The 57,671-nt window shown below is 45.8% G+C and carries 46 protein-coding genes and 1 tRNA gene; 25 read left to right on the top strand and 22 right to left on the bottom strand.

Features of this window, described 5'->3' with window-relative positions; genetic code table 11:
- Nucleotides 1-29 precede the first annotated feature (29 nt).
- A complete protein-coding gene (locus tag QUA02_RS17710; protein ID WP_333029506.1) occupies nt 30-899 on the bottom strand; it encodes a calcium-binding protein in 870 nt (289 codons plus the stop codon).
- A 76-nt stretch (nt 900-975) separates the two neighbouring features.
- Entirely contained in the window at nt 976-2,649 is a 1,674-nt protein-coding gene (locus QUA02_RS17705) for a methyltransferase domain-containing protein (protein ID WP_333029505.1), read from the bottom strand.
- Between the two features lie 50 nt (nt 2,650-2,699).
- Between QUA02_RS17705 and QUA02_RS17700 the strand changes: the two genes are divergently transcribed.
- The 8 genes from QUA02_RS17700 (at nt 2,700) to QUA02_RS17665 (ending at nt 16,903) form a co-directional block, all read left to right on the top strand.
- Nucleotides 2,700-2,852, top strand: a complete 153-nt coding sequence (locus QUA02_RS17700; RefSeq protein WP_333029504.1) for a hypothetical protein — start codon at nt 2,700-2,702, stop codon at nt 2,850-2,852.
- A gap of 165 nt (nt 2,853-3,017) precedes the next feature.
- Complete coding sequence (locus QUA02_RS17695) at nt 3,018-6,815, top strand: glycosyltransferase (protein ID WP_333029503.1); 3,798 nt, start codon at nt 3,018-3,020, stop codon at nt 6,813-6,815.
- A 149-nt stretch (nt 6,816-6,964) separates the two neighbouring features.
- Entirely contained in the window at nt 6,965-7,714 is a 750-nt protein-coding gene (locus QUA02_RS17690) for a peptidylprolyl isomerase (RefSeq protein ID WP_333029502.1), read from the top strand.
- A 140-nt stretch (nt 7,715-7,854) separates the two neighbouring features.
- Nucleotides 7,855-10,860 (top strand): peptidase domain-containing ABC transporter, encoded by a 3,006-nt coding sequence (locus tag QUA02_RS17685; RefSeq protein ID WP_333029501.1) that lies wholly within the window; start codon nt 7,855-7,857, stop codon nt 10,858-10,860.
- A 109-nt stretch (nt 10,861-10,969) separates the two neighbouring features.
- Nucleotides 10,970-12,976, top strand: coding sequence for an HlyD family secretion protein (locus QUA02_RS17680; protein WP_333029500.1), 2,007 nt, complete (start codon nt 10,970-10,972; stop codon nt 12,974-12,976).
- A gap of 210 nt (nt 12,977-13,186) precedes the next feature.
- Nucleotides 13,187-15,088 (top strand): hypothetical protein, encoded by a 1,902-nt coding sequence (locus tag QUA02_RS17675; protein WP_333029499.1) that lies wholly within the window; start codon nt 13,187-13,189, stop codon nt 15,086-15,088.
- A complete protein-coding gene (locus QUA02_RS17670; RefSeq protein WP_333029498.1) occupies nt 15,085-15,846 on the top strand; it encodes a glycosyltransferase family 2 protein in 762 nt (253 codons plus the stop codon). The genes QUA02_RS17675 and QUA02_RS17670 overlap by 4 nt, the downstream gene beginning before the upstream one ends.
- Nucleotides 15,839-16,903, top strand: a complete 1,065-nt coding sequence (locus QUA02_RS17665) for an NAD-dependent epimerase/dehydratase family protein (protein ID WP_333029497.1) — start codon at nt 15,839-15,841, stop codon at nt 16,901-16,903. Before QUA02_RS17670 ends, QUA02_RS17665 begins: the two co-directional genes overlap by 8 nt.
- Nucleotides 16,904-16,990: 87 nt before the next feature.
- Here the strand turns inward: QUA02_RS17665 and QUA02_RS17660 are convergent, their stop codons facing one another.
- From QUA02_RS17660 to QUA02_RS17650, 3 genes are all read right to left on the bottom strand, one after another.
- Nucleotides 16,991-17,614, bottom strand: a complete 624-nt coding sequence (locus QUA02_RS17660) for a hypothetical protein (RefSeq protein WP_333029496.1) — start codon at nt 17,612-17,614, stop codon at nt 16,991-16,993.
- Between the two features lie 102 nt (nt 17,615-17,716).
- Nucleotides 17,717-18,316 (bottom strand): Uma2 family endonuclease, encoded by a 600-nt coding sequence (locus QUA02_RS17655; protein WP_333029495.1) that lies wholly within the window; start codon nt 18,314-18,316, stop codon nt 17,717-17,719.
- 121 nt (nt 18,317-18,437) lie between these two features.
- Nucleotides 18,438-19,112, bottom strand: coding sequence for a class I SAM-dependent methyltransferase (locus QUA02_RS17650; protein WP_333029492.1), 675 nt, complete (start codon nt 19,110-19,112; stop codon nt 18,438-18,440).
- Between the two features lie 49 nt (nt 19,113-19,161).
- Between QUA02_RS17650 and rfbC the strand changes: the two genes are divergently transcribed.
- The 4 genes from rfbC (at nt 19,162) to QUA02_RS17630 (ending at nt 23,542) form a co-directional block, all read left to right on the top strand.
- Nucleotides 19,162-19,707, top strand: coding sequence for a dTDP-4-dehydrorhamnose 3,5-epimerase (gene rfbC / locus QUA02_RS17645; protein WP_333029491.1), 546 nt, complete (start codon nt 19,162-19,164; stop codon nt 19,705-19,707).
- 2 nt (nt 19,708-19,709) lie between these two features.
- Nucleotides 19,710-20,582 carry a dTDP-4-dehydrorhamnose reductase gene (gene rfbD / locus QUA02_RS17640; protein WP_333029490.1) on the top strand — a complete coding sequence of 291 codons (873 nt, stop codon included), beginning with the start codon at nt 19,710-19,712 and terminating at the stop codon, nt 20,580-20,582.
- A 106-nt stretch (nt 20,583-20,688) separates the two neighbouring features.
- A complete protein-coding gene (locus QUA02_RS17635) occupies nt 20,689-22,479 on the top strand; it encodes a hypothetical protein (RefSeq protein WP_333029489.1) in 1,791 nt (596 codons plus the stop codon).
- 88 nt (nt 22,480-22,567) lie between these two features.
- Entirely contained in the window at nt 22,568-23,542 is a 975-nt protein-coding gene (locus tag QUA02_RS17630) for a glycosyltransferase family 2 protein (RefSeq protein ID WP_333029486.1), read from the top strand.
- A 95-nt stretch (nt 23,543-23,637) separates the two neighbouring features.
- Here the strand turns inward: QUA02_RS17630 and QUA02_RS17625 are convergent, their stop codons facing one another.
- The 5 genes from QUA02_RS17625 to smc form a co-directional block, all read right to left on the bottom strand.
- Nucleotides 23,638-25,470: a DUF6798 domain-containing protein gene (locus QUA02_RS17625; protein WP_333029485.1), complete on the bottom strand. Its 1,833-nt coding sequence runs from the start codon at nt 25,468-25,470 to the stop codon at nt 23,638-23,640.
- 12 nt (nt 25,471-25,482) lie between these two features.
- Nucleotides 25,483-27,663, bottom strand: a complete 2,181-nt coding sequence (locus tag QUA02_RS17620) for a glycosyltransferase family protein (protein ID WP_333029484.1) — start codon at nt 27,661-27,663, stop codon at nt 25,483-25,485.
- Nucleotides 27,664-27,735: 72 nt separating this feature from the next.
- Nucleotides 27,736-28,761 carry an SGNH/GDSL hydrolase family protein gene (locus tag QUA02_RS17615; RefSeq protein ID WP_333029483.1) on the bottom strand — a complete coding sequence of 342 codons (1,026 nt, stop codon included), beginning with the start codon at nt 28,759-28,761 and terminating at the stop codon, nt 27,736-27,738.
- Nucleotides 28,762-29,212: 451 nt separating this feature from the next.
- A complete protein-coding gene (locus tag QUA02_RS17610; RefSeq protein ID WP_333029482.1) occupies nt 29,213-30,232 on the bottom strand; it encodes a PRC-barrel domain-containing protein in 1,020 nt (339 codons plus the stop codon).
- A gap of 68 nt (nt 30,233-30,300) precedes the next feature.
- Nucleotides 30,301-34,104 carry a chromosome segregation protein SMC gene (gene smc / locus QUA02_RS17605; protein WP_333029481.1) on the bottom strand — a complete coding sequence of 1,268 codons (3,804 nt, stop codon included), beginning with the start codon at nt 34,102-34,104 and terminating at the stop codon, nt 30,301-30,303.
- On the opposite strand from smc, the gene QUA02_RS17600 reads away from it, so the two are divergent.
- The 6 genes from QUA02_RS17600 to QUA02_RS17575 all read left to right on the top strand — a co-directional run bounded on the left by QUA02_RS17600 (nt 34,105) and on the right by QUA02_RS17575 (nt 39,063).
- Entirely contained in the window at nt 34,105-34,365 is a 261-nt protein-coding gene (locus tag QUA02_RS17600) for a hypothetical protein (protein WP_333029480.1), read from the top strand. It abuts the gene before it with no gap.
- Nucleotides 34,366-34,468: 103 nt separating this feature from the next.
- Entirely contained in the window at nt 34,469-35,887 is a 1,419-nt protein-coding gene (gene murA / locus QUA02_RS17595; RefSeq protein ID WP_333029478.1) for a UDP-N-acetylglucosamine 1-carboxyvinyltransferase, read from the top strand.
- 94 nt (nt 35,888-35,981) lie between these two features.
- A complete protein-coding gene (locus QUA02_RS17590) occupies nt 35,982-36,848 on the top strand; it encodes a M48 family metallopeptidase (RefSeq protein ID WP_333029477.1) in 867 nt (288 codons plus the stop codon).
- Nucleotides 36,827-36,908, top strand: a tRNA-Leu gene (locus tag QUA02_RS17585). Before QUA02_RS17590 ends, QUA02_RS17585 begins: the two co-directional genes overlap by 22 nt.
- A 223-nt stretch (nt 36,909-37,131) precedes the next feature.
- Nucleotides 37,132-38,007, top strand: coding sequence for a DMT family transporter (locus tag QUA02_RS17580; RefSeq protein WP_333029523.1), 876 nt, complete (start codon nt 37,132-37,134; stop codon nt 38,005-38,007).
- A gap of 132 nt (nt 38,008-38,139) precedes the next feature.
- Nucleotides 38,140-39,063 (top strand): spermidine synthase, encoded by a 924-nt coding sequence (locus QUA02_RS17575; RefSeq protein ID WP_333029476.1) that lies wholly within the window; start codon nt 38,140-38,142, stop codon nt 39,061-39,063.
- A gap of 452 nt (nt 39,064-39,515) precedes the next feature.
- On the opposite strand, the gene QUA02_RS17570 is transcribed toward QUA02_RS17575, so the two are convergent.
- From QUA02_RS17570 to QUA02_RS17560, 3 genes are all read right to left on the bottom strand, one after another.
- Complete coding sequence (locus tag QUA02_RS17570; RefSeq protein ID WP_333029475.1) at nt 39,516-39,944, bottom strand: heavy metal-responsive transcriptional regulator; 429 nt, start codon at nt 39,942-39,944, stop codon at nt 39,516-39,518.
- Nucleotides 39,945-40,055: 111 nt separating this feature from the next.
- The gene (locus QUA02_RS17565) at nt 40,056-40,349 is read right to left on the bottom strand and encodes a hypothetical protein (RefSeq protein ID WP_333029474.1); all 294 of its coding nucleotides are present in this window, start codon (nt 40,347-40,349) and stop codon (nt 40,056-40,058) included.
- Nucleotides 40,350-40,705: 356 nt separating this feature from the next.
- On the bottom strand, nt 40,706-40,876 hold the full coding sequence (locus QUA02_RS17560) for a CAB/ELIP/HLIP family chlorophyll-binding protein (protein WP_172186391.1): 171 nt from the start codon (nt 40,874-40,876) through the stop codon (nt 40,706-40,708).
- A 167-nt stretch (nt 40,877-41,043) separates the two neighbouring features.
- Between QUA02_RS17560 and QUA02_RS17555 the strand changes: the two genes are divergently transcribed.
- The 3 genes from QUA02_RS17555 (at nt 41,044) to speA (ending at nt 45,280) form a co-directional block, all read left to right on the top strand.
- Entirely contained in the window at nt 41,044-41,634 is a 591-nt protein-coding gene (locus QUA02_RS17555) for a DUF3611 family protein (RefSeq protein ID WP_333029472.1), read from the top strand.
- Nucleotides 41,635-41,821: 187 nt separating this feature from the next.
- Nucleotides 41,822-42,973, top strand: a complete 1,152-nt coding sequence (locus QUA02_RS17550; protein ID WP_333029471.1) for a helix-turn-helix domain-containing protein — start codon at nt 41,822-41,824, stop codon at nt 42,971-42,973.
- Nucleotides 42,974-43,270: 297 nt separating this feature from the next.
- The gene (gene speA, locus QUA02_RS17545) at nt 43,271-45,280 is read left to right on the top strand and encodes a biosynthetic arginine decarboxylase (RefSeq protein ID WP_333029470.1); all 2,010 of its coding nucleotides are present in this window, start codon (nt 43,271-43,273) and stop codon (nt 45,278-45,280) included.
- A 121-nt stretch (nt 45,281-45,401) separates the two neighbouring features.
- On the opposite strand, the gene QUA02_RS17540 is transcribed toward speA, so the two are convergent.
- The 8 genes from QUA02_RS17540 to QUA02_RS17505 all read right to left on the bottom strand — a co-directional run bounded on the left by QUA02_RS17540 (nt 45,402) and on the right by QUA02_RS17505 (nt 52,480).
- The gene (locus QUA02_RS17540; RefSeq protein ID WP_333029469.1) at nt 45,402-46,565 is read right to left on the bottom strand and encodes a nucleotidyltransferase family protein; all 1,164 of its coding nucleotides are present in this window, start codon (nt 46,563-46,565) and stop codon (nt 45,402-45,404) included.
- A 314-nt stretch (nt 46,566-46,879) separates the two neighbouring features.
- A complete protein-coding gene (locus tag QUA02_RS17535; protein ID WP_333029467.1) occupies nt 46,880-47,692 on the bottom strand; it encodes a segregation/condensation protein A in 813 nt (270 codons plus the stop codon).
- 73 nt (nt 47,693-47,765) lie between these two features.
- Nucleotides 47,766-48,155 carry a LapA family protein gene (locus QUA02_RS17530; protein ID WP_333029465.1) on the bottom strand — a complete coding sequence of 130 codons (390 nt, stop codon included), beginning with the start codon at nt 48,153-48,155 and terminating at the stop codon, nt 47,766-47,768.
- A gap of 202 nt (nt 48,156-48,357) precedes the next feature.
- Nucleotides 48,358-49,182 carry a DUF3153 domain-containing protein gene (locus QUA02_RS17525; protein WP_333029464.1) on the bottom strand — a complete coding sequence of 275 codons (825 nt, stop codon included), beginning with the start codon at nt 49,180-49,182 and terminating at the stop codon, nt 48,358-48,360.
- Nucleotides 49,183-49,423: 241 nt separating this feature from the next.
- Entirely contained in the window at nt 49,424-50,728 is a 1,305-nt protein-coding gene (locus QUA02_RS17520; RefSeq protein WP_333029462.1) for a TldD/PmbA family protein, read from the bottom strand.
- Nucleotides 50,729-50,866: 138 nt separating this feature from the next.
- On the bottom strand, nt 50,867-51,472 hold the full coding sequence (locus QUA02_RS17515; protein ID WP_333029461.1) for a hypothetical protein: 606 nt from the start codon (nt 51,470-51,472) through the stop codon (nt 50,867-50,869).
- A 79-nt stretch (nt 51,473-51,551) separates the two neighbouring features.
- On the bottom strand, nt 51,552-52,073 hold the full coding sequence (locus QUA02_RS17510) for a tetratricopeptide repeat protein (protein ID WP_333029459.1): 522 nt from the start codon (nt 52,071-52,073) through the stop codon (nt 51,552-51,554).
- Nucleotides 52,074-52,120: 47 nt separating this feature from the next.
- Nucleotides 52,121-52,480 carry a single-stranded DNA-binding protein gene (locus QUA02_RS17505; RefSeq protein ID WP_333029457.1) on the bottom strand — a complete coding sequence of 120 codons (360 nt, stop codon included), beginning with the start codon at nt 52,478-52,480 and terminating at the stop codon, nt 52,121-52,123.
- A gap of 295 nt (nt 52,481-52,775) precedes the next feature.
- On the opposite strand from QUA02_RS17505, the gene QUA02_RS17500 reads away from it, so the two are divergent.
- The 3 genes from QUA02_RS17500 to mreD all read left to right on the top strand — a co-directional run bounded on the left by QUA02_RS17500 (nt 52,776) and on the right by mreD (nt 55,274).
- Nucleotides 52,776-53,813 (top strand): rod shape-determining protein, encoded by a 1,038-nt coding sequence (locus tag QUA02_RS17500; protein ID WP_333029455.1) that lies wholly within the window; start codon nt 52,776-52,778, stop codon nt 53,811-53,813.
- 91 nt (nt 53,814-53,904) lie between these two features.
- Nucleotides 53,905-54,711: a rod shape-determining protein MreC gene (gene mreC, locus QUA02_RS17495; protein ID WP_333029454.1), complete on the top strand. Its 807-nt coding sequence runs from the start codon at nt 53,905-53,907 to the stop codon at nt 54,709-54,711.
- Nucleotides 54,708-55,274, top strand: coding sequence for a rod shape-determining protein MreD (gene mreD, locus QUA02_RS17490; RefSeq protein WP_333029453.1), 567 nt, complete (start codon nt 54,708-54,710; stop codon nt 55,272-55,274). Before mreC ends, mreD begins: the two co-directional genes overlap by 4 nt.
- Before the next feature lie 97 nt (nt 55,275-55,371).
- On the opposite strand, the gene QUA02_RS17485 is transcribed toward mreD, so the two are convergent.
- Nucleotides 55,372-56,163, bottom strand: coding sequence for an HAD family hydrolase (locus tag QUA02_RS17485; RefSeq protein ID WP_333029451.1), 792 nt, complete (start codon nt 56,161-56,163; stop codon nt 55,372-55,374).
- 245 nt (nt 56,164-56,408) lie between these two features.
- Here QUA02_RS17485 and argB point away from each other — a divergent pair, with 245 nt between their 5' ends.
- Nucleotides 56,409-57,320 (top strand): acetylglutamate kinase, encoded by a 912-nt coding sequence (gene argB / locus QUA02_RS17480; RefSeq protein WP_333029450.1) that lies wholly within the window; start codon nt 56,409-56,411, stop codon nt 57,318-57,320.
- Nucleotides 57,321-57,671 lie beyond the last annotated feature (351 nt).

Genomic DNA, 57,671 nt, shown 5'->3' with positions numbered 1-57,671 from the left:
AGTATTGCAGCTTACATGAATATCTTAACTCATCCTTCTTCCGGCACCCTCACCTTATTACCAATCAAATTCAGAAAACTCGTTCCAAAATGTTGAATTTCCAAAAAATTAGCATAAGAAGGAGTTGACTTGTAAACTTTAAAAGTCCGCATAATTCCTAAAGTCGCCGCACTTTCCAGCGGGCCGATAAAGCTAGTATCCCTGTCCAAAAAATGAGACTGCTTAGCCCAGTGTGCCATCTGTTCCGCATTCAAAAAATAGCAGCCGGAATGAGGATTCAAAGCCCGCTCAAAAGCAATTGTTTGTTCCATAATTTTTCCCATTAACTGCCGCTGCTCCTCTATATTTTGAAACTTAGCAGTAGCTGTGGCCGCTAAATCACCATCAACATAAGCTTTAAAAACAGCTCCTTTAGGGGATATTTCATAGCGATTAGGTTGCAGCAAATTTCCATTTCCCCCGTGATGCGTAAACCAATTTAATTTACTAAAGAACCACGGATCGTGCAGAATTAAATCATCTTCCAAATAACAGAAATAATCGTATTTGTCAAGACACGCTCGCAAAACTGCTTGACACTCAAACCCCAACAGCAGCGGTTCGCATTTTGTAGCGTGGTGCATAAAACATCTGGGCTGCACTGGCAGTTGAGGCAACATATGATAGCCTTGAGTAGTGCAAATAACAATGTCAATTTCGTGCTTTTGAGATTGATTGGCTGGGATAGTTGCACATTCGCTAATGTCAATCATGGACTGAGATTTGCCGTACAAAGCTTGCAGCGATGTCACGCAAGCGGTTAAAGCATTGAGTCGCGGTTGCGGATCGTTTCGCTGGGAAGCGTGTTTCCCGTCGCCGCTGGGATTGTAAAAGTGAGCAATAGTGAATAAAATTCGCATTGGTGTGGATTAACAATTAGAAATTAAACAATAAAACAGAACGATCGCACAATAACCCCTATAAATCTTACCGCATTTAGTCACCAAATAACTCCGGCAGGCGATCGCGCAACTCAGCATTTAAACGCGGCAACTCGTCCCGCATTTGCAAGTACCAATCTCGCCGCTGCCGGTAGTGCCCGCACAGCAAGCGGTTGTCGCGCACCCATTCGTAAGCATTCGCGGCTATTTCCCGGCGCATAGAAGTGTCGGAAATCAGCGAATTCAGCTTGATTTCAAACTCTTTTTCATGTCTGTAAATTAACCCTGTTTCACCTTCTACAATCGAATGTTCGTACACCGTGGGACTTGCCAGCACCGCTACTCCCCGCGCCGCACATTCAATGAACTTTAAGTCGGATTTCATTTCGTTAACTGGGTTGGAAACGAGCGGCAGCAAAGCTATATCGCAACTGTACATTATTTCTTGATAGCGTTCGTAACTGCAAAATGGTTCAAATTCTTTTTGCTGTATTTCCAAGGCTTCAAAAAATCGGCTGTCGTGGATTACTTTAACTCGAATTCGGTGTTTGTGTGCGACTAAAACTCGATTGAGCGCTGCCATAATCGGCTGCCAATCTTTTTCGCGGTTGAGCGCACCAAAAAAAATTGTGACTGTATCTTCTGCCGGATAGATTCGCGGCGGAGGTAGATAAGCTAATTGATTGGGAAATACGGCAACATTAGGATTGTAAGACCGCAAAATTTTTGCTAGGGGTTCTGTAGAAGTTTGAACGCAGTGGCAGCCGCGATAGCTGAGGTAATTATTGTCTGCGTATTCGCGGCGTCGGACGGGATTGTCGTCAATTTCAGCTACTATTAAATAGCCTTGTTGCAGCAGTTCTTTGAGTTTGGGAATGTAGGCGGGATATTGCATGATTGTCCGCTGCCAGATGAAGACTTTTTCTTCTCCAGACAGCGGCGGAATTAATTCTGCTGCTTTCACGCCGGATACGGTGCGGACACCGGGAATTGTGGCGCTAAATTTGTCCGGTTCCAAAACTCGCACGCGATCGCACCCTGTAGGAGCCATAATGATAGTCTGAATCAGCAGTCTGCGCGGAGGTACGGTCGATTTGGTCGATCGCACGATATAATATTCAGCACCTGTTTCCGTAGCAAAACTGCTCGATGTGAGTTCTAAAGCCTTTACCATTGGATGCAGCAATTCCTGAAAGCGGACAAAATTTTCTGTTTTGTGTCCCTTTCCTTGAAATTCGTAAACCTGCAATCCGGCTCCAGCAAATAATGATTTAATACTTTCTAGGGTAAACCAGTGCTGCATCTTGCTGTCGGCATTTTCCCAATGTCCCCGCAGCAGATTGACAATTCGCCGCCAGTATTGAGCGTTGGGGATTCGGGCGAGAATTTGCCCCTCTGGATGCAGCAAAGCAGTGTACTGCTTGAGGATATCCCAAGGGTTTTTGAGGTAGGGTAGCAAGTCGCCAAAAACCAAACAATCGACAGTTCCTGGGGCGATGTCGAGACTTTCGATGGCAATTTCTTCAATATCGGCTACCGTCACCCAGTTTAGCCGATCGACTGCAATTTTAGCTTTTTCTCGATCGCGCTCAATGCCAATATACTGACAGTGAGGATTTATCTGCTTGTACTCTTGGCCAGTAGAACCCGTACCGCAGCCAATTTCGACAATGACTTTAGCATCCGGCGGTAGCAGCTTCAAGAGGTCGTGGTTGGCGCGATCGATCACTTTCTCTAAAATTCCTGATTAGTTTATCGTAAAATAAAACAGAGCAACCCATGCCGACACACAACCAGCCGAAGGTTAGCATTGCGATGCCAGTATACAATGGCGATCGGCACATTTGTCAAGCATTAAATTCTCAATTGCGAACTCTTTCTCTTTTCTCTTCTCTTGCTTTGCGTCAAAAGCGTCAAGAGTGTTTCATTTAAATCTTGTTCACCAATCGTGCAAGGATGGCGATATGTTAGCAAATATTGGACCTATTTATAATTTATTCTCAACACCTACCCTCCTTTAGCGCAATTGAGATTGTCAATTAATTCTGCTTTTTTCCCAAAAATCCACACAACCATTTGCTGAATACATTATAAACTATGAACTCAAATTTAGGAATTAACATCGCCGGCTACATCAACGGCGAATTTGGCATAGGAGAAGGTGTCCGAGCAAACATCAGAGCCGCAGAAGCCGCCAACATTCCCTTCAATATTAACAATTTTACACGCAGTCCCCACCGCAAACAAGACACCACATATCAAAATTTCAACCAAGACAATCCCCATCCCGTAAACTTAATTCAAGTCAACGCCGATGAAGTGGCAACATTTCTCAAACATACAGGTTCCAGCTATTTTGAAAACAAATACAATATCGGCTTTTGGGCCTGGGAACTTCCCGCATTTCCCCCAGAATGGCAGCCAGCATTTAATCACTTTCACGAAATCTGGACTTACAGCAACTATTGTGCCGAGGCAATTTCGGCAGTCTCGCCAATTCCCGTCATCAAAATCATGCCCAGTATTGCTCTCCCCGCATCTTCCCCGAGCAGAGAAGCACTGGGTTTACCTAAAAATAAATTTATTTTCTTGTTTGTATTCGACTTTTCCAGCCGCATCGAGCGCAAAAATCCTTTAACGGCAATTCAAGCATTTAAACAAGCTTTCGGCGACGATGACAGCGTATTGTTGATTGTCAAATCTTCTAATTCCAACAAATTTCCAGAGGAGCAAGCATCCTTAAACTCAGCCATAGCAAAGAATTCAAATATCAAACATCTAGACGGGTATTTATCCAAAGATAAAATCAACGGTTTGCTCTACAATTGCGACTGTTATTTATCGCTGCACCGCTGCGAAGGATTCGGCTTAACAATGGCTGAAGCCATGTTTTACGGCAAACCAGTAATTGCCACGGGTTATTCATCAAATACAGAATTTATGAATGTCGGCAACAGCTTTTTAGTAAAATACAAGTTAATCCCAATTGCAGCAGATTGCGGGCCTTACAAAAAAGGTAATATGTGGGCCGAACCCGATACAGAACACGCTGCTGATTTAATGAGTCATGTCTTCAACAATTACCGGGAAGCTCAGCAAGTTGGCAGAATAGCTGCTGAGGAAATTAAGACTTTACTGAATCCGCCAACTGTCGGGAGGAAAATTCAAAACCGTCTCGAATATATTGCCGAAATTACAGATAATTTCAAAAGTTTGGATCGCGGAATACGGAAAAAGGCCTCTCAGGTGGCGACAGTAAAAAATGCACCACCTTTAGTTAGTATTTGTATTCCGACATACAACGGAGAAGCATTTATTGAGGAAGCAATCAAAAGTGCGATCGCCCAAACTTACCCTAACATAGAACTAATTGTATCCGACGACGGCTCCACAGACCGCACAATTGCGATCGCCCAATCCTTCCAATCGCAAACATCCGCCGATTTCCGCATCATACTGCACCGCAACTACGGCTTATCACAAAACTGGAACTTCTGCATATCCCAAGCAAAAGGTGAATACATTAAATTTCTGTTTCAAGACGACTTGCTCGAACCAGAATGTATCAAAAAGATGGTCGCCCTCGCCCAACAAAACCCAGAAATAGGTATGGTTTTCTCCCCGCGCGGCATCACCATAGCTGAAGATGAATCTAACCCAATTTTGCGGAAAGCTTCCCAATCAATTAAAAATTTGCACAAAAGTTGGTCGAATTTAAAATCAATTCAGTCAGGAAAAGAATTGCTGGCGGATACTAACTGTTTGAGCAACCCAATTAACAAAATTGGTGAACCGAGTACCGTTTTAATTGCCGCCCGAGTCTTTGCCGAAATAGGATTATTTGATTCGGGATTATCTCAGTATGTAGACTTAGATATGTGGTGGCGAATCATGGGGAATTATCACATCGGATTTGTAGACGAAAAACTGTCGTCGCTCAGGATTCATCCCGAACAACAAACTTGGAAAAATTTTGCTGCTGGGGAAAATTATAAAGATGTGGTCAGATTTTACAATAAACTACTAAATAGTCCTGATTACAGCTTCCTGAATCAACAAATTAAACAGACAATCCGCCATAAATTGGCATTAAGAACCCAGCCTAGTATATCTGACTTGTCAACACTGGTTGAGCAGTACAAAAACTCGCCCTCAAACCAGTCTATTCTCGCGCAACTGCGCCAATGCCGCCAACAAATAGCTAGAAATTGGCTGAATTGTCCCGTCGGTAAATTGGAAAATGCTTACTTGGGAGAAACGGGAAAAGCTCAGAAATTGCTGCTAGATAGCGCCATCAAAAATGAAAGCTTGACTGAGGAAGAACAAAGTTTTGTCCAGCAGTTATTCTCCCAAGTTTCTCAAGGAGAAATTGTAGATAAGATGCAATATCTCCTCGCAGCGATGCTGTACTGCGACGCTTATCAGTTGCCGCTAGAGTATAACAATGCAGCGGTTCCCCACTGGTTTTTTGATGACTTTATGAAATTCCTATTTCAGTCGCCGACTTATTTTAAACAAAAGTCGGAAGTTGAAAGGTACTCTGAATATTTCCAGCAGTTAATCAAGTACGTCGCTGCTAATATCGCCAGTTTTCCAGATTCGGAAATTTGGCGTTATTTGGCGGCATTTATTGCAAAAAATGTTAGCTTCAAACCTTTGTATTTGAGCGAAGCAAATCTGCTCAATATACTGAGTCAGCGAGCTGATATTCTGGAATTTCATTTGAAAAATATCGGCTGTCAAGTAGACTGGAATTTTCCTCAAAGAGAAGCTGAAATAAATAAAATCCGAGTGGGCTTTTTGCTCGATAAAATTAGCGCTCAATTCGAGAGTCGTGCTGCAATTTCTAGTTTTGAATATTTAGACAGAAACAAATTTGAAATTATTGTGTACAATTTCCAGCTACAAGACGAGAAACTGGGGAAATATTGCGAAAATTGCGCCGACAAACTGGTGCAACTCCCGGAAGATTTGCCAAATCAAGTCCGAGAAATTCGATCGCACGATTTAGATATTCTGCTAATCTGCACCAATACTACCGACACTTCCCAACCAAGCGCGCTGCTGTGCCTGCACCGACTAGCGCGAGTGCAAATGGCTACCGCTGCATCAACCCCCGCCACCACCGGAGCCCGAAATATCGATTATTTTATTGCCGGAGATTTGACATTGCCCGCAGGTGCAGCAGCACACTATCGCGAAAAATTAATTACTTTAGAAGGATCGGGAGTTTGTTTCAGCTATCCTGCTGTAGAATCAGCACCTGCCAGAGTTGAACCGACTCGCAGCAGTTGGGGAGCCACCGATGAATCTGTAGTGTTCATGTCGGGCGCTCAAGCTTTTACAATTATCCCAGAATTGAGAGAAACTTGGGCAAAAATTATTGCCGCCGTACCGAATTCTATTTTAGTTTTGTATCCCTTTCGTTCCCGCCCAGAAAACTATCCGACGGTGCCTTTTTACAACCAAATTCGATCGCTCTTTGGGGAATCTGGTATTGACAAAAAGCGGGTAGTTGTGATAAAGGCGCTACCAAACCGTGCAGATTGCATAAAATGTTTGGAATTAGCTGATATATATTTAGACTCCTATCCAGACAGCGGTGCCGGCTCCTTAGTAGAACCGCTGTTGGCAGGGTTGCCTGTAGTGGCAAGAAAAGGGCAAACAGCTCGATCGCGACAATCCGCAGCCGTGCTCGAAGAACTATTAATTCCTGAATTGGTAGCAAACAGCGAGAACTCTTATATAGAAATGAGTACAGCACTGGGAACCAACCCAGAACTGCGCCGGCGCTATCGGGATCGAGTTCAACAAAAAATGGCAGCCAACCCCAAATTTCTTGACAGTCGCGCTTACTCCGAGAGAATAGGCAAACTATTTGAAAGGAACCAGTAGCGAGGCAAAGCGTCAAGAAATAGACAGCAATAGCGCTAGCTTTCTTGACGCTCTGCTATCATCGGGAGATTGAGGGGTTAGTGGTTGTCGCTCTTTTCCTGCCACAGCTAAATTAAAAGGGGAAGCGCAAGTCAGTTGGAGATAAAAAAATGACAGGACTTTTTCAAATAGGCGATAAATTACTTCAAGCTCAGGATATGCCATCGCTCCTGAAGCGGTACCAGTTGATGCCGCAATTTTTGCGGGGTGTAATAGTAGACCAAGCGATCGCATCCTTTAGTTGCAACGACGAAGAACGCCAATCCGCCGTCGAGAATTTTCTGGCACAGCACCAACTGACAGCCCCGGAAGCCAAAGAAGCTTGGCTGCGCAGCCAAAACATGACGGAAGAAGAACTTCAAGAGATGGCCGTCAGGCCCTTGCTGATCGAAAAATTTAAGCAAGCCACTTGGAGACCTAAAGTAGATAATTATTTTTTAACCCGCAAAGCCAGCCTAGACCACGTAGTCTATTCCCTGGTACGCACCAAAAATCCAGCACTGGCAAACGAACTTTACTTTCGCATCCTCGAAGGAGAACAAAGCTTTGCCGAAGTGGCCCGCGACTTTTCCGAAGGCCCCGAGTCCAAGTCCGGCGGGTTGTTGGGTCCAGTACCGCTGAGTCAGCCTCACCCGGCAATCAGCAAACTTTTGTCCGTCAGCCAGCCAAATCAACTCTGGACGCCGCGTCCTCTGGCAGAATGGATGGTAATTATTCGACTAGAAAAGTTCATGCCAGCCCAGCTCGATGAATCGATGCGGCTGCACTTGATTAACGAACTCTTTGAAAGCTGGCTAGCCGAACAGATATCGCAAATAGGCCCGCTACAGCCCCTCTCTTCCGTGTCTTCAATATCATGACAATCACGCAATTGGGTCAGTTGCCCCCGTCGCGCGGCCGTGGAGACACATAAAAACTCCGCATCCTGACAACCTGCGAACGTTACAGGCTGTGGCTTCAATCTAAAATCTAAAATCTAAAATCTAAAATCTAAAATCGGATGACTTCTTCCGCTGTTTCCCTCTCCCAAATTCAGGATTTCCTAGGTCAAACACCTCCCTTTGACCGACTGTCAGAGACGGCTCTGACAGCCTTGGTGGCTAAATGCCAACTCCTCGGCTACCGAACGGGGCAACCCCTGTTTGAACGGGAAAAAATGCCGACTCAGGTGGCAATTATCTATCAAGGCCAGGCCCGGCTGCTGGGCTTTGACCAGCGGTCGCAGCGCCACGTAAGTTTGCGCTTGGTACAGTCGAAGGAAATTCTGGGCTGGGCTGGCTTGCTCAGGGGAGTTCCCTGCGAAACGGCGATCGCCTCTACAGATGTGATCGCGATCGTCCTACCTGCCGAAGATTTCCTGAACGTACTGGAAAAACAGCCGACCTTTGGAGAAGCCTTTCGCGAACACTGTTCCTTGAGCGAAGTATTTGAACTGTTGAGCCTGGAATTGCAGCGCCAAGCGGACGGCACTTCCAATCTCAAGGAACTTACCCTGCAAGCTTGGCAAGATGCGACAGTTGTCAACGTACCAAACGGCAACAAAAAAACTCAAGACATCGCCAAAGAGCTAGATGCCGATCGAGTTTGGCTCGTCAGCAGCGGCGTCTTGGGCGACTTTCCCACCGGCAGCCGCTTCTCTGTGGAAAACGCAACCAAATCCTTAAAAGTAGAAGGCCGCCTCGGCGCCCGCTTGGTCGGCTTCCGGGAACCCCCAGAACCCCAACCCGATGCAGATCCATTAATTGACCCAGATATAGTAGACCCTCGGCCGCAGCCGCCCGCCGGAAAAGTGATCCCGGTTCTACCCGGCCCAGACCGTCCCCCAGAACCCGCAACTGACCAACCAAAGGATGCGGCAAGATACCCAGTTTTCCGCGCCAAAGGGCAGATTGAAGCCCCGCTAGCTTGCTTCCAAATGTTGAGCAAGTATTTCGGCCTCAAATTTCGTCGAGATATCATCCGCAAAGTTCTAGAAAATCAGTTAAAAACCGCTGGTTCTATCAGTATGCAAGCCTGCGGGGCGATCGCCCAAAGCATCGGTCTCACGCCCCAATTGGCGCAAGTGCCAGCAGAAGCCATCAACCGCATCAAAGCCCCGGTAATGATTAAATGGGAAGACAGCTTTGCCATTATTTACAGCATTACCGAGCAAGAATTGGTGCTGGCGACACCCGAAAAGGGGTTGATGCGGAAGCGGGTACCTCAGTTTAAAGAAATCTGGGGCGAACAGGGAGAAGTTCTGCTGCTGCAAGCTCCGCAAGTCGAACAAAAAGAGCAGTTCAGCTTCTGGTGGTTTGTGCCGGCGCTGATGGAACACAAAACAGTGTTTTTTGAGGTGTTGCTCGCTTCGTTTTTTGTACAGTTATTCGGTCTTGCCAACCCATTAATCAGCCAAGTAATTATTGATAAAGTATTGGGTCAGCGCAGCATTGACACCTTGGATATTTTGGGGGCATTTCTGTTAGGTGTCGCCCTGTTTGAAGGACTGCTCAACGGCTTGCGTACCTTTTTGTTTATAGATACCTCAAACCGCATCGATGTCAAATTGAGTGCGGAGGTAATCGACCACTTGCTCCGGCTTCCCCAAAATTACTTTGACAATCGGCGCGTCGGAGATTTGGTCTACAAATTCAGCATGATGGGCCAGATTCGGGAATTCATGACGAGTACAGCTCTGACAGTGGTTCTCGATGCGGTATTTTCGGTGGTTTACGTCGCCGTTATGCTCTCCTACAGCGTGCAGCTAACGTTTGTATCTTTGGCAGTGGTACCGATACTGGGGCTGATGATTGTTCTAATCAATCCGCTGGTGCTGCGCCTGATCAAACAGAGAAATATGCGTTTTGCCGACTCTCAATCTTATCTAGTGGAAGTAGTCAGCGGGATTCAAACTGTTAAGGCTCAAAATATTGAATTGAAATCCCGCTGGGAGTGGTCGAGCCGCTACGCAAAATACATTACAGCCAGTTTTAAAACAATTATCACCGGGACTACAGCCGGTACGATTAGCAGCTTTTTAAACCAGGTGGGTAACTTAGCTCAGTTGTGGGTGGGAGCTTATTTGGTGCTGGGAAATGAGATTACTTTGGGTCAGTTGATTGCTTTCCGAATTATTTCCGGGAACGTGACTGGTTCGCTGCTGCGTTTTGTGAGCGTGTGGCAGAGTTTCCAAGAAGTCTCGATGTCGATCGATATGCTTAAGGATGTGGTCGATACGCCGACGGAAACCAGCGATGAAGACCGCAGCAATATCCCGCTGCCGGCAATTCAAGGGCAGGTTACATATGAGGAGGTTTCCTTCCGATTTTTGGAGAGCGGGCCGCTGCAATTGGCTAATGTGAATTTAGAATTTCCCGCTGGCAGTTTTGTGGGAATTGTGGGGGGAAGCGGTTCCGGTAAAAGTACGGCGATGAAGCTGTTGCAGCGTCTTTATCCGCCGCTGTCGGGCCGGATATTTATTGACGGCTATGACATTGCTAAGGTGGAGCTGTACTCGCTCCGCAGCCAACTTGGGGTAGTGCTGCAAGATACTTTGCTCTTTAACTGCTCGGTACAGGAAAATATTGCTCTGAGCAATCCCGATGCGAGTACGGATGAAATTGTGCGAGCTGCGAAATTAGCGGTAGCTCACGATTTTATTATGAGCTTGCCTGCTGGCTACAATACGATAGTCGGAGAGCGGGGTGCGTCGCTTTCAGGGGGTCAAAGGCAGCGTTTGGCGATCGCCCGCACGATTTTGCAAAACCCGAAACTGCTGATTTTGGACGAAGCTACGAGCGCCCTAGACTACCATTCAGAACGCCAAGTTTGCAATAACTTAGCCGAAGCTTTCGCCGGTCGCACGGTGTTTTTCATTACTCACCGCCTGACTACAATCCAAAACGCTGATGTAATTATTATGATGGATCAAGGTTCTGTAGTCGAGCAGGGAAGTCATAAAGAATTAATGGCTCTTAAAGGGCGTTATTACTGCCTCTTCCAACAACAAGAGTCATCGAATACCTGATAATGGGTAATCGGTAATCACTAAAAAATAATGCCCAATGCCCAATGCCCAATGCCCAATGCCCAATTCCCAAATAACCAAATAACCAATAACAACTAACAACTCACAAATGGCTATGAAATCGGTAATACTTTCTGAGCAACCAGTCATTCTAGAAAAACCAGCGATTTGGTCGCACTTGTTTTTGTGGATGATCATGCTGATGACCACTTCTGGTGTAGTTTGGGCTTATTTTGCTAGCGTAGAGCAAGCTGTCCCCGCTGTCGGCCAATTGGAACTCAAAGATGGTGCTAGAGACATCCAAGCACCTGCTACGGGAGCTGTGGTGAGACTTCACGTTGAAAATGGCGATCGTGTGGAAAAGAACCAGCCTCTGCTCACTTTCAACCCCCTTGCACCCAGTGCCGATTTAACATCGGTCCAGAAAACTAAAGAAGCTCTGGAAAAGGAAAATAAATTTTACGAAGATGTTGTCAACGGCAAAATTCAAGGCGCTATTCCTTCTAACCTAGAATCAACAATCAAGGACAGACAGAGCCTGACGGCACAAAATCAAGTGCTGCAAGCTTTGATTGACGAACTGTACCTCAATCGGGGAGCCAGCGGAAATTTCGATGCTGCCCAGCAAGGACTTTATGTTAATTATCGATCGGAATTTTTGTCTCGCGTAGCGGCCGCCCAAGGGCAAGTTCAGGAGTTGGAAAAACAACTGAAGCAAGCTGAGGATGCTGAGAAAGCCGCTGGCGATCAAATGACCGTAGCACAGCAACAATTGGGTTTTGCCCAGAACCAATTAAATTATGCTCAGCAGCAGTTAGGTTCTTCGCAAGAGCAAGTAAAATCTGCCCTGGCTCAGAGAGATTTGGCGGACGAACAGTTAGCGAAATCCCAACAAGTATTGAAGTCGAATCAAAACATTCTAGGCAGACTCGGCCCCCTGGTAGAGCAAGGAGCCATCGCTGAACTGCAAAAAGAAAAACAGGAACAAGATGTTTTTAGAGGCCAAAGCGACGTTCTCAAACAGCAAGATCAAATCAAGCAGCGCGAAGGTGAAATCAACTCCCGTAAAGGCGAAATCAACACGCGCCGAGGTGAGATAAATACGCGCCGAGGCGAAATTAACGCGCGTCAAGGTGACATTCAAAAAATTAGTGCTGAAGTACAGCGGCAGCAAGGAGAGCAAGCGCGAATTCAGGAGTCCATCAGCCGCGCCCAAGAACAGTTGAAAAACACCAAGGATTCCTGGGCAAAAGAACTTTACACCAAAATTGCTGAAAACCAGAAACAAATTGCCAGCAGCGACTCTCAGCTAAGCCGCTTCAAAGTGGAAAACCTGAAAAAGCTGTCCGAGGTGAACGCTCAGCTAGAAAAAGCCCAGCAAACCCGCGATACTCAAATTCTGAAGGCTCCGGTATCCGGCGTTATCTTCGATTTGAAACCTTCTAAGAAGGAGAATGCTAAGTTGGATATAGCGAAAGATCCGATATGCCAATCCATTATTAATTCGGTGCTGAAACCGGGCGAACCGCGTCCCACACGCTGCGAAGAGGCTTATTATGAAGCGCAGCAAACCGAGAAGTTGCTCAAGGTTTTGGACGACGAAAACGGTCTGGAAGCAGTTGTTTACCTCGAAAACAGCAACGTAGCTCTGGTATTGGATGCCATGAGACAGAAGCGGGAAAAATTGGAACCGTATCACGGCAAACAATTAGACGGAGAAAAGATTGACTGCGAAAAAGGTAAAAGCTGTGTGTGTCCTGAGAAGGAAGTTAACAGAGAGAAATTGGGTTTGACGAAATACCAATGCGTGCCTGTGGATGTGAATGTTGAAGCTTTCCCGGCTCTGGAGTTTGGTACTGCTGAGGGTGAAGTGAAAGAGATTAGCAGCGATGCTGAGCCTCCTACTGAACTGCGGAAATACTACGCTTTTAAAACCAAAATTAAGCTCAAAAATCAAAAGTTTCTTTTGAACAAGGGCAAGCCAAATCAACTGGAGGTTAACTTGCAGTCGGGAATGGCCGTAAGCTCTAATATCAATATCGGCAAGCGGACTGTTTTGCAGATGTTTATCAACAGGTTTACTGGGAAGCTGGATACGTTCAAGACTGTTAAGTAATTCGGTTAACCGAATTGAACGCGAGACTTTTAGGGTGTTCGGAAACCCGGTTTTTTGAAGAAACCGGGTTTCTAGCCTTGATAAAACTCGGCGGTTGAAAGCGCTGTCGAGAGTCAAACGAAGTCCCTCTCTAAGAGACTAAGAAATAAAGGGGGTATTTAAGCCGGGTTGATATAAAATGGTGATGGCAATTGGTGCGATCGCACATTTATGAAAAAAATTATTTTATTTACGTTCTATCTGATTCCTGTTGTCCTGTTAATCGGATTTGTAGCTAACTTTAGCGTTAACGTTCCCATTGATGACGAGTGGAGGTTGGCGAGTTTTTTTGAAAAAATAGCTGCTGGGAATGTAACTTTTAACGATTTTTGGGCTTTGCACAGCAACCACCGGATCGTGTTCCCCAAAATCCTTATTGCAGTTTTGGCCTTTGCTTCCCGATGGAATATTAATTATCAGTTGTGTCTCAGCATCGGTTTGACGGCGGTAACTTTTATCGCTACGTACAAGTTATCCTCGATGCAGGTTAAGAATGCTGGGGATGATTTGTGGCATTTAGCTAATATTTTAACTTGTATATTAATCTTCTCTCTGGTTCAGCATGAAAACTGGCTGTGGGGATTTCAACTCGCTTGGTTTTTAGTCAATTTGTGTTTAGTAGCTGCGGTTTATGCACTAGTTTCAACTCACAAATTATTGCCTAATATAACAGTTTTCAATCGGATGAAATACAGTAGGGACACGGCAGTGCCGTCTCCCTACGATATTCAAGGTAGGGACAGGGCAATGCCGTGTCCTTTATCGGCTAAGGACACGGCAGTGCCGTCTCCCTACGATATTCAAGGTAAGGACACGGCAGTGCCGTCTCCCTACGATATTAAAATATTCATTGCTGCTGTCTTCTGCTTTATTGCTAGTTTTTCGCTCGCTCAAGGTTTGCTGTCTTGGTTGGCTGCGCTTCCGGCTGTGGTGACTTTGGAGGAAAATGCAGCACAGACAAGAAAAAGACTTATTGTATGGATGCTGCTGTTTGGGGCAACTTGTGCTGTTTACTCAATTGATTATCATCCCAGTCGGAAAACAAGTATTATTTCATTGTTGAATAAGCCCCTTGTAGTAATTGATTACTTTTTGAGTTTGTTGGGTTCGCCAATTATTCGTTTCTCTGGTATTTCTGCATGGGTTGGCTTGCTAATATTTGCAACTTTCTTATTTTTGGGATTCCACTTTGGGAGAAAGATTAGCGAGCATCGTGAGGCTTTACCTTGGCTGTCAATAGGTTTGTTTTCGGTTTTATCGGCTCTGTTTATTACGGCTGGTAGGGCAGACTTTGGGGCGATTCAGGCGATAGAATCGTCGAGATATACGACTAATTCGATTTTGTTGTTAATTGCTTTGGTTCAGCTTGGACAATTGTTTGTTAGAGGCAAGAGTCCGGCGCTAAGTCGCAACTATAAACTTATTTATCGGGTGTTGGCAGGGCTATTTATTGGGATAATTATTGTTAACTCTCAGCAGGCGATCGCCCAATCTCGCTCTGCACTTCTTTACAAGCAAGGCGGTCAATATTGTTTGCAGTTAATTAACTATCTGGAACCGTCGGATTTTTTCAATAATTCGCCGGAAAGCTGTTTGAGGGTGCTGAGCAAAAAAACTTGGTTGGTCAGAGAAGGAGCGCTAATTCTTGATAAAATAGGTTGGAGAAAGTTCGCGAAAAATGTAGAGTTTATTGCTAATCCTGGAAAAGTTTACGGCTATTTTGACAAACCTCAAATAGGCGATAAATCATTGAAAATTAACAAAAATAATGCTGTCAAGGCTGCCGGTTGGGCTGTTTTGCCAGAAAATTTGAAACAGCCAAATATTGTACTGCTATCTGTCGGCGACAAACAATCTTTTTTTGCCAATGCTTATGTAAACTCAGACAGTCCCGACATTGCTAAGACTTTGAAATCAGAGTTGTACAACAATGCGAGGTGGGCTGTTGATTTGTTGGCTAATAATTTGCCGATCGCCCAAACTGAAATTAAAGCTTGGGTGTATAATCCTGTGGACAACCAATTTGTCAAGTTGCGCGGTGGCGCTAGGGTAACAGTGGAGGATGAGGAGTGAAAATTTCTGTGATTGTACCAGCTCACAATGAGGAGGGCTGTTTGGAAGGTACTGTGCGGGCGATCGCCCAGACGCTCGATTTAGAAGGCATTCCGCACGAAATTTTGATTGTGAATGACAACAGTGTCGATCGAACTCTTAATATTTGTCAAGAATTATCAGAGGCTTTCCCCGCAGTTAGATATATCAACAATCAACCTCCCAACGGTTTCGGATTTGCCGTGCGCCGGGGATTGGCAGAATTTGACGGCGATGCTGTCGCCATTGTAATGGCGGATGCTTCCGACGATCCGATCGATTTGGTAGCAGGATACCGCAAATTGCAAGAAGGATATGATTGCGTTTTCGGTTCCCGCTTTATCAAAGGCGGCTTTGTAGTTGATTATCCAATTCACAAGCTAGCAATTAACCGCTTAGCAAACTGGTTTGTCAAAAGTATTTTCGGCTTGCGGTACAGCGATGTCACCAATGCTTTTAAAATTTACCGCAGAGAAGTGATTGAAGGCGTGCAACCGATTTTGAGCCATCATTTTAATTTGACAGTGGAATTGCCTCTAAAAGCAATTGTTCGGGGTTTTTCCTATGATGTGATTCCTCTGAGGTGGTACAATCGGACTGCTGGTATTTCCAAGCTGAAAATTAAAGAGATGGGAAGCCGATATTTGTTTATTGTTTTGTATGTCTGGCTGGAAAAACATCTCTCTCGCGGCGACTACCACCGGACTAGAAAGATAGCAAAGTTAAAAGTGAATGCCTGAGAGAATTTTAATTGTTGGTGGTGCGGGTTTTATCGGCAGTTGTTTGGCAATTGGCCTGAAGAAACTGCACCCGGAATGGCAAATAATTTGTTTGGATAACCTGCGTCGCCGGGGATCGGAATTGAATCTGCCTCGGCTTAAAAGTTGCGGCATTCAGTTTGTTTACGGGGATATTCGCACAGCGGCCGATTTAGATCCAGTTGCACTCAATGCTGACTGCATTGTCGATTGTGCTGCGGAACCTTCTGTGATCGCGGGTTTTAGTTCGCCTCAGTATGTTTTGCAGACGAATTTGTTGGGTACTGTCAATGTTTTGGAGTTGGCGAGACAAACGGGTGCGAGTTTGCTGTTTTTGTCTACAAGTCGAGTTTATCCGATCGCCAGTGTCAAATCTGTTAAGCTGTTAGAGTTGCCGACACGATTTGCGATCGCCCCAGAGCAAACATTACCGGGTATATCCGAGTTGGGCATATCAGAAGACTTCCCTTTAAAAGGACACCGTTCGCTTTACGGAGCAACTAAATTAGCTTCGGAATTGCTGATTGAAGAATACAGGGAAGCATACAATGTGCCGGCCATTATCAACCGCTGCGGGTTAATTACCGGTGCTTGGCAAATGGGTAAAGTAGATCAGGGTGTTTACGGTTTGTGGGTGGCGGCTCACTATTTTGAAAAGTCGCTGAGTTATATCGGTTTTGGTGGCAGCGGGAAGCAAGTTAGGGATTTGCTGCACGTTGAAGATTTTTTGAGATTAGTTAATTATCAGTTAGAACATTTTGCTGAATTTGACGGCGAAGTGTTTAATGTAGGCGGCGGTTTTAGCAACAGTCTTTCTTTGGTTGAAGCAACTGATTTGTGCCAAAAGATTGCGGGTAAATCGATTCCGATTAATCCTGTTTTGGAGGAACGCGCGGGGGATATTCCGATTTTTATTACCGATTCTTCTAGGGTGATGGAGAAAACAGGATGGCAGCCAGTTATTGGGCCGGAAGTGGCTTTGCAGGATATTTATGATTGGATTGCTGCTAATGAGGTGGTGTTGAGTTCGATATTGTAGGGATTTTTTTAATGGCAGATTGCAAATAGTAGGGTGCGTCGCTATGGAAAATTTCGCCACTATTTGAGTGACTAGAAGCGACGCACCCTACGGCGAAATTTCATCCCCGTCTAAAATTCCCACCATTATTTTCATTAAATCCTCTAAATCGTCAGGCACTTTAAACAAATTGATATCTTGAAAAATAGTGTGCTGATTTCGGTCTAACTTGCCAAATCGCCAGACATCTCCCATTGTCACCGCACCGTAAAAGATATTTTGCTCTTCAACGTGAGACATCGCAATCAATTCTACAGCTAGTTGGGTAAATCCTCTAGTCATATCGTCGTTATTTGCTTCAATGACTAGCAATTCTCGCTCGGATTTTACGAAATAATCTAAATTCCCCTTTAACCAGTTATTAACGTTGAGAGTATACTCAAATCGCAATTGACATTTGCAGTACCGGATGATGTCCAGCAAAACTGGCGATACTAATGATTCTCTTCTAGCTGTTTCGCTGCTGAGACTGACAAAAAATAAAGTTTCTTTAATTCTTTGTTTGAGAAAAGCTATTTCTGCCAGTTCTCTAGAGGTATGCGGCAAAGACAGCTCAGTTTTGATCGGCGAGTAATCAAATTCTGCTAAAATTTGATCCGTTTCGTAAGGTAACTCAAAGTATGAACGAAATGTATATTCTCGACCTTCCTGTAATATTTTTTGCTTGGTCATACTGTTTGAAATCGCAATGTGTTTATTTGTAAATTATTATAGCAAATCTCAATCATTCATACAGATGTGTAGAGGTAGTACCCCGTGCCTATCCTCTATCGCTTATCCCCAAACTTCTGTCAAATCCAAAACAAACCCCGGCAACACATCTTCACCGGACAAAGTTGCAGGATTTTCCAGCACTTCTACATCTTGATTTTGCCTGTAAATTTCCACCTTTCTGTTTTTTCTATCTATCAACCAACCTAAACGAACCTGGTTTTCCATGTATTCTTTCATTTTCTCTCGCAGTGGCTTCATATTGTCACTTTTAGAACGGAGTTCTACCACGAAATCAGGACTTAAGGGAAGAAAGCCTTCTTTTTGTTGTGGGGTAAGTGCGTCCCACCTTTCTTGACGCACCCAAGACGCATCAGGAGAGCGATCAGCCCCATTTGGCAGGTGAAAACCAGTAGAAGAATTAAATGCTTTACCGAGTCTAGTCCGCCGATTCCACAACCAGAGTTGCCCTTCTATATCGAGATTCCGATATCCTGTGTCGCCTCCGGTTGGTGGGTTCACGATTAATTCTCCTGTTGCTGTGCGTTCTAATTGTAACTCTCGATTGGCGATCGCCAATTCAACGAACTGCTCGCGGGTAACGGTGAGTGTTAGTGTCGGCGGAATATTCACAGCAATGGCGCGGGATGTTTGTGTCATCATTTTTTTCCTAAAATTGATGCTTTTTTAGCAAATTTATCCTGATTTTGCCCAGCCCAAACTACAGGATTACTTGCAATTTTTATTATAACAATTGAAATGGTCTAGGGGCAGCGATCGATCCTTAATTGTTTGGTTTCGATGCTTTGACAAACATTTGCCCTCCCAAAAACCGCCACAACAAAGGTAATTTCAAGTAAACTTTTAACAGCAAAGGCGAGGCAGGTCTGCCTTTAGTCGAAAACGGTAAAAATCTTGGTATAATTAAGTCGATTTCAAACCCGACTGTTTGTAAAAGTTCTTGCAGCGATAAGTGGGTAATCGGTAATTGATGGTCAATAAAATCGTAATATTCTTTGAATGAGTATTTAAAATTAGGCTGGATGACCAAGAGAGAACCCCCGGGATTGAGAGCGTCAAAACAAAAGGAGATAATTTGGATTAGTTCTTCTTTGCTGCTGAGATGTTCAAAAAAATTAGAGATAAAAATGCGGTCAAAATGTTCTGTAAAAGCTAGGTTATTTCCCCAATTTAAGACATCCAAATTCAGCACTTTGACATCAGGAGTGGCAAATAATTTTGAATCGGGATTAAGGTCAATCAAGCATTTTTCTCCCGCTTGAATTTGATTGATGAATTCGCAGTAACCGCCGCCAATATCTAAAACCGCTGATTCTGGAGGAACATAATATTGTAAAAACTCGTCAATTAAAACTTTCCAGAGTGCTACCTTTGCTTGCATCTGTGTGGAATCAAATCGATTGGCGTACAATTTTTTGAGATATGCGTCGGCTTTCATAGTAAAATAGCATAGACAGAGTATGAGTTTATCACTTTCACAGCTAACTATGAATGTTATATCTACCGAAATCCCGGAAGTTTTGATAATTGAGCCGAAAATTTTCGGAGACGACCGCGGTTTCTTTTTTGAGAGTTTCAATCACAAAGCTTTTGTCGAGAAAACAGGCGTGACGGCAGAGTTTGTTCAAGACAATCATTCCAAATCATCTAAAAATGTGCTGCGCGGTTTGCACTACCAAATGCAGCAGCCTCAAGGCAAATTGCTGCGGGTAGTTGCTGGCGAAATATTTGATGTAGCGGTGGATATTAGAAAAAGTTCGCCGACTTTTGGGCAGTGGGTGGGGTGTTTGCTGAGTGCAGAAAATAAGCAGCAATTTTGGGTGCCGGCGGGATTTGCTCACGGTTTTTTAGTGGTTTCGGAGACGGCTGAAGTTTTGTATAAAACTACAGATTATTATGCACCGGCACACGAACGGTGTATCCTGTGGAATGACCCCGATTTGGCGATCGACTGGCCGCTAGACGGTGCCCAACCAATTTTATCAGCTAAAGACCAAGCCGGACAAACATTGAAAAAAGCTCAAGTGTTTTGATCATGAAAATTTTACTCGCAGGTGGCAGCGGACAGCTAGCTCAAGAATTGCATCCGATTTTATTATGTTCGGGAGAGGTAATTGGGGCCGATCGCACTCGCCTCGACTTATCCCAACCCGAAAGCATCCGTCAAGCAATGGCTGAAATTCAACCGGATTTAGTCGTCAATTCGGGTGCTTACACTGCGGTAGACAAAGCTGAAAGCGAACCAGAATTAGCACACGCAGTCAACGGCATTGCACCCGGAATTTTCGCAGAAGAATGCGAAAAACTGGGAGCAAGTTTGATTCACTTTTCCACTGATTATGTATTTGACGGCAGCCACGGTTCTGCTTATCTGGAAACAGATTCTACGAACCCGCTGGGAACTTACGGCAAGTCTAAATTAGCAGGCGAGGAAGCAATTCGGAAAGCGGGAAACCGACATATTATTATTAGAACCGCGTGGGTTTACGGCAACGGTGGCAAAGGCAACTTTGTCAAAACCATGTTAAGGTTGGGAAAGGAAAGAGAAGAAATTCGAGTAGTAACAGATCAGATCGGAAGTCCTACTTGGACTGGGGATTTAGGTGCGGCGACTTCACAAATTATTCCTCTCCTTGAACCAGAAACTTTTGGAACTTACCAGTACACTAACAGCGGTGTGTGTAGTTGGTACGATTTTGCGATCGCCATTTTTGAGGAAGCCGAAAAACTCGGCTTTCCCCTAAAAGTTCAGCGCGTAATTCCCATCACCACTGCCGAATATCCGACACCCGCAAAACGTCCTGCTTTTTCTGTCCTCTCTACGGTAAAAATATCAGCACTTCTGGGTAAGTATCCTCCCCATTGGCGACAAGGGCTCAGACAAATGCTGGCAAGAGAAGTGAAATAAAAAATTGAGGAAGACTCAAAACGCGAGGGCGAGTTTTGTTCATGAGTTACCTGTTATATGCAAAGTTTCTCACCTAAACTCGCCCCTAACAATTAAAAATATCCCCATGTCTGAATCCATGAAAGTCAAGCAACAATATATTTTAATTGCCGCCTCAGTTCTCGGCATTCTAATACCAGCGTCATATATTTTGTACTTGATATCCCAAGCGGGAGACTTGTCTAATTTTGATTATTGGTGGATGACGTGGAATTTTTATTCAGTAGACGGTTTCTCTACAAATCCTTTTAATTGGATATTTCGGGCAAACGAGCATTTTGTCTTGATTCCGGCAATTATTTATGGCTTGAATATAGTTTTCACCCAAGGTTCAAATCTTGGTTTATGTTTAGTGGCCTGGTTCTTGGCTTGGATTCAGTGTTACGTCTTAATCGCTCTGCTGCCGTTAAATTTGAGGCGTTTTCCCCTGCAATTTATCTCCCTACTCCTTTGCATTTCTATTTTTAATTTTACTCCGGCGGCGGCTCACAATTGGATGCGGGGATTCAGCGGCGTTCACTGGATAATTGCTAATTTATTTGTAATTTGTTCGATATTTTGTTTGCAATATTATGTGAAACTTTTGTCAAGTAAGAGGAAGGCGGAGCCTCTGGATATTCATTCCCAGGCAGAGCCTGGTAACGAAGGATGGAAACAAAATAAGTGGGTAATTGGCAGCATTGTTTTTGGCGTTTTGGGCTGTATTAGTTACAGCACTCCTTTAGCTTTGTGGCCGATATTGTGTGCGGCTGCTGTTGTGCTGCGGTTTCCTCGGCGAATAATTTATTTGTATTTCATTGCTGCGATTGCAGTAATTGGCATTTATTTTTTAACTTATAAAACTCCATCTCATCACCCTTCTTTAACTAAAATTAACCCGCTCAAAACTCTCGAATATATTCCAACTTATCTCGGCGGAATTTTTAGCGAAAATATAATTGTTGCTTCAATTATTGGTATAATTGGTTTGATTGCAGTGACGGGTTTTGTGGGTTATTGGCTATTTGTAAAAAAGGTCGATCGCCCGGATTGGCTGCCTTGGCTATCAATCCAACTTTACACGCTGCAAACGGCGTTAATGGCCGCTGTCAGTCGATCGGGATTTGGCGTAGAACAGGCCACCGCTTCCCGCTACGCCACACTCCCAGCCTTGTTTTGGATGAGCACAATTGTCCTCACAGTATTGTGGGTGCGCGAGTTGCAGCCAACACCAAGAATCCAAGGGCGTTGGCTGACACCGCTGTTTGCAGTCGCCACAGTCGCGATTATTTTAATGTACGGCGTGGGAGGCGAAACTGCAATGGCGATCGCCCGCAGAGCAACCTATCAACCGTTAGTAGCATTATCACTGCAATTAGGCATCACCGACGTAACGCTAATTAAAGACCGCGTAGGCAATAGACCGGCGGCTTTTATCGGGTTAATCGATGCCTTAAAAACTCACAACTTAGTGCCATTTAACAAAGATATAAAAAAGCACAATTTCTGTGCAGCATTAAATACAAAAATCTCTCCTAACTTACTGTCAGCACCCAAAGACGGAGTACCCGGATATTTTGATACAGCCACCAAACTTGCACCAACAGCAGCGAGAGTAATTGGCTGGGTAGGAGACCCCGAAAACAATGTAAAATGTATTGCCATTCTCAACCAAGAAAATGTCGTTCGAGGTTTCGCCATGTCAGGATTTCCGCGCCCAGATTTAGTTAAATTGTTTGGCCATTCCTACGAATTCGCAGCTTGGAGAGGATACATTCAAACATCACCAACAGATAAATTATTGACAGCCTATACCTCCTTTAAAAACCGCGAAGGTTGGGTAGCTTTGCGAAATTCCCAAGTTATCAATAAAAACTAAAAAACCTCTCTTTCTCCTCCTCTGCGCCCTCTGCGCCCTCTGCGGTTAATAAAAAAAATCTCATTGACAACACAAATAAAATATCCCTATGCCAAAACACCTCAGCTTCGTAATCCCAGTTCACAACGAAGAAGCCACCATAAAATTACTGTTTGAAAAAATCCAACTTGTCATGTTTCAAACAGAAATTGACAGTTACGAAGTCATTTTCATAGATGACGGTAGCCGCGATTATTCGTGGCAAGAAATCACAGATTTAGCCAGCCAACATCCCAAACTAATTAAAGCGATTAAAATGCGCCGCAACTTTGGCAAATCCGCCGCACTTTCAGCAGGATTTCGCAATGCAGCAGGGATAATTATCTTTACTCTCGATGCTGACCTTCAGGATGATCCCGCTGAAATTCCCAAATTTTTACATCATTTAGAATCGGGATTTGATTTAGTTTCCGGTTGGCGAAAACAGCGGAACGACCCGCTTTCTAAAACTTTACCTTCCAAGCTGTTTAATGCCGTTGCGTGTTTGCTGACAGGGGTGCAAATGCACGATATGAATTGCGGTTTTAAAGCTTACCGTAGGGAAGTTTTGCAGTCGATTAAATTGTACGGGGAATTGCACCGCTACATTCCGGCTTTAGCAAACAATTTAGGATTTAAAATTGGCGAAGTAGTTGTCGAACACCATCCGCGAAAGCACGGAAAATCGAATTACGGCTGGGAACGTTATGCGCGGGGATTTATTGATTTGTTGACGGTGTTAGCCACGACGCAGTATTTGCACAAACCGGGTCATTTGTTTGGGGGTTTGGGATTATGTTTTGGCTTGGTTGGAACTGTTTCGCTGAGTTATTTGATAGTTATTTGGTTTCTGAATTTGGCGGGGATGAATTTTGGGCCGATCGGCAATCGACCTTTGTTATTTTTTGGGATTTTGTGTACAATTCTGTCGGTGCAGTTGATTTCTTTGGGAATTTTAGCTGAGTTGATGGCGCGGAATGTAGATGCTGATTATGTGGACAAGCAAATTAGCGAAATTATTGATGATTCGGGTTTTGATATTTAACCGCAGATTAGATTCGGCGGTTGAAACCGCTTCTATACAAACAAAGTCGGCGCAACGCCAGACTGAATAAATATCTGATGTTTTCAAGAATAGTATTATCTAATTTTAAACAGTATCCATTTGCCTTCTCGATCTACTATTTCTCCGTCAATATTTGGGTGCCAATCGCTGCGAGTCAGGATATAATCGGCATGATAGTTTCTGGCTACTTTGACTAAATCCGCACTGCTGCGGCGGATGAAAAAGTCATTTCCTCCCCAGATCATTTGCGGGTTTAAGGGAACTCCTAAAACGGTTTCCATGCGATTTTGCCATTCTTTGATGCCTTTTTCGGTAAAGGGGAAGTTCTTGAAGTTGACGACAATCGCTCTTTCGGAGAAAAACTGGAAGCTGGTAACTGAGGGGGGAATTAATACGAGTGAATCGCGGCTGCTAATTTGCGAAAATCGCACAGCTAATTTGCTTAAGTCGTCTCTGGGAACGGAATTGATGTTAACTCTTGTTTGAAATACATTTAATATAGGTTTGGGCAGAATTCCTGCTACTCCACAAACTAAGGTGGCCGTAGTTATTAAGGCTAATGTGTGAGTTAGAGTCTGTTTTATAGATGTAGCTAGGGATGTTTCTTCTAAAATGAATGGCAAGGCGAGGATTGAGAAAAGGACGGGGATGCTAATTATTCGATCGCCCATTATTTCCCATGAATCAGTCACCGGATAGATCAAGCTGAAAATTACCGTTCCTACTGCTAAAATCCACAACAATATATTATATCGTTTGGGAAATGCGTATTTTTTTGTTTGCCACACTGATAATCCTAGGAAAATGATACCCCTAAAAGGCAAAGTTAGTACAACTAACAGCAACAAGCTAATAGCTATTTTTTTTTCTTTGTAAAGTATATCGACCGTCAAACAAACAGCAATAAATATGATTAATTGAGCAAAAGGTACAGTTCTAGCTAACTGTAGTTTGGCGATAAAAGCCAAAGGGTAAACTTCGACAAATAGGTAATTTAGAAACAGTGCAAAAATTGATGTTCCAACAATCACATAAAAATTAACCTTGTCTTCTTTTCGCAATAATTCGGCATTTTTGATGCACAGCAAGCCACCCATTATGAAACATATAAAGTTGAACCAATTCCCAATATCCCAATTTGACGGGAGGATGTGGTGGGGGTTGCGGACTTTCGCGTGAATGTAGACAAAATCGGCGTTGTCGATAGTGTGAGTGCTGGTAGTACCTGTTAATAACATCGGTACGTAAACGATACTTGCCATTGCTGCTAAAAGTGCGATCGCCAAAATCAATGTTTTGAAATTCCGCTGTCTTACAGATTGAATTACCAAAACGGGAACCATCATCAATCCTGGCAACAAACCCACTAAAAGTTGCAGCACACACCCTAATCCAAAACAGAAATATCCTGTCAACCATTTCTGGCGCAAACTAAAGTAAATTCCCCAGATGGCGAAGGCCATTGCGAAGGTACTGGGTACTGATTTGGTGGAAAATATCAGGGTGTTACCAACATCTGTAAATGAAGCGGCTATACATAAAAAAGCCATCGCAGCAGCAGGCAGTTTGGAATTAGTATAGATATTGATAATTGCGTAGCAACCTAGGATAAATGAACCGAAGGCGAGGAATTGATAAATAAAGTGCGCTAGGGGAATGCTGGTTCCTAAGTTGGCGAGCAAATAGATAATATAATAATAGTAGTACCTGGGATTAAATTTCACCATTTCCTGAACGTAATAATCATTTTTATACAGTTCAGGATTTAGCATAAATTGAATTGGCGGCACTTCGGGAAAGTTGCCTCCAATCGGGAAAATATAGCCAGTTGCCATCAGGGAGCCGATGATGACAAAAGTATATAGAGATAGATTAAAATACCAGTGGGATTTTTGATGTTTTTGCATTGACGGTTCCACTTACCTACTCACAGCCAAATTGTTAATCTCCAGTTGGCATTGGTTTGATAAATCCTGTTTCCTGCTACTCAATACCTCAAGCAGCAGATAAATGGGATTTTTGCCCTCAACTAATAGATTTAAGCCGATCGCACTTTTTTGACTATAAGCCATCTCTGCTGAGTCTACTAATTTACCTTGCTTGTCCCACAAAGTCAAGCGCAGGACAACTCCCGGACATTGTTGGTTAGGTAAATTGAGTTTGCCGGTAACTTTTACTTTGTCTGAAATCGAACCTAAATACAGGAAAGATGTATCGAGTTTCTGGCTGTTTTTAATTGGATGAGTTACAATCTTATATAGGTTATCGGATTCTTGACTGACTGAATAATTGGCACTTGTGTAGATTGATTGATGCAAACTAATCCAATCTAACTGCGTGCCCGGTCGATCGACTATTTGCCGCTGCATCGCCTCCAGAGTCCTAACTGCCGTTGCTGTATCAGTCGTCTTCACCCTCCGGTAAACCCTGACAGTCACGCCGTTTTCTAGCTTAAACTGTTCCGGTAGCAATTGGAAATCGCGGGCAATTTCCCAGTTTTCAGTAAAGGCATCGTACACAACTTTAACAACATCTTGTTCGTGCGATCGCAAAACTTGTTCGTCACTCGGTAACACCTGCTGAAAAGGCACAGCAACCACCGCATATTGTGACTGCAACAACTCGGGTAGCGGGTAAGTATCCCGCGAGTCAATTTGCGGCCTCCCGATTGTATTTAATTTCCACCAACCCTCCGGCGGATTTAATTTGCGGTTGGCTTGTCTGAGGATATTAGCATTAAAACTGTTAGAAGCACCGGCAATATAAATCGGTTCTTCGTTTGGTGCTAATTTTCGCAGAAACTCTACTAATTTTACAACTTCGCCGTAGTCCGATCGCACTAACGGTGGAAAATTACCCACAAACAGTCTTGACACATCAATTTTGAGAGGAATTAACCCAACTGCGGCATTCACAATCAGGTACAAACCCGCGACACCCAGCATTAAATACCGAACTTTTCCCTTGAGTGTCAGCCAAGTTGTCCAGAAAAATGTTGACAATCCCAAAAGTGCGATCGGTGTAAGATGAATTGTATAGTGCAAGTAGCCGTAACGCAAAACTAACAGCCATTCAATCAGCGACAAAACCCCAAACAACGAAACAAAAATAGCCGCCGCCGGAACCAGGATTCGGGTGAGAATTCCCGTCGAAAAACCAATCAGTACCAGCAGCCAAGTTCCCAAACCGTAAAAATCCGCATAACGAGTTAAAATATCATTTACAGGCAAACTCCAAGCGACATACAAATTGCGGTAGTCAACCGTCAGAGCACTGCGAGTAAAATCTCCCGCTACTAACATTAAAATAGTCAAGCTAGTTGCAGCTATCAAACCCAATTTGATGCCGGATTCAAACAAGAATCTGTAGGGAAACAACACTGCCACGTCCTTGTCTTTGGGAGACGACAATGCCGTTTTTTTACGGTATATTAGTACAATAAACTCGATGAAAGCCTGTAAAGTCGCTGCACCAAAAAATGCGATCGCACTATAAGCAAAATGACGCCGCAACAGAATCGCCGCCGCCAGCAAAAACCCAATTAACAGGATGTTCCACCAATATTTTAGCTTAATATCCTGCACGTAAACCCAAATTGCCAAGGCTACAAACACACAGCCGCCAGTATCCAGATATCCCCGCAGAGTCGGTATCCAACTCATCGGAATTAATAAACTCAGCAGCACCGTTGACCAAAACACCCGGCGGGGATAAACTGGAATTAGCTGTGCAGAAATTGCCCCCAGCAACAGGCGAAACGGCAGCACATAAATCAGGGATACACTGAGAATGTAACTCAGCCGAGACTCGCCAAATAACAAAATAAACGGCACTAACGGCAAAGAAATTAACAGGTTTTTTTCCTTAGATAGAGAGTCTATAACTCCCCCCCATGCTTTATCTGGCGAGTCTCGAAATAAATTTGCCGTGTTGACTGTAGCGGTGTTGTAGCCCGCGTAATCCCACCAATAAAAAGTATGTTCGCTGGATACATAGATTGATGTTACTGCAACTGTTACGAGAACAAGTAAAAACAGGAAAAACCCATCCATTATAAATTTACGAGGCAATTTAAAAGAAACAACATCAAATAATCCCATCCGTCTAGCAACCCTAAGTAACTCCTCAACTTCCTCTTTATATCTTGCTTCGCGCCTTCGCGCTTCGTTAACTTACTTTAAAACACTACCTTGCAAAAAATCCTCCAACTTTTCTGCATATTGCCGATTCGCGATCGCACTTGGATGCAGGTCATGAGGTAAATTATTATTGGCAGGTATTTTCAAATCAACCGAAATATCCGCCGTAGCAATTCCCTCCTGACTTAACTCCTCCAACATCTTAGCAGAACCCGCATTAATTCCCGCAACAACTAACTTAACACCATTAGCCTCAGCCACACGGTTAAATTCTTCAATAATTGCCTTAGAAACCTCATGGCTTCTATACAATCCCTCTTCAAATTGATTGTAATTAACATCCAAAAAATGGCTTAATGCAGAAACCCGCATCAGGGGGAACTCGTGATATTCAAGTTTTGTCATCTTGTAGGTAAAATTATTTTCTCCATTTAGCCTAGCATCGGGTTGAAACAGAATGCCGAGTTTGTTCCAAGAAGCCATCTGCTTGCTTCTCGCCCTCAACAAAGTATTGCGGCGGTCGTGAAATCCCGCATAAGCAATCACCGCTATTTTGGGTTTATTTCCTTGTTTGAGTGCTTCTTTGAATTGAATAAACGAGTGCAGCGTGCCGTAGCCGTTAACGCCAAAATTAACTATTTCATATTTGGGTAATTTCTCTTGCAGCAACCAAGCATAAGTTTCGCTGTCATTCAATGACCAACCGTAGGTAAAAGAACAGCCAAATATCCAAATTTCAGGCTTTTTTGACGATAAATTGTAAGTATTGAGGGGATGTGTTATTCTTAAACTATTATTGAGATGAGTTGTATTAAATGAGTAATTGCCGTTAAGTGTTACCTTGAATTTACCGGGCAAATGTTTGTAGCCGAGTTCCGAGTCTTTGGTGAAAAAGTTACCTTTTGGTTCGACGGCCACATCAACATTTTCTATTTGCCAGGGTTTGTATCCCGCAACCCGCAAGACAATTTCAGCCGTGGTGGTGGATAAAAAAATTGGAAAAATTAGATATGTTATTAATCTGAAAGCAACATTTTTAGCAAAATCTTTTTCGATCATTAACATAATATGAAATGTCAGCAAAAGTATAGTAAACTGCCATGCGAGTATTATCTAGTTCATGGATCTAATTTAATTAGATTGAGCGCACCAATATCAGCAACGGGCTAGAAGCCCGTTCCACAAAAAATAAACTTGATTGTGAAACAGGCATCTTGCCTGTTCTTGAGAATAAGCTGTTCGGCATTTAAAAGACGATTGTAGGGTGCGTCAGTTTTAAAGCGTTTCCCATGTCTAGTCAGTGTTCTAGCTGACGCACCATACCTTGATCGTTAGTGGTTTAAATGCTCCACAGCTTATTGCCACATCTCAGTTTAAACTCACATCTTGCACCAATATCAGCAACGGGCTAGAAGCCCGTTCCACAAAAAATAAACTTGAATGTGGAACGGGCATCTTGCCCGTTCTTAAGAAGAGTGCAAAATATTGGTTTCAGCTAATTGATTAATTCCTAATAATTTGCTTCCTCCTCGTACTCGGGAGTCTTATTTTTCTCAGGGATATTCACCCGAGGAGCCTGGTAAGGCTTCGGCGCCTCATCGTCAGCCCAAGCATCCGCCTCCACATCATCCTCGTACTCGTACTGCACGATCGGCTCTTTCGGGCGAGAACTCTCAGAGCGAGTGTACTGCTTCTCCTCGTACTCCTCCTCGTAATCGTCCTCCTCGCCGCCCCAATTATCCTCTTCGTAATCCTCGTAATCGTCGATAATCGGCTCAGGTTGCACCGCGCGCATCTGCTGCGGCTGCCGCACCGGAGGCCGGTTCCACTGCGAATCCTCGTCCCAAGGAACTTCCTCCACCGCAGGCTGCGCTACCTTGCTGCGCATTTCCGGTGCAGGTATCCGCACGCCCGGGCCCAATTGATGGTCTGTAGCCACGGGTTTCGGGTAATAACCTTGCTCGTCCTCTTCCCGTTCCCAAGGCGCTTGTCCCAAACCGACGCGCTCCAGCAAACCCACGCTAAGCTGCCTGAGCCTTTCCTCGGAACCTTCAAACACAATCAAGCGATTCGGGCCGCTGCTGACAATTTCTTCAATCCCCAACTCGTAAGTGCTGAGAACTTGGTCTGGGATTTGAGGGATTCCCAGGGAAGCGATAATTATAGAAACTAACTTACCGTCTTCGGGGTCGAACCTAAAGCCCCGCACCCTACCTAAAAGTTCGCCGGTTTCGGTAATAACTTCGCTGTTAATCAAAATGCTGTAGACTTCAACATCAACATCATCTTCGATCGCGCTCTCATCTTCCACCAACAGCACGTCGCCGATTTCGCTGACATTGTTGAGGAACATAAACCTCGGCATTCCAGCGACCGCGAATATATTATCACGCAGACCGATCGCCACAACCTCCCGCCGGTCAATGTCCACCCACAATTGACTGACCACCCCCAAGCGTTTGCCTCTGTCGCGGGTGATGACTTGAGTGCCGAGAATGTCGGAGCGTTGGCAGATTTGTTCGGATGTCATTCTAACTTTAATCCTGATTTATTAAGTACATATATCACTCAACACGAGCGTTAACATAAACTCCGGGACTACAACTTCAGTCCTATGACTTGAGTATAAGCTCCCCGCGCTTGAGTAACGCCAATTGTACGCTCAGCCGATTGAATCATAGGTCGCCGCAAACTCACAACAATAAACTGGGCTTGTTCAGACTGTCGTTTTATCATTCTAGCTAATCGCTCCACATTTGCCCCATCGAGAAACATATCCACTTCATCAAAAGCGTAAAACGTAGACGGGCGGTAGCGTTGCAGCGCAAAAATAAAACTCAGCGCCGTCAGCGACTTTTCGCCTCCAGACATGGAAGCCAGCCGCTGTACGGGTTTGCCCTTCGGGTGAGCGACCAAATTCAAGCCGCTGCTGAAGGGGTCTTCCTGGTCATCTAGCTGGAGATAGCCGTCGCCTTCGGAAAGTTCCGCAAAGATAGTCTGAAAGTTCTCGTTAACCGCGTCGAAAGCTTCTTTAAAAGCGCGCCGCCTGAGTGTGGTAAAATTTTCGATTCTCAACAGCAGTTCAGTGCGTTCTCCTTCCAATGTCGTCAATTTTTGACTCAATTCTTGAAGGCGTTCTTGAGTGCGGTTGTACTCTTCCAAGGCTAGCATATTGACAGGTTCTAAAGCTTGAATGCGTTTGGCGATCGCCTTTACTTCCTGCTGCAATTCCGTCAAATTGGCTTTCTCAACATTTTCAGGAATCGACGGCACGGGGTCGGGCATTTCCGCCCGCTGCGTTTCCAATAGAGTGCGGATTGCGGCTAATTGTTCCCGGCGTTCTTGCTGGGTTTCGTGAAGTTTTTGCAACTGCCACTGTAACTGCTGTTTGGCTAAATGCTTCTCTCGCAGTTGAGATTCCGCCCGATCGCGATCTCCCTTCTGCACGCCCAATTTTTCCTCAATTTCCCCCAAAGCCGCCTTAGCTTCCGCAATTTGCCGATCGACTTCTAACTGCTGCGAAACAATGCGATCGAGTGCATCCGCCCCCGCGTTTTGCTGCACTTGCCAATCCTGCAATTTCTCGCTACCTTCCTTAATTTTGTCTTCCAAACGCACGAATTGATTTTCCAAGTCTACAAGGCGCTGCTGGACGTTTCTCAGAGCCAATTCTCGCTCTTGCAGTTGCGCTTCTAGAGCGCGCAAACTCGATTGCATTTGCTGCCATTCGCTGTGACTGTTCGACTCTTCCAACTGCGCCAAAGTTTGCCGGTACTGCTGCAATTGAGTTTCCTGTGCGGGCAATTCTCGTTCCAGCAACTGCAATCTCGATCGCGAATTAGTTAATTCCTGTGTATTTTTCGCAATTTGCGATCGCACTTGTTCCTGTTGCGCTTGCAAATTCTTAATTTCTGAATCCAACTGTTCCAAGCGCAACTGATTTTCGCGCAAATTCTGTTTCGCTTCCATCAATTCTTGGCTGCGAGTTTTGACTGCAACAGACGCGCGGTCGATCGCAATTTTGCACCGTGACAAAATCCGCTCAATTTCCTCCAACCTTTCTTGCAGAGATGCGATCGTCCGCGCTTCACTAGCAGCCTCGCTAGCCTCAACCGTGCCAAAATGCAAGGTAGATCTGTTAGTAGAACTTCCCCCAGTCATCGCCCCGCTAGTTTCCAAAATTTCCCCGTCCAAAGTGACAATCCGGTACTGTCCCAAATAGCGGCGGGCGTCGCTGAGGTTGCTAAACACAACCGTACTGCCAAAAACGTAAGCAAAAATTTCCTGATACCGCGAATCGCAATCAATCAAATTAACAGCCGCATCCACAAACCCAGCCGCGCGCCGCAAATTTTCATTCACCGAATACCTGCCGCCCCTAATCTTATTCAAAGGCAAAAACGTCATCCTTCCCGCCCGTTTTTGTTTCAGCAATTCGATCGCAGCAGCAGCCACGCTGTCATCTTCCACCACCATATTTCCCATGCGGCCGCCCGCCGCAATTTCCAGCGCCAACTGATAGCGCGGTTCTACCCTGCCCAGTTGAGCCACCAAGCCGCAAACTCCGCCAATTCCGCTTTGCGCGACAATTTTTGCAGTAAACGTTCCCGTCGCTTCTTGCAGTGCTTGAAACTGCACTTCTAGTTTGTCTAATTTGCGCTGTCTTTCCCGCTGTTCTTCCAACAAACGAGTTTGAGTTTCCTGTTGCAGTTGCAATTCTTGTTCGGCTTCGACTAAAATCTGATGCAGCGATTCTACTTGCAAAGATGCCATGCCTTTGGTTTCCCCAAGGCGAGATTGCTGCTCTTTTTTCGCTGCAATTTCCTGTTCCAATACTTGCAGCGATTGGTTTTGTTCTTGAATTTGGTTTTGCAGGCGATCGGCTCTTTCGCCAATGGTAGCTTGTTCTGTACGCTGCGGTTCCAAAGTTTGTTGAATTGTTTCGATTTGGCGGTGCAGTTCCGTTTGCTGCTGTACCCAAACTTCGGCCGTCGAGGCGATCGCATTTGCAACTTCCCGACTTTCATCTAAACTTTGCTGGGCTGCGTCCCGCTGTTCCTGAAAACTCCCCTGCTGAGACTTAACATAAGATATTTCAATCTCAATTTGCTCCAAACTTTGCTTGAATTGCCGAACTTCTTGCTCGGTTTGTGCTATATTAGCCGCCATTTGCCCAGCAGTTTTTTCCAAATCCTGTTTGCGGTTTTGCAGTTGCCGCCGTTCCGCTTCCTGAGTCGCAATACTCGCTTGCAAAGCCAACAATTCCGACTCGCCCAAAGCTTTAACGCGGGCATTCAGCGCGTCAAGTTCAGCGGTTGCTTCTTGAATTTGGGTGCTAATTGCTTGCAGTTGTTCGGTGAGAGATGCCGAAGTGCGATCGCCCGCTTCAATTTGTTCGCGCAGTTTCCATTCTTGCTTTTGCAACTGGCGGAATTTTAGGACAATTTCCCACTGCGACTTTTCTTGAAATTCCGCCCGCAATTTTTGATATTTTTCCGCTTTTGTGCGATCGTTCGCCAGTCTATCGCGCTGAGAAATCAGCTCTTTTTCCACAATCCGGCTGCGTTCTTCCACATCCTTAACTTCATCCAACTTCTGCCTAGCTAAGGAGATTTTGCGATCGAACTGAGCCACCCCAGCCAATTCGTCAATGATTTCTCGGCGTTCCTTAGAATTCATCGAAATAATGCTGGTAACGTCTCCTTGCAGCACGACGTTATAGCCTTCGGGATAAATTCGCAAGCGGTTGAGTTGTTCGTGCAGTTGAGTCAGCGTGCAAGGTGCGCCATTAATGTAATAAGTTGAAGTGTAAGTACCTTGGCGAGTTACCCGAAGTTTGCGGGTCACACTCCACTCATCCGATTTTGGATTTTGGATTTTGGATTTTGGATTGGTAGCGAGTAGTTGTCCGTTGTTGTCTTGATTTTCTGCGATTTCTATCTCTTCTACGTCTTCAACAGATAACTCTTCCGATTTTCGATTTTCGATTTTTGATTTTCGATTGACAGGAGATGATTGGCCGTTATTGTCTAGAGTTTCGGCAGTTTCTATCCCTTCAACTTCCTCTGCTTCAACAGATAACTCATCTGCTGCATTTTCATCCTCATCTTCATCCCGGGCGAACCATTCCTCCCCCACATCTTCCAGCGCAAAAGTCGCAGTCACGCTAGCTTCGATCGTACCGCGCTTGTTTTGGGCGCTGTTCACCAAATCCGGCAAACGTTCAGCCCGCATTCCCTTAGAACTCGAAAGTCCGAGACAAAACAGCAAAGCATCGAGGATGTTGGACTTCCCAGAACCGTTGGGCCCGGAAACCACAGTAAAACCGGGCAGCACGGGAATGGCCGTCGTGCCGCCAAAAGATTTAAAGTTAGTCAGTTCGATCCGTTTAATGTGAACCATATGCTAGGAGTAGCTTTGGCTCTAGGTTGTTGTCACAGGGTAGCACAGGCAATGGGGCGATCGACAATGTGTGAACTTTCCGACATTGGCGATCGAACCGATATATTACACCTTTGTCAACAACCCTGTCGGGCTGTACTTAAAAAGCTTATTGACAAAGGTGCAACATCTGTGACGCATCGACCGCCAGAAACGAACGTAAACTTTGATACAAATAACTCAATGAAAGTCGATCGGCACAATTTGTGCTATCGTACCTGAAAGCCCCACCCAGAGACAATCCCAGCAAATATAGTGCCTGAAATTCCTCATGTGCCCCCTAGACATATAAAAACTTTCCGGTAAAATCGAACCAAAATTAATAATGTATAAAGTAACGAAGCGCATTATGGAGGGCACACCCATTACACCAGCTCTGAACTCGTCCAATTTTTCAGCTTCACCCGAAAGCGACGAACAAGTATTACAAATTTGGGGTCGCGAGCCCCTTAAAGGACACGTCAAAATCAGCGGCGCCAAAAACTCGGCCTTAGTCGTCATGGCAGGAACCCTGCTGTGTCCAGACGATTGCCGCCTCCGCAATGTTCCGGGTCTAGTCGATGTGGCCCGCATGGGGCAGATTCTATCGGCCGTAGGAGTCAAAATAGAGGCAAATGGCGACGTTTTAGATATCAACGCCAGCCAACTCATAGATGCTCAAGCCCCCTACGAATTAGTCAGCCAACTGCGGGCGAGCTTCTTCATCATCGGGCCGCTCCTAGCGCGTTTGGGATTTGCTAAAGTGCCCTTACCCGGAGGTTGTGCCATCGGCGCCCGGCCCGTTGAACTCCACGTTCGCGGGCTCCAAGCCCTCGGCGCCGAAGTCCACATCGACCACGGTACTGTTCACGCTTACGTCAAAGGGCCGAACCGCCGCCTCAAAGGAGCCAAAATTTATTTGGACTACCCCAGCGTCGGCGCAACAGAAACTTTGATGATGGCGGCGACTCTGGCTGAAGGAGAAACCGTGATTGAAAATGCGGCTCAAGAGCCGGAAGTCGCAGATTTGGCGAATTTCTGCCGCGCTATGGGAGCAAAAATTCAAGGTGCCGGCACTAATACGATCGTCATTTCGGGAGTTCCCAGACTGCACGCGGTAGACTATTCAATTATTCCCGATCGCATCGAAGCCGGAACATTTTTAGTAGCCGGAGCCATCACTCACTCAGAAATCAGTTTGTCGCCGGTAATTCCCGACCACCTGACGGCCGTAATTGCCAAATTGAAGACAATTGGGGCGCAAATTATTGCAGAATCCCCCGACATTTTGCGGATAGTTCCCGGTCAAACTCACTCCGCCACAGACATCGAAACTCTGCCTTACCCCGGTTTTCCCACAGATATGCAAGCTCAGTTTATGGCTTTGCTGACGCTGAGCGACGGAGACAGCTTGATCAAAGAAACCGTGTTCGAGAACCGCTTGCGCCACGTAGCAGAGCTCAACCGCATGGGCGCCGACATTCGCGTTAAAGGCAATGTCGCGATTGTGCGCGGAGTGTCGCTGCTGTCGGGTGCGCCGGTGGTAGCAACAGATTTGCGGGCTTCGGCGGCTTTGGTGCTAGCGGGACTTGCCGCCGATGGTGTCACCACTATCAGCAGCTTGCAACATTTAGACCGCGGCTACGAGCAGTTAGAGGTGAAGCTGCAAAAATTGGGAGCTAAGTTGCGGCGGGTCAAAGAGGGCACAGAGCCGACCATTGCTGAGGCTCCTGTCAATCCCGTGCGATCGGGTTTAAACTGTTAATTAGTCAGTTGACCGTTGACTGTTGACTGTTGACGGTTAACTGTTGACGGTTAACTGTTAACGGTTAACTGTTGACTAATGAATAATCACTACAATGTCGAACATACCCCTCATCGGTTTGAAAGCAGACCAGTTTCGCCACCCGCTAGACTTGGAAGCCACCAGCACTCTCAAACAACTGCCCGGCCTGGATTTGATCGTGCGGCAGTTGCTGGGACAACTTGGCGAACAGTTTTTCATGCTCGAAAATCTGGCTTCTAGCGTCCAAGTCGGCGAAAATCAATTGCCTCACCTGCATAAATTGCTGGTGGATGCCTGCAAAACTCTGGATTTAGAAGTGCCGCAGCTTTATGTCCGCCAGCATCCGATGCCAAATGCTTACACCTTTGCGATGCGGGGAAAACAGCCTTTTGTGGTGATGCACACTTCTCTGATTGATTTGCTCACAGAGGAGGAAGTTAAGGCAGTAATCGCTCACGAGTTGGGGCATTTGAAGTGCGAGCACGGAGTTTACCTGACTCTGGCTAATTTAATTGTGTTGGCCGCCGGTCAAATTTCGCCTCTGGGAACCGTGCTCGCGCAGGGTTTGCAGGCGCAAATGTTGGAATGGTTGCGGTGTGCGGAATTTACGTGCGATCGCGCCGCCTTGCTCGCCACCCAAGACCCAAAAGTGGTAGCATCGCTGTTGATGAAACTGGCCGGAGGTTCGCCGACTTTAGCTCCGAAACTGAATGTAGATGCGTTTTTGGCGCAGGCGCGGGCCTACGACGACATCAGCAGCACTCAACTGGGAGAAATGCTCAAACAAGCTCAGACGGCTCAGTTGTCCCATCCTGTACCAGTATTGCGCGCCCGAGAGATCGATCGCTGGGCAAGTTCAAAAGATTATGAATCTCTTGTGCAAAATCGATCGGTGTGTTATGATGGTGAAACGAAAAAGGGCGGGTGGCGAAATTGGTAGACGCATCAGACTCAAAATCTGACACCGAAAGGTATGAGAGTTCGATTCTCTCCCCGCCCACTGCTAAAAAAGCTTAATAAATCTAGGGTTCCAGATGATAAGTCTGGAACCCTAATTTATATGGCATGGGGAATTGGGAATTGGGCATCGGGCATCGGGCATGGGAATTGGGAATTGTGAATTGCGAATTGCGAATTGCGAATTGGTAACTAATGACAACCGTCAACAGTCAACCGTCAACAGTCAACAGTCAACAGTCAACCGTCAACAGTCAACAGATTTTATGGGTGAAATCGCCGCTTTAGGCGCTGCATTTGTCTGGGCTCTATCTTCCACCATCTGGCAGCGAGTAGGACAGCAAATCCCCGCAGTGGTGCTAAACTTGCTCAAAGGCGCGATCGCCCTTTTCATGCTCCTTGCCACTGTACTAATTTTAGGTAAACCCTTACCCCCAATCAACCCTAATATTTTAGCAATGCTGCTCATCAGCGGCGGCCTAGGAATTGGCATCGGAGACACCGCTTTCTTTATCGTATTAAAATATTTAGGTGCGAGGCGAACGCTCCTTTTAGAAACCCTATCTCCCCCTTTAACAGCTTTATTTGGCTTAATATTTTTGCAAGAAAACTTATCGCCCGTTGCTTGTACAGGCATTCTTTTAACAATCTGCGGCGTAGCTTGGGTAATTGCAGAACGAACAGCCGAAACAACCTTACCATCAAAACATCTTTGGCAGGGATTAGCCATTAGTTTATTAGGACAAACAAGCCACGCCGCCGGAGCAGTTTTATCCCGCGCGGCCTTCACTCAAATAGATATCGATCCCCTGTGGACTGCGACCTTGCGTTTGAGCGGTGGCCTAGCAGTCATGTTATGCTTTTTGAACCCAACCAACCGGGAAAGTTTCAAACAATTAAAAGCGCCCAAACTATTAAATGCAATCATTCTAGCAGCTTTTTTAGGAACCTATCTCGGAATTTTCCTGCAACAGATTTCGCTGAAATATGCACCCGCAGGAATAGCTCAAGCACTCAGTTCTACCAGTCCCCTATTTATACTGCCTTTAGCCGTGCTGGCGGGCGAAAAAGTGAGCCTTCGGGCTGTTTTGGGCGTAGTTGGTGCGATCGGCGGAATCGCCCTATTATTGGGTTTGAAGTGATTAAATGTGAGAAGAGAGATTTAAGATTTTAGATTTAATACCAGTTCCCAAAAAGAATGAAACTGTAGGTCTGCTCCCAACCGTGATAGTCATCAGTGATTCCCCAATCTAAAATCTAAAATCTAAAATCCTATGACTGATTATCGAGGCGATCGGCAAACTAGCAATTTAGCAGCTATTCACCAACAAATCAATTGGCTTCACCAACAGCCAGACGGCATCATATTTCAACAAAATTCCGGCGATAACTGCATAGCAGTTAAAAAAATCCGCTCAGTGCTACTACTGCTTTTAGCAGACAGAGAAACCTTAAGCACAAATGTAGCTCAATCAATCCTAGACCTCAACAATCCGCTAAATTTAATATTTCCCTATGCCAGAGCCATGCTGCTAGCATTAGTCTGGAAAAATCAACCAAAAAATATCTATATAATTGGCTTTGGCGGCGGCAGCATTCCCAGATTTTTTCACCATTATTTCGCTAACGCGATAGTCGAATGTACAGATATTGACCCCACAGTAGTCGAAGTTGCTCGCAAATTTTTTGGCATTCAATTCGACGACAGACTAAAAGTAGCGATTCAAGACGGGCGCGAATATCTTGACCGACAAAATCCAACAGTAAAAAATGATCTAATTATCGTGGATGCAGGTTTGGGCAGTGGCTATATGCCCTATAGATTGGTGACACAAGAATTTTACCAACTGTGCAAAAATCGCTTGTCAAGCGCAGGTGCTGTAGTTGTCCACCTGTTCCACAAACAAGAGTTTAACGCGGCGGCGGTGAAAACCATTCAAACTGTGTTCGCACAAATTTATATATGCAATTTAGAAACCGGCAACTGCATTGTGATTGCGACTAATACTCCCGATTTAGGTAAAAATGAAATTTTCTTGAAAGCCGAACTTATTCAAGATTTCCACAATTTAGAATTTTCCTTAAGAGAAATGTCGCTTCAGCTAAAAAAAGTAGCGCAAATGCCGGAATGGGTGAAAAATTGGGAAACCCTGCCAATTTTTACAGATGCTGAAATACCTGCAGGATATTGGGACTGATAAATATATGACTTACGCACTCGCCCACAAAGAAATCGGTTTTTTTAATTCTTATGGAGGGTTTTAAGTATGTATTTGGTTAAAAAACCCGGTTTCTGGCTACCCGTGCGTAAGTCCTAATACCAAATCTAAATCAGTCAATAGTTGATATTAGCGAACATCTGTTTAAAAAATACTTGACAGTGAAATTCGGGCGGTGTAGTATAGAAGTAGTGCAAAAAATAAAAAATATGAGACTAAAAAGTTGGGAGTCTCCCCGCAGCGAGGGCAGAAACTCCAAAGGCAAAGGCGGCTCAGCCAGAGCACGACAGCTCAAAAAGCAACAGCAAACTCTGCGAAAACAGTTAAAAGCTCAACACGATCGACCAAACCACCAACAAAAGGACCAACAAAACCATCAAGGGAAGGAAACCGATAATTCCTTCCCTTATTTTTTATCTTTCTGCTGTTGCTCAATCCCGCTGAATGTTCGGACAAATCGTGCGAGTAATGCTCGCCTGCGAGGGTTGCTCTTGCCAGCGGTTGAGAATGGATTGCAACTCCCCCTTCAAAGTTTCTAACGCTGCAATTTGCACGGAAATTTCCTCTACCTTCGCCGTTAGATGCTGCTTCGCTTCAGAACAGGGCAACTCTCCCCGATCGCGAACTTGTAAAATATCCTTAATCTCCTGAAGGCTCAAACCCAGAGCCTGAGATCGTTTAATAAACGCCAATCTGTTGAATACCGTTTCGCCAAACAAGCGATAACCAGCGGGCGATCGCTCCACCGCAGGAGACAGCAAGCCCATCTCCTCATAGTAGCGAACAGTTTTCACCGACAAACCGCTACAGGCAGCTACGGAGCCAATTTTGTACAGTTTCTCGGCAACAGAAATATTCATAAATCAAGCATCAAAGATTTAGGATCGAAAGACTTTTCTTGCCATATCTTTTACTTTCTCAGATGCAGGGAGTCGATCGCCACCTCGCCCAGTCGCCATTGCCCGGTAATCTTAATAAGGAGGATTTTTTTTAGACACGTTAAGCACGGGCAACTGGGGTCGAGAAGACTGAGGAGGAAGATAGTATTCGGCAGCAGGTGCGGCTTTTTCGGCTCCAGAGCGGTAAATTTGCCACCAGCGGAGAGCCATCGCCACCCCAGCAGTACCCAGCCCAAAAGCCAATAAAGAGCCGCTCGCACCGATGCTGCCGATCGCTGCATCGACAACGCCCACTGTCACAACAAAGCTGGTAATTGGCTCTCTACGGTAAGCTGACCTCAAAAGTCGCGTCCACGAAGCATTCATTGGGTTTTACTCTGTTCTATATTTATTTACAAGCTCTAAAACTTAGAGTTGGCGGAACGATCGGGATTTCTAGCAAGGGAGACTAGCTTCACCTAAATTTATATTCTCGCCTGTGGGGAATTGTACGAGAGCGAGGCCAAATTGCCAAGCTTGTCAAATCAAAATTTCACCCGAGATACATCCAAAAGCCAGCTCTTGCATTCTGTGAACCGATCTCTCTCGACAGAGAAGTCGCTAGGCTTGTTTCTAATTAATATTCTAATCAATTCCCGAATTTGTCGCGGTCAGCAGAGGTGACACCCGCTGCGGTTCGAGTCAAGACAAAGTGTGAGGCTGACCGCGCCAAACAGCTAAAATTAGTTGAGACCTAACCAGGACAGCAACCCCTGGCCTGTGACATACTCGATAATTAAAGTTAGGGAAAAACCGATCATCGCGGCTCGACCGTTAAGGCGTTCCGCGTAGCTGTTGAAGCCAAACTTTGGCTGTTCCAGTTTGGGAGTGACGGTGGGTTGTAGTTGTGTCATTGCTTTGGATACCTGGCGATCGACGCTATTCAAATGTGAAATCGAATGTTAGTTACAATTCTTAAACATTGCTGCTTCTATTATAAAGAGGGTTAACCGCCGTCAACCGTCCCCGAAGAGAAAAAACTGCTGCCCACTAAAGCCACTTAATTATATCCGCTCAAAATATGACTAATCAGTTAGATAACGATAAGCTTCCTGTCGCCGTACAGCGAGTTGCCTTTGCCCTTCGTACAGCAGGCTGGGTTTGCTTCTGGGTACAGTTAGTGCTAGCGGTGGTAGCGGCGATCATTTTGCTCTTTGCCATCCCCTTCGCTATCCCCAGCGCTACCGCCGCTGCGGGATCGACCAGTGCCGGCACCGGCGGCGGCGTATTTTTTGCCATTTGCGGGCTAGCAGTGCTCGCTTACAGCGTATATCGCTCTTTCCGCTTCACCCGCTTGTCGAGACAACTGCGATCGCCCGCCAACGCTGTCCGCCCCAAAAAAGCAGACACTATTAAAGACGTGCAGTTGACACTTTGGAGCAACTTATCGGGAATGGTGCTGACACTGCTGGGAGCAGAAGCTATCAGCGGCACTCTGTTAGCCAAATCTCTAGCTCAGCCCCAAGCTTTGTTCGGTACCGCAGTCGATTTGGGCCGATTTATTCAGCCGCTAGACATATTTGTGGTACTCGCCAATACTCACGCTACTGTTGCTCACTTTGTCGGGATTATGGGGGCTCTTTGGTTGCTCGATCGAATTCACAAGCAATAGAAAATTGGAATCGGGAATCGGGAATCGGGAATTGGGAATCGGGAATCTCGCACTCTCCCCCACTCTCCCCCACTCTCTCCATCTCCCACTTTCTCCTCTCCCACTCTCCCCCAACCGACATCCGGAATCACTGCCAACCTGTCGAAGAACGTACTCAGATACCTTCTAGCAAGACAACATAAATATCATGGCACTGAAACCCGAGGCTTATTTTGGGGTGACAGATCACGCAACTATTGAAATTTCACAAGAAAGTTTTCGTTCTGTCCTCGGTCAAATAGAAGCTGAACTCCTCTGTAGCGACACCTACAGCCACGCTCTAGCTAGCCTGCAAACAATGTTGGGCGAAGCCGCCTCTGCTGCCGAAATTTTAATTAGAGCAGTTAGCAGAGAAGCCGTCAAGCTCGCATTCGATCGGTTTGGCAAACAAAACAAAATTGAAGCGCAAGTAGCCGAAGAGAATATGGCTACTTTAAGTCCCGCCATGGGGACGGTGACAGAATTTAGAGAATTAGAGCCGCCAGTACCTGCTCCTGTTTTCTATTGGCGCAGCGCTAGTGTGGAAGCGCCCCCCAAAACCGAGTCCGACACTGAAAATGTCGATCGAGATACTAACACTTCAGAAGAAAACAAACAAGCGCCAAAAGACGAAATTCAAGTCGAGTCGGCTGCACCTGCAACTGCCATCGTCCCCGGAAAATCCTTCCCAGGATTCGGTTTTCTCCAGAATCGTAAAAAACTCACCAAGGAAGAGACAGCAGCTTTAGCCGTTCAACAGCGGAAAGAGTGCCTGTGCGAGTTGGGTAGAGAATTGCGCAAGGGACGGCAAATTCGCGGACTATCCCTCCAGCAACTCCACAGTCAAACTCTCGTGCCGCTGCACCACATCGAAGCGATCGAAAATGGGGAAATCGAGAAATTGCCGCAAGATATTTACGTTAGAGGTTTTATTCGCCGGATCGGCGATGCTGTGGGACTCAACGGCAATGCTATGGCGGATGCTTTGCCCAAGCCAGATCCCAGCCAAACTCTGAATTCGTATTTATCTGTTCCCGACTCCGAGTCAGCGGAAGGCTTTCAAATGAGTACGGTGCATTTGTACCTCGGCTACACCGCTGTGATGGCTGGGGCTGTAGGGGGTTTGGGTTGGCTGTCCCAGCAACCCGTGGTGCCCGGGGCAAAAGCAGTACCTCCAACGCAGGTGACACCGCCAGCCTCAGTTGCACCGGCTCAGAAGACCCCACAAAAAGCACCTCAACCGGGTTTGAAGAAGTCTAACAGTCATGGGGGAACGATCGTGGGGGCTGACATGGCGCCGCCGGAGGTGATTTTTGGTTAGAGTTTGTCGGGCGATCGATCGCCCGACAACACTCTTGGCGCAGGCCCAGTCCCAGTCTCAGAAACCCGGTTTCCGAGTTCACCTGCATACGGATACTTGCTTAAAGACTTGAGTCGTCGAGAGCGATCGCGGTTGAGATTTTAGTTCAATCCGCCACCTTCATCGATCGGTGGAGTCAAATCTTAAATCTCAAATCGCCCAGCCGTGCACCCAAAGTGAATTTTCAACTGCATCAGGAAACCCGATATGTGCGATAAACTATCTATTTGACCAGTCCTAAAAGAGGTTTCCGATAAGATGAGTTCCCCAGCCACCGCTGCTCCCTTGGAGATCGATCCGCTATCGACTCTACCGCAAACAGTCACGAGTTTGGCGGCACCAGACAGTCCTTTGGTAACGGCAGCTCAACTGCCACACAAATCTTGGACGATCGAAGATAGCGAGAAACTGTACCGCATTCAAGGTTGGGGCGAACCGTATTTTTCGATCAACGCCGCCGGTCACGTTACAGTATCTCCCAAGGGCGATCGCGGCGGTTCCCTCGACTTGTGCGAACTGGTAGAATCCCTAAAACAGCGAAATTTGGCTTTGCCTCTGCTGATTCGATTTGCTGATATTTTGGAAGACCGGATCGATCGCTTAAATTCGTGTTTTGCCAGAGCGATCGCCCGCTACAATTACAAAAATGTCTATCGCGGTGTCTTTCCAGTCAAATGCAACCAGCACCGACAATTAATACAAGATTTGGTGCGTTTCGGTCAACCCCATCACTTCGGACTGGAAGCCGGCTCGAAACCAGAATTAATGATAGCTTTGGCGACCTTAAAAACCCCGGGCGCTTTGTTAATTTGCAACGGTTACAAAGACCGGGAATACATAGAAACCGCAATTTTGGCGCAGCGGCTAGGGCAAACTTCCGTAATTGTGCTGGAGCAAATAGAGGAAGTAGAACTCGCAATCGCCGCGAGCAAAGCATTAGGAATTAAACCGATTTTGGGAGTGCGAGCAAAACTCACTACCAAAGGCGTTGGCCGCTGGGGAGGTTCCACGGGCGATCGGGCAAAATTTGGCTTGACAATTCCTGAAATTATCCGCGCAGTCGGCGAACTAGAAAAAGCTGGAATGCTCGACTGTTTGCAGTTACTGCACTTCCACATCGGCTCTCAAATTTCCTCAATTAGCGTCATCAAAGACGCCATTCGAGAAGCCAGCCACATTTATGTAGAATTAGCTAAATTGGGAGCTAATATGAACTACTTGGACGTAGGCGGCGGACTCGGCGTTGACTACGACGGCTCTAAAACAAACTTCCACGCTTCCAAAAACTACAATATGCAAAACTACGCTAACGACGTAGTAGCGGGAGTGAAAGATGCCTGCGACGAGCGCAAAATCCCGGTCCCAATTATCATTAGCGAAAGCGGGCGAGCGATCGCTTCTCACCAATCAGTGTTAGTTTTTGACGTACTCGGTACTAGCGATGTCCCCAGAGAAGTACCCGAACCAGTAGACGAAAACACGCACCAAATTCCGCGCAATCTCTACGAAATTTACCAATCTATCACTCCCGAAAATTACCAAGAAGTTTATCACGATGCTATCCAATTCAAGGAAGAAGCAGTCAGTTTATTTAACTTAGGCTATTTGGGAATTGCGGAACGGGCGAAAACCGAACAGTTGTACTGGGCTTGCTGCGATAAAATACAGGCTATCGCGCGGCAAAAAGAATATGTCTCGGACGATTTGGAAGATTTAGAAAAGGTGATGGCGTCCATTTATTACATCAACTTATCTGTTTTCCAGTCAGTACCGGACAGTTGGGCAATCAACCAATTGTTCCCAATTATGCCAATTAACAGACTTGATGAAGAACCAACTCAGCGCGGTATTTTAGCCGATCTAACCTGCGACAGCGACGGGAAGATCGACCAATTCATCGATTTGCGAGATGTCAAGTCTGTTTTGGAGCTGCATACTCTTAAACCCGGAGAACCTTACTATTTGGCGCTATTTTTGGGAGGTGCTTATCAAGAAATTATGGGCAACCTTCACAACTTATTCGGCGATGCAAATGCAGTTCACATTCAGCTAACGCCTTCTGGCTATCATATCGAACACGTTGTGAAAGGGGACACTATGAAAGAAGTCCTCAGCTACGTACAATACGATGCAGAAAGTTTGGTTGAAAGCATCCGCCGTCAGACAGAAGCAGCTTTGCAGCAAAATAAAATTACTCTTTCTGAGTCTCAACTTTTGCTGCAAAATTACGAGCGGAGTCTCAGCCAATATACTTATCTTCAGTCTTAAAATGTAGGGTGCAACCTAAGCACCTTGCCAGCATTGAAAGCTGAGATAATAACCGTAAAAGTAGGGTGCGCAGTGCGCACCTTACCTTGAGAAATTAGCAATTAGCAATTAGCAATTACCATTATTCAGCAGTGCCGAGAATTTCTGCGATCGCCCGCCGCTCTTCTCCGTGTTGAGTCGGTAAAACTTGGCGAGCGTCAGTAATCAGCCAATCGAGAGCCGCCGCTTGCAAATCGATCGCCGCCCCGGTTTTATCAACGCAGTAGCGCCCGAACACCAGTTTGTCAACCAACCGCACCTCCGGGCCCAAACGGGAATACTCAAAAATCACGCTGTTTTCCACAGTCGCCCCGCTGCAAAGCCAACAATTCGGGCCGATCATTGTCGGGCCGACAATTTTTGCTCCGTCTTCAATTATCGTCATCCCGCCAATGTAAACAGGCCCAGTAATATCAACTTTATCCCAGTTGACAGCTACATTCAAGCCAGCGTAAATGCCGGGGCGCACTTCAATTCCCGGAATCGAAACATTTTTAACTTGTCCCAGCAGCACGCTCTGAATTGCCCGCCAATAGTCAGGAACTTTGCCGATATCCACCCACTCAAAGTCCATGCTAATCCCGTAAAAAGGCGCGCCTGCTGCTACTAGCGCGGGGAATAACTGCGAACCGATATCGTATTCCTTGCCCGAAGGGATGTAATTGAATATTTCTGGTTCAAAAATATAAATACCAGTGTTGATGTCGGTACTCAGAGCTTCTTCTACAGAAGGTTTTTCTTGGAAAGCTTTAATTTTGCCAGACTCGTCCGTAACTACTACACCGTAACTGGGAACCTCCTCGCGGGGAACAGATTTCATTACAATAGTAGCGATCGCCCCTTTTTCCCGGTGCCACTTCACAGCAGCAGTCAAGTCCAAGTCAATCAAAGCGTCGCCGCACAGCACCACAAAAGTATCATCAAAAAACGGCGAGAAGTCCTGAATCCGCCTCATGCCGCCAGCCGAACCGAGAGCCTCTCCAATCAGTTCTCCCTCCTTAATTCGCCCTTCAAAAGAATAGGCAATTTGTACCCCAAACTTTTGACCGTCACGGAAGTAGTTTTCAATCACATCTGCCAAGTGGGAAACATTGACCATAATCTGGTCAAATCCGTGCTGTCGGAGCAATTCAACCAAAAACTCCATCACTGGCTTTTGCAGGATGGGAATCATCGGTTTGGGTATTGTCTGAGTAATGGGACGGACGCGAGTGCCTTTACCGGCCGCCAGAATCATCGCTTTCATTCTTAACTTCCTCAACCCTCTGTTAATTGATATCAGCTCAACAATTAGATGCTAGCGGTTGCAATCGATTCGATCGATCGCAGTAAAATTCTGACCTGTTTATAGGCGACATCGTACCAGGCTATCAATCATTTATCCCCAATTTACCTGCATTTAAGAAACCAGGAATCGGGAATCAGCAATAACTTCGCACTCCCGCTGTCCGCATTCGAGACTCAGCAGCAGAATGCTGGCGAGCTAAGTTCGGCCTGGAATCTTAACCGACGCAGCGGCACAGTTATTAGTTTCGCCCGAGAACCTAATACCCTGCAAGCTCAAAGCGCCCGGATTTTGAGGTCTTGATAAAACTCCTCTTGAAGCAACTCTACTTTAGACTGAGCCGACAGCAGCAACAGCGCCCAAAAAATACCCACGCGGTCATGATTTGGCAAGTGAAATTCCCCAGTCGATACCGGGACTTCTGGGTCAACAGAGGAGTGCAAATCCTTTTGATGCCAAAGTTCCAGCAGTTGTTCCAAGTCGAGCCAACCCTCGTCAATTTCCGAGCCCCGTTCTGCCAGAAACCGATCGAGTTCACTAGCAGTTTCCACCAAATTTTCTTGGTGAGCTAGCTCAAAGATAGCCTGGGCTGCTTGCGATCGCATTTTTGAGGTAGGGCGGCGCCGGGGAGCAACTGTCTGCTCCATTGCTGCTTTCATTAGCTGCAACTGCTCGATCAGTTCTGGGAGAGTCACCGGGCGTTTTTGCGGTAGTTGAGCTACACCGCGACGGCGCAATTGTCGCTCCAGATGCTGCGGCAAATGTCGCCCGCCTGAGTGTTCTGCGTCTTCGAGCGCCGCCTCGTCCGACTCGGGATTCGCGGGGGGTTCACAGAGGACGATACTTTCTGCTTTGAGCAAAACCAGCATTGAAGCGTACAAAAACGCTTGGCCCGAGTGGGACAAATCGGAGAAATCCGTACTCTGATCGGCATCGCAGGCGTTTGTAAGCTTGCTCAAACATCGATCGAACACTTCAATTACCTTAACGTCCCAAGGATCGATTTCTCCCCGTTCTGCTAAGTCTATTAAAATTGCGATCCCCTCAGAAATCGTTTCTAAACCATCTTGGTCTCTGGAAACGGCCATTCGATTTTAGATTTTAGATTTTAGAGCTTAGATTTTAGATTTTCCCTCTCCGAAAACGAGAGATCGTATCAATTTAATTGGCGGTCATTTCAGCAGTTTTAACCTCGGCCGCTGCTGTGTCTAAACTTGTGGTTTCTGCACTTTCTAACAAAGGTTGTTTGGCTTCTACTTCTGCTTTATAGCGTTCGATATCTTGTTCTAATTCCTGAATCCGCTGCTGTTTTTCGCGAACTTGGCGGATCTCTTGGCGGGACGCGAGCGTTCGCTGCATTCTCGACCACAAACTGAACAGCCACGCTAAAACGGCTCCCAATCCGGTCGCCATAATTAGTTCTACGCACAGCGGAGCTTTAACTTGGACGCCTTTGATAACTTGAATCGCGGTCGGCTGTGTATTTTCGATGCTGAAAAATACTAGAGCCAAGCAAATCAGAAAGATGAAGAAGAAATTTAGCGCTCGCATTTTCTTTGTTCCTAATTATCAATTCTGGTTAAGCAAATTCTTGGCCATTTGTCAACTGTTTTTTGGCATATCCTCCCAGTTTTTTTGATAACATCAAATCCGGTCAATTAACCATAATATCCGGGAGAGGGGCGAGTTTATTGGGGCTCGTAGAATTTATTAAAGATATGAGTAAACCCGCCCCGGAGCGAACATATCCTGTTTAGGTTTGGCCGATGTTTTGCGGTTTCTTGCCGATTCCCAGTGCTGGCAATATTTGATATTTCAAAGCAATGCCCGCCGCCACAAATAAGGCAATAATCAGCGCCCCAATTCCTACGGGACTGGGAATCCAGAATATCGCCTCCAAATAGTTAACTTCCCCGGGTTTGAGCTTCCAAACTAACTGTTTTCCCTGCTGATAGCTTTCGGGAACCAGCGCACCGGCGACAGTTTCAATACTTTCGGCACCCCAAGGCGTGTTCAAGCTAAAGTCTAGCTCCAAAAGTCCCCCCGGGCTCAGCAGCAGACTGCCGTTAGAGGAAAGCAGAGAAAGAGAGCGCAAATCCAATTCCAAACTCAACCGATTTCGCAGCACCAATAACAAATTATTCTGCTTGACATTCAGGTGAGATTCAAACTTCGGCAAATCGGTTTCTAGCGGACTTGCAACCCGAGATTTTGCGGTTTGTGCGATCGGATTGTAAAATTGGTTGAACTTGTCTTGCAACTCGGCTCCATTATTGAAAGGAATCCTCACTAGAACTTCTGTCGGGGAAAGCCGTTTAGTTTTTCCGTCCAGCAACCTCACCCTGCGTTCTACGCTTTTTAACCAATCTGCAATTGTTTCGCTGCTGAAGCTCGTCAACCTTTCCCCCAGTTTAATGTGCTGCACGATTTCGCCGCGAGTTTGACTCTCAAAGTTCACCCCGACATCGTACTGAACGCATCCAGTCACTAGAGTTAAAAGGCAAAAAACCAAAGGTAAAAGAAAGAAAAAATTCTTTTTCTTCTTCCCATTTCCATCCTTGACATTTTGCTCTTTCATTATACATTTTTCCCTATTTTTACCTATTTGCATGAATTAGCAAAGCTTTGAATTGCCGACACTGTTTCTATGTTTGTTCTGCACATCGGGACTTACGAACCGCTTACCGAAAACTCGGTTTCTGGGTTCCAGAAAGGCGATTTCACAAATGCTTTGTGGCAGAAGCCGGTTTTTTTTGACGTGAGTGCTAACATTTTTATAGCAGCAGTGTCAGCGTCACCTGGAATTAACCGCACTGAACTTATTGCCTCGAAGCTACACCCAACTGTTGAAACAGCATACTCGGCAAATATGCCGCACCGCCTACCCATTCGGCTTCGCTGCTCAAATCTGCCAAGTTTTTAAAGGCTTCAAAAATGCTGCCTGCCACCATTGTATTCTTGACGCGGCCGACAATTTTGCCTTTTTCTACTTTATAGCCTAAGTCCAAATTGACAGAAAATTCTCCAGCTAACTGATTGGACTGACCGGCACCTAAAACCTGCTCTACTATTAGACCTTCGTCCATGCTAGCAATCAAGTCTTGAGTGGCGGTATTTCCTGGGGAAATGCAAAAGTTAGTCAAATTCGGGCCCGGGCGAGACAATCCGCCACGAAAACCGTTGCCGGTCGATCGTACACCGGCGCGAGCGGCCCACCTGCGATCCCAATAAAATCCGGTGACAGTTCCTTTGTCTATCAAGACTTTGCGGGTGGTGGGCGTACCTTCGTCGTCAAAGGGACAAGCAGAAGGGCCTAAAGTGGGGTCTTCAAAAAAGGTAAAGCGTTCGTCAAATAAGGTTTCGCCGATTTTGTCGGCTAGGGGAGAGGCTTTTTGAACTACTGCTTGACCTGAAAGGATGGTATCAAATAGACCGCCGAGGGTGCTGGCGGCGGCATTGGGGGTAAATAATACTGGGTAGGAACCGCTGCTGATGGTGGCTGAATGTTCGGCGAGGCGGTATTTTTCGAGGAGTGATTGGAGGATGCTGTCGGTGTCCAGGGGACGATCGCGCGCAACATCGTAACTGTATGCTTGCATAAAGTCTTCTCCCTTTACCAAATTGCCCGCGATCGAGCCGCTGACTATTTGGCTGCTTCTTTCGGCATAAACGTCTCGCGTCGTGGCAATTTTCACGCGGCCGCTGCGGACGTGAAAGCCGACATCTACCATAATATCGGGATTGTAGGCGTGAACTTGTTCGATCAGGTTTTTGCCGTTTTCGACTAATTCTTGAGTTGTGGGCGGAGTGTAGCTGGTTTCCGGGCCTTTTAGGTGGAAGTTGGAGGCGAGTTCAAATTCTGCGGGGTCGCCGATTTCGGCTGTTTGAATCGCTGCATCTACTAAATCGTCTATCCGCGTTAAATCTGTGGAACTAGCAAAACCGATTTTGCCGGAGTGAATCAGCCGGAGTGCTACGCCTTGCAGTGCTTTGGTTTGCAGGGATTTGAGGCGATTGTTTTCAAATTCGATGGGGGTGTCTTGACTCGACAGGTAGTATACTTCAGCCGCATCGGCGCGCTGAGAGGCCAATTTCAAAATCTGGTCTACGGTTGAATCGCTCACAATAATAGCCTTTCTGGTTTGGTCTTTGTTTTTATTTTAGCAATTATCGCTATTCAACTTCTGACTCCTGCCTCATGCTCGATAATTAATCGGTGTCTCCGTGTCAAAATCAGTTTCGTTCCTTACTTCTTCCTTCTCCTATAATTGTAATTCACACTGTTTAAAAACATAGTTAACGGCTGCAAACAGTCGCTCTAAGTCCTGAATTGTATAGAAAATTTTATTTTGAGTAAAGATTTCTAATTTGAGCTTGCCAAACTGCCACATTGCCCCATTAGAAACAATACCAAAGATAGTTTGTTCTGGTTCATTGTTCAGTCGCTGCACGGCGAGCATTTCTGCCAAACACTGCCCCCATCCTTCATCAAAGGCGCTCTCTTTCTTTGCTTCAACTAATATGAAATAGGGCTTGTCAAAAACTACTGTGCCGAGGGGTGAGCGCTTCGCCAATATATAATCTGCAATTCCTGACAGATTCTCATTATAGATTAAGGTTTGGTGACTCCAGAGGAGAAAATTACTGCGATAATTTTTCCAAACTTCTTTTAATACAGGATAAATGATATTTTCACAAATGGCTATTTCTGAGTTGTCAAATACTCCTTCATTGAAAATCAATTCTAATTCATTCCGAAAAATGTCGCTGACTGCAAATTCTGTTTCGACAATGAAGTTATTTCGCAGGTAATTAATTTGGAATTCTTTGGCGACAGCGCTGATACTTTTATAATTGCTAAAAGGCATTGCTGAATTTCTCTCAGTAGGGGTGAGGTGCGCGGCCAGGCGCGCCCTAGAGATAGAGTTTGTGCGAATGAAAAAATGATTAATAACTAAGAAATAAGCCACCTAAAATTAGCCCGATCGCAATTAACGCCACCCAGATAAACCTATTATCTTTCGTATTAACCTGACTCAAATCTACAGGTTCCGCTACGGCGGGCTTAGGTTTCGCGTACTTGATATCAGGGTTGGGATTGGCTTGAAAACTGATTGATTGATTTTCATCTAAAGCTGCTAAATCGGGGATTTTCACCATCCATTCGGGAGGGATAGTGAGTTTGGGTGCTTCGAGAATGAACAGCAAGCGCTTTGCTTGCTGGCGGGTTTCTTGGCGGGGATGGCGGGTGAGCGAACGGCAAAGCTCGATCGCCCTTTCTGTATTGCCAGAGGCTTCGTAGGCTGTCACTAGCCACATCTGCACCTCACCGCCCAACCGGGAATTTCGATCGACTAAACCGGTAGCTGTTTCTAAACTCTGCACAGCTTCAGCGTACCGGCCGCTCTCAAAAGCTACTTGCCCAGCTTGGTACTCAGTTTGAACAATTTCTAACTTTTCTGAAGTCACCAGCACCCACCCAATTCACAAATATTAGTTCCCAAATTCTTCAAACACTAGAATTCGCTGTGGTTTTGCGACATACCGGACTCATTATCGCGTTTGGAACTCAGCAAGTCTAACTGGTCTACTTTAATTACTGGCATTGAGCGATTAGCTCCTGTACTGCGGTCTTGCCAGCGATCGAACTTCAAAGAGCCTGTTACCCCAATTTGAGCGCCTTTGCGAACGTAGTCAGCAGCGATTTGCGCTGTTTTGCCCCAGATTTCTAGAGTAAACCAGTCTGGTTCGTCGTTATTGCGCGATCGTCTTCTCACTGCCAGCGTCAACTTGCACTTAACTGTACCGGACTCAAAATACTTCACGTCCGGGTCGCCGCCGACGCGGCCTACTAAAGTCACAACATTAAGACTCATAAACTTTTTCGGGAATGTGGTCGATCGGTGGTGTAGTTAACCTCTTAGATCCGCGCCATTGCATCCAAACTGAACTTGCAACGGCATCGATCGGGGCTTCATCCTGATTTTACACCCACTTACCAGAACATATTGATCGTGGATGATTGGCTCGGGGGCGCTCAACCTGTGCTCGACAATGTACATTTCTGACTAGACTCAGGATGAAAAACGTAATAGAATCCACCTCGGTTACACTTTTGTAACAACATTATTGCACACAATAGTATTTTAGTTTTGGGGGGGGTACAAATCAGTGGGTCTTCTCAATCGATTTTCTAGAGATATGGGTATCGACCTCGGTACTGCTAACACGCTCGTTTATGTATCCGGCAAAGGTATTGTTCTGCAAGAACCTTCTGTAGTGGCGATCGACCAAGACTTAAAAATACCGCTGGCTGTTGGAGAAGAGGCTAAAAAAATGCTCGGGCGCACGCCAGGGAACGTCATAGCACTGCGCCCGCTTCGCGACGGGGTAATCGCAGACTTCGATACGGCCGAACTGATGCTCAAGACTTTTATCCGCAGAGTTCACGAAGGCCGAACCTTAGTTTCGCCGCGGATCATTATTGGCATCCCCAGCGGTGTCACCGGAGTGGAGAGGCGTGCTGTCATTGAGGCGGCTACTCAGGCCGGTGCTAGAGAAGTGCGGTTAATTGATGAACCCATCGCCGCGGCGATCGGGGCTGGACTGCCTGTTGCTGAGGCGACTGGCAATATGATTATAGATATCGGTGGGGGTACGACGGAAGTTGCGGTTTTGAGTTTGCAAGGTACGGTGATCAGCGAGTCAGTGCGGGTAGCGGGCGACGAACTCAACGAGGCGATCGTCCAATACATGAAAAAAGTTCACAATTTGGTCATCGGCGAACGCACTGCTGAAGAAATTAAGATTCAGGTGGGTTCTGCATATCCAACTCCAGAGGATGACGACGTGATGATGGAAGTGCGGGGCTTGCACTTGCTCTCCGGTCTGCCGCGAACTGTTACGATCAAAGGCCCAGAAATTCGCGAAAGTATGTCGGAACCGCTTTCAGTAATTGTGGAAGCTGTCAAGCGTACTTTGGAACGCACCCCGCCGGAATTAGCAGCAGATATTATTGACAGGGGAATTATGCTGGCCGGCGGCGGGGCGCTGATGAAAGGTTTAGATACTCTGATCAGTCACGAAACAGGAATTGTCACTCACGTGGCAGCCGATCCGCTTTGCTGCGTGGTTTTGGGAACTGGTAGGGTATTGGAAAACAAACAGTTGGAACGGGTTTTCAGCGGGCAGTCGTCGCGCAATATGTAGTTAACAAATTTGGGATTGTGGATTTAGAAATAAATACGGCTGCAATCTCAAATCTAAAATCCTGACTTAACAATTTTAGATTAGTGAAATTATGCTAAAAAATACATTCCGAAAGTGGTGGGATCTGCGGCTACAAATTGCTCTTTTAGGTTTCGCTGTAACTGCCGCTTGGGGAGTTCGGCAAACACAAGGTGCGGCAGTATTTGAAGTTTACAATTGGGTGACTCGTCCGTTTCACGCCAACGCCTCTGGGCAAGAGGAGCTGATCTCGGCGCGCACTCAAGAATTGCAAGCGCAGCTATTAGAATTAGAAAAACAAAATCAGAAGCTAAAAGAGCTTTTAGGTTACGTTTCGGGTAAGAAACCTCAAGGAATTGTAGCTCCTATTGTCGGTCGCAGCGCCGACCACTGGTGGCAGCAAGTAACCTTGGGGCGCGGCAGTAAGGATGGCATCAAAACAGATTTTACTGTCATGGGTCCCGGCGGTTTAGTAGGCAGGGTTGTCAGCGTTACTCCTAATACTAGCTTGGTGCTGTTAGTCAGCGACGCTACGAGTCAATTGGGTGTGGGAATTACCCGCACTCGCCACATGGGTTTTATGCGCGGGAAAGGCGGAAATCAGGCGGTGATGGAGTTTTTTGAGAATGTTCCCAATGTCAAGCCTGGGGATGTGGTTTCAACTTCTTCTTACAGTCAGTTGTTCCCTCCTGGTTTGCCTGTGGGAAAAGTGGTTTCGGTGGATATGAATAAAACTCCGGCTCCAGAAGCTGTGGTTGAGTTCTCTGCACCAATGAATGCTCTGGAGTGGGCGGTGGTTTACCCCCACTCTAAGCAAGCCGAACCGAAGGATTCGCAGAGTCAATCTTCAGCAGCATCTGAGGGAGCACAGCAACAATGAAAGCTTTATCTCGGATGTCTTCGCGATCGCGCCAATTTCTCAACTTCGCTGTTACATTTGTTTCTGTGATGCTGTGCATACTGATATTGCCCACTCGGATGCCGGGAATGGAATTGCTGGGAATTAGCCCGAACTGGCTGTTAATTTGGTTGGTAGCTTGGAGTATTAAGCGGAAACGTACAGTTTGGGGAGCTGCTAGCATGGGCCTGGTTTTGGGGTTTCTTCAAGATGCGATGACGGCTCCTCATCCCACCCACGCTGTGAGTCTAGTTATTGTCGGAGTCTTAACTGTTCTGTTGCTGAAAACCTGGTCGATTCCGGTAGATATTGTTGAGAGAGATCCGATTCCGATCGCGTTAATTGTGTTTGGGATGGCGGTGGTAGCTGAAACGGTGATGGGGATTCAATTTTTGGCTATGGGCGATCGGGCTTTAATGGAAATTTGGAGCGATCACCAGCGAGTGGCTTTGTGTTCTGCTATTCTCAGCAGTCTTTGGGCTCCGGTGATTTATTTTCCCCTGAATCGCTTGTGGGAAATGACGAGGAATTTAGAAAAATCTTAGTCAGTCATTAGTCATCAGTCATTAGTCATCAGTTAACAGTTAACAGTCACAAGTAATAGTTAACTGTTGTCAGTCAACAGTCAACAGTTAACTGTTGTCAGTCCACTATTACTTGTGACGCCGAACCTAATAAGTGATGAACGGCAATAATCAAGTCACTGAGAATGAAATTAGGCTGGTGCTTTTGCAGTTGATAGCGGCTGCGAATTCCGCAGGTAACGGCAATTGTAGGTATTCCCAATGCTTGTCCGGCGAGGATGTCTGCTTCGGTATCTCCGATCATCCAAGCCGAACCCAGGGATGACTCAAATTCTTCTGCAACTTCAGCCAACAATTCCGTTTTTAAGGCTGTATAGTTGTGATAAGCGGCATCCGGCATCTGAGTTCCGCGAATGCTGGTAAACAGTCTAGCTAAACCGTAATTTTGTAACAGTTGAACGGCTTGATTTCTCGGCCGCAGGGTGACTAAAATCAGCCGCACGCCGCGGGAGTGCAGAAGTCCGATCGCCCATTGCACTCCCGGCTGGATGCGATCTAAGTGCAACAAGTCTGGCTGATTGACAATCTGACTGACGCATCCGAGAAAAACGTGAATTTCTTCTCCAGACAAGCCGGAACTTTTGGCTATTTCAGCATCGGGCACTCGGTTTTGTTTCATCTGCCAAAACTGCTGTTTGCTGAGGATTTGGAGGTTGAGGTTGATTCCCCTAGCAAGATAAGCTGCTTGAGTGTCGGCCAATCCCTGTTGATAGGTGGCGTAGTAGCGATCGGACACATCGACTATGGGCCCGTCTAAATCGCAAAATACGGTCATCCGGGGGGACGAGTCAGCCTCTGATGGTAGCTTGTAGTGAAGGTTTTCGGAGTCTTGGGCGACAGCAGTTAACATAAAACGTTAAGTAAATCAAGGGAGCTATACATTTCTTGACTTTAGCAAAAAATGTATAAGTTATAGTACATAATTTTTAATGGCTTTATTAAAAAAACCTATGAAATTTTTGAGGATGGGCTCAATAAGGGCGATCGAGCCTGCGCGTCGATAAAATTCAGGGAAAAAGTAATTTTTGTGGCTGTTGATATGTGCTTTAGCCATTAAAGTTTAGAATTAAGTTTTTAGTCTTTTGTAATTTACCCATGCTCAAACAAAGCGATTTTGTTAGGAATTCGGACACTAATCGAGTAGAGGTGCTTTCCGAAGCACTGCCTTACATTCAACACTTTGCCGGCCGCACGATTGTGGTCAAATATGGCGGTGCGGCGATGAAAGATAGCACTCTCAAAGACAAGGTGGTTCGGGATATTGTGCTGCTAGCTTGCGTGGGGATGCGTCCGGTTGTGGTTCACGGCGGCGGCCCGGAAATTAATATTTGGCTGGAAAAATTGGGAATTGAGCCGCAATTCAAGGATGGTTTGAGAGTGACTGATGCGGCGACGATGGAAGTTGTAGAAATGGTTTTGGTGGGGAAGGTAAATAAGGAAATTGTTTCGTTAATCAACCAAGCTGGCGGCAAAGCAGTGGGATTGTGCGGCAAGGATGCCAATCTGATTCAAGCTCGTCCAGATGGCCGGGAAGGAATTGGGTTTGTTGGTGAAGTCAGCGGCGTGAAAATCCAGATTTTGGAGTCTTTGGTGAACAGCGGTTATATTCCGGTGGTGTCGAGCGTGGCGGCGGATGAACACGGTCAATCTTACAACATTAATGCTGACACGGTAGCTGGGGAAATTGCGGCTGGTTTGGGAGCAGAAAAGTTGATTTTGATGACAGATACGGCGGGAATTTTAGAGGATTATCACAAGCCGGATAGTCTGATTGCTAAGTTAGATATTCAGGAAGCGAGAGAGTTGGTTGAGTCGGGAGTTGTCTCTGGGGGGATGATTCCGAAAGTTAATTGTTGTGTGCGGAGTTTGGCTCAGGGTGTGAAGGGTGCTCACATTATTGACGGTCGAATTCCTCATGCTTTGCTGCAAGAAATATTTACGGATGCGGGGATTGGATCGATGATTGTGGCTTCTGAGTTTAGCAGCGCGAACTTAAGGCCTAAGTAAGGGGTAAATCCTAGTGTGGGGAGGGCGGGTGCGTGAAATGGGTAAACTCGCTGGGAGAGCGCGTATATCCTAACTAAACCTGCCCTACAAACCTTGAGAAGGTACTTCTGGGAAATTACTTCAACTAATTCTAACCGTTGTTGTATTTCAGCTTTTGTTAAACTACGATCGAAAACTTTATACTTTTGGATTCTGTGGCAATTATCAAGCCGATTTCAAATACGCGATTAGCGCTAGTGGAACCAGAATACGCATCTATTTCTAGTTTGCCAGTTGGGAGCATGTCACTTTTGCGATAAGTATTTATACTTGTGCAGTTTTTCGAGGTCTACCAATTAAGCCATTTAAGTA

The organism is Microcoleus pseudofavosus SVA1_A4, from assembly GCF_036700565.1.
GTDB lineage: Bacteria > Cyanobacteriota > Cyanobacteriia > Cyanobacteriales > Microcoleaceae > Microcoleus.
This window is presented reverse-complemented; position numbering and strand designations above follow the sequence as displayed.

Bases quoted from the DNA above. Each gene is read 5' to 3' on its own strand.
- QUA02_RS17710 (WP_333029506.1), bottom strand. From the start codon at position 899: ATGCGAATTTTATTCACTATTGCTCACTTTTACAATCCCAGCGGCGAC.
- QUA02_RS17700 (WP_333029504.1), top strand. From the start codon at position 2,700: ATGCCGACACACAACCAGCCGAAGGTTAGCATTGCGATGCCAGTATAC.
- QUA02_RS17695 (WP_333029503.1), top strand. From the start codon at position 3,018: ATGAACTCAAATTTAGGAATTAACATCGCCGGCTACATCAACGGCGAA.
- QUA02_RS17690 (WP_333029502.1), top strand. From the start codon at position 6,965: ATGACAGGACTTTTTCAAATAGGCGATAAATTACTTCAAGCTCAGGAT.
- QUA02_RS17685 (WP_333029501.1), top strand. From the start codon at position 7,855: ATGACTTCTTCCGCTGTTTCCCTCTCCCAAATTCAGGATTTCCTAGGT.
- QUA02_RS17680 (WP_333029500.1), top strand. From the start codon at position 10,970: ATGGCTATGAAATCGGTAATACTTTCTGAGCAACCAGTCATTCTAGAA.
- QUA02_RS17675 (WP_333029499.1), top strand. From the start codon at position 13,187: ATGAAAAAAATTATTTTATTTACGTTCTATCTGATTCCTGTTGTCCTG.
- QUA02_RS17665 (WP_333029497.1), top strand. From the start codon at position 15,839: ATGCCTGAGAGAATTTTAATTGTTGGTGGTGCGGGTTTTATCGGCAGT.
- QUA02_RS17660 (WP_333029496.1), bottom strand. From the start codon at position 17,614: ATGACCAAGCAAAAAATATTACAGGAAGGTCGAGAATATACATTTCGT.
- QUA02_RS17655 (WP_333029495.1), bottom strand. From the start codon at position 18,316: ATGATGACACAAACATCCCGCGCCATTGCTGTGAATATTCCGCCGACA.
- QUA02_RS17650 (WP_333029492.1), bottom strand. From the start codon at position 19,112: ATGAAAGCCGACGCATATCTCAAAAAATTGTACGCCAATCGATTTGAT.
- rfbC (WP_333029491.1), top strand. From the start codon at position 19,162: ATGAATGTTATATCTACCGAAATCCCGGAAGTTTTGATAATTGAGCCG.
- rfbD (WP_333029490.1), top strand. From the start codon at position 19,710: ATGAAAATTTTACTCGCAGGTGGCAGCGGACAGCTAGCTCAAGAATTG.
- QUA02_RS17635 (WP_333029489.1), top strand. From the start codon at position 20,689: ATGTCTGAATCCATGAAAGTCAAGCAACAATATATTTTAATTGCCGCC.
- QUA02_RS17630 (WP_333029486.1), top strand. From the start codon at position 22,568: ATGCCAAAACACCTCAGCTTCGTAATCCCAGTTCACAACGAAGAAGCC.
- QUA02_RS17625 (WP_333029485.1), bottom strand. From the start codon at position 25,470: ATGCAAAAACATCAAAAATCCCACTGGTATTTTAATCTATCTCTATAT.
- QUA02_RS17620 (WP_333029484.1), bottom strand. From the start codon at position 27,663: ATGGGATTATTTGATGTTGTTTCTTTTAAATTGCCTCGTAAATTTATA.
- QUA02_RS17615 (WP_333029483.1), bottom strand. From the start codon at position 28,761: ATGATCGAAAAAGATTTTGCTAAAAATGTTGCTTTCAGATTAATAACA.
- QUA02_RS17610 (WP_333029482.1), bottom strand. From the start codon at position 30,232: ATGACATCCGAACAAATCTGCCAACGCTCCGACATTCTCGGCACTCAA.
- smc (WP_333029481.1), bottom strand. From the start codon at position 34,104: ATGGTTCACATTAAACGGATCGAACTGACTAACTTTAAATCTTTTGGC.
- QUA02_RS17600 (WP_333029480.1), top strand. From the start codon at position 34,105: ATGCTAGGAGTAGCTTTGGCTCTAGGTTGTTGTCACAGGGTAGCACAG.
- murA (WP_333029478.1), top strand. From the start codon at position 34,469: ATGTATAAAGTAACGAAGCGCATTATGGAGGGCACACCCATTACACCA.
- QUA02_RS17590 (WP_333029477.1), top strand. From the start codon at position 35,982: ATGTCGAACATACCCCTCATCGGTTTGAAAGCAGACCAGTTTCGCCAC.
- QUA02_RS17580 (WP_333029523.1), top strand. From the start codon at position 37,132: ATGGGTGAAATCGCCGCTTTAGGCGCTGCATTTGTCTGGGCTCTATCT.
- QUA02_RS17575 (WP_333029476.1), top strand. From the start codon at position 38,140: ATGACTGATTATCGAGGCGATCGGCAAACTAGCAATTTAGCAGCTATT.
- QUA02_RS17570 (WP_333029475.1), bottom strand. From the start codon at position 39,944: ATGAATATTTCTGTTGCCGAGAAACTGTACAAAATTGGCTCCGTAGCT.
- QUA02_RS17565 (WP_333029474.1), bottom strand. From the start codon at position 40,349: ATGAATGCTTCGTGGACGCGACTTTTGAGGTCAGCTTACCGTAGAGAG.
- QUA02_RS17560 (WP_172186391.1), bottom strand. From the start codon at position 40,876: ATGACACAACTACAACCCACCGTCACTCCCAAACTGGAACAGCCAAAG.
- QUA02_RS17555 (WP_333029472.1), top strand. From the start codon at position 41,044: ATGACTAATCAGTTAGATAACGATAAGCTTCCTGTCGCCGTACAGCGA.
- QUA02_RS17550 (WP_333029471.1), top strand. From the start codon at position 41,822: ATGGCACTGAAACCCGAGGCTTATTTTGGGGTGACAGATCACGCAACT.
- speA (WP_333029470.1), top strand. From the start codon at position 43,271: ATGAGTTCCCCAGCCACCGCTGCTCCCTTGGAGATCGATCCGCTATCG.
- QUA02_RS17540 (WP_333029469.1), bottom strand. From the start codon at position 46,565: ATGAAAGCGATGATTCTGGCGGCCGGTAAAGGCACTCGCGTCCGTCCC.
- QUA02_RS17535 (WP_333029467.1), bottom strand. From the start codon at position 47,692: ATGGCCGTTTCCAGAGACCAAGATGGTTTAGAAACGATTTCTGAGGGG.
- QUA02_RS17530 (WP_333029465.1), bottom strand. From the start codon at position 48,155: ATGCGAGCGCTAAATTTCTTCTTCATCTTTCTGATTTGCTTGGCTCTA.
- QUA02_RS17525 (WP_333029464.1), bottom strand. From the start codon at position 49,182: ATGAAAGAGCAAAATGTCAAGGATGGAAATGGGAAGAAGAAAAAGAAT.
- QUA02_RS17515 (WP_333029461.1), bottom strand. From the start codon at position 51,472: ATGCCTTTTAGCAATTATAAAAGTATCAGCGCTGTCGCCAAAGAATTC.
- QUA02_RS17505 (WP_333029457.1), bottom strand. From the start codon at position 52,480: ATGAGTCTTAATGTTGTGACTTTAGTAGGCCGCGTCGGCGGCGACCCG.
- mreC (WP_333029454.1), top strand. From the start codon at position 53,905: ATGCTAAAAAATACATTCCGAAAGTGGTGGGATCTGCGGCTACAAATT.
- mreD (WP_333029453.1), top strand. From the start codon at position 54,708: ATGAAAGCTTTATCTCGGATGTCTTCGCGATCGCGCCAATTTCTCAAC.
- QUA02_RS17485 (WP_333029451.1), bottom strand. From the start codon at position 56,163: ATGTTAACTGCTGTCGCCCAAGACTCCGAAAACCTTCACTACAAGCTA.
- argB (WP_333029450.1), top strand. From the start codon at position 56,409: ATGCTCAAACAAAGCGATTTTGTTAGGAATTCGGACACTAATCGAGTA.